The organism is Sulfurimonas limnophila, from assembly GCF_059705345.1.
Map to the genome: position 1 here is coordinate 1,324,448 of NZ_AP046127.1, position 57,671 is coordinate 1,382,118.

Below are 57,671 nucleotides of genomic sequence, written 5' to 3' on the forward strand. Positions count from 1 at the left end.
TATTTCCAGCATTTGCATAGATAAGGTCATTTGCATTTCCCCCAAAAATAGTATCATTATTGGTACTTGCATATATGGTGTCATTTCCGCCATTTGCAATGATAGTGCTAAATGTAGAAGCCCCTCTTAAATCTATCGTATCATTTAAGTTTGAGCCTTTTATCATCTCAAAGTGAGTGCTTAGGGTGTCAACTCCCTCTGAATCGCTTGTGATAGTATTGGCTGTTAAATCAACACTTATGGCACTTAGTGAGCTTGAGTACTCTAAGATATCTCTAGCAGCTCCGCCGATAAATATGTCATTACCAGCTCCGCCTATAAAAGTGTTATTTCCACCTAAGCTTCCATCTAAAATATCAGCTCCCTCACCGCCTTCTAGCGTATCGTTTCCTGTACCGCCGTAAATACTATCGTTGCCACTTCCGCCTAGAAGTCTATTGTTTCCACTCTCTGCATAAAGAATATCAACACCCTCTCCACCATCTAGTGTATCATTTCCAGCACCACCGTATAGAGTATCTGAGCCTTCTCTTCCCCAAAGAATGTCATTTCCAACTCCACCGTAAAATAGATTATCTGTGCTTGAGCCATAAATCGTGTCATTATGGCTACTTCCATAAATCGTATCTATATTAGCAACGGTAGCGTTTAACTGTGTTGCATCAGTTATAAAACCATCTCTGTAAATTCTGTTTGCTGAGAGATCAAGATATACGCCAGTAGAACCAACAACGGCATCAACTGTGGCTGTGTTATAAAGCAGTGTATTTCTTCCTTCACTTCCATCTATGTTGTCGCCTCCGCTACTAGCTATAAAGGTGTCGTCTCCCTCTCCACCGATAAGAACATCCGCACTACTCATACCGCCTTGAAGTATGTCATTTCCACTAAAACCATTGATGGTATTTATGCTAACGCCATCGCCTACAATAGTGTCATTTCCAGTGGTACCTATGATATGTTCGATTTGTGTAAGAGTGTGAGAGTAGGTAGAACCTCCATTTATGGTTGCATTACCTGCACTATTTAAAATTATATCTATCGGCCCCGTTAAGTTTGAGTAATCAACAGTATCATCCCCTAAACCTGTTCCATCATAAACATCACTACCTGCCCTTGCTATGAGCGTATCAACGCCTGTACCTGCTATGAGTGTATTATTTCCTGCGACACCATCAATCGTGTCATTTCCAGCACCACCATCTAAGGTGTTATTTGCAGTTGCACTACCTAAAATAGTATCATTGCCAGTTGAGCCAATAAGATGAATAAAGTTTGATACTTGGTCATATCCAGTAGCTACACCGTTAATCTCTCCAGTACCCAAATTTGCACTAATAGCACCTGAGTAGTTACTATAACTAAGCGTATTTAATCCAGCTTCTCCATTATAAACATCATTTCCTGATGTGGCATACAGTGTATCATTACCAGCTCCAGCCATGATTGTATCGGACTGATTATCTTTACCTTCAAGAGTGTCATTATCAGCAGTAGCAATGATTTTCTCAACATTGACAACGCTAAACGTACCAAAGCCTCCGCCTACAACCTGCTGTGCGCTGTTGTTAAAAGAGCCTGAGCGACTTCCTGCATCTTGCAGTGAAAAAGAGATACCAGAAGTTGCAGCAAAGTCACTAAAGTCAAGCGTATCTACACCAGCTCCGCCATCCACGTAGTCATTTCCAGCCCCTGCGATGATTGTGTCGTTATCATCTCCTCCATAAAGAGAGTTTACTCCAGCTCCACTACTTCCTGTTGACTCTATTGTATCTCGTCCTGCCCCACCGTAAATAATGTTGTTTTGTGTATTTCCTATAAGTGTATCATCAAGTGCTGAACCATATATATCTTCTATATTAGTTAATGTATCAACGCCCTCATAAACACCAAAACGCTGTGATGTACCAGAAGCTACCGTTGTGCCGCTTGTTGTATCTGTATAGTTAGATGAGCTTAAATTTACTACTACTCTATCGCTAAATTCACGATAATCTACTATATCTCTATCTGCTCCTCCATCTAAGAAGTTATTGCCTCTTCCGCCATAAAGAGTATCATTACCGCTTCCGCCTATTAAACTATTGTTTGAGTTATTTCCGATTAGAGTATCGTTGTTACTGCCACCGATAACTCTGTTTATATTAGAGATAGTATCTGTTGATATATCTGCTCCAGTTGCTCTGTTTTCCCCAAGATTTACAGAAACTGAAGTAGTGATGTTTTCATAGGTAAGTGTATCATTACCACCGCCTCCACGCATATCATCACTTCCACTGCCACCGATAAAAATGTCATCTCCAGTTCCGCCAAAGAGAGTATTTACTCCAGCTCCACCGCTTAAAATATTAGCTCCCGCTGTACCCCAGATGATATTATTTCCAGCATTACCGCTTAGAGTGTCATTTCCTGTTCCGCCGATGATATTTTCAATGTTTATAAGAGCATCAGATATACCAAATCCTGAACCATTTACATTGGTTCCTGTTGCTGTGCCATTTGTCGGAGCATCTGCTAGCTGTGCATTTATACCTGTTGTTGTCCAGCTATAATCCGCTGTATCAGTTCCGCCTCCACCATCTAGAGTGTTGCTTCCTAGATTTCCTATTAAGTTGTCATTTCCCAGTCCACCAGAGAGCGTGTTTGACGCATTGCTACCTATGAGCGTATCGTTACCACTTCCACCAACTGCATTCTCAATACTCTCTAAAACATCATTTCCAGCACCCTGAGCAGTTCCTGCTAAAAGGTTTATCAATACTCCAGAACTTATACCGCTATAATCAGCAGTATCACTTCCTCCCTCTCCGATAAGACGGTCATTTCCTAAACTTGCTACAAGAGTATCATCTCCAGTACCAGCCCAAATAGTGTTATTTTGAGCGTTTCCTGTGAGTATATCATTAAAGTTTGTACCGATTAGATTTTGAAAGTTTGCTATTGAGTCTGTATATGAGTTGTGATTTACAGTAGAGCTTGAGAGGCTGATAGTAAGTCCATTTGTTCCTCCGCCATTGTCAAAATAGTTATAACTTAAAGTGTTAGTGCCATCTTCTCCATCTAAGACATTACTACCCTCTTTACCGCTTATCGTGTCATCTCCACGTCCGCCAAGGATAGTGTTTGAACTAGCGTTACCACTTAGAGTATCTGCAATATTTGAACCTATAATATTGTTTATATTGTATAAAACTGATGTAGCGCCATTTATAACAGCTTCTCCATAAGCTGGATTTGCTCCTAAATCAACGACTGCGCTATATTGTGAATCACTAAAACTTACCCAGTTGTTTCCACTCTCTCCATCAAGATAGTTCGACCCTCCACGTCCAGCTAAAGTATCATCTCCAGCTCCTCCAAGAAGAGTGTTGTTGTTGCTATCGCCTAAAAGTGTGTCGTTACCACTTGTTCCCTCAACAATCTCTATATTTGCTAAAGTGTCTGTTCCCAGAAGAACAGATGCACTATCATACTTTTTGCCAGAACTTGTCTCCAAATCTACTACAACTCTATTTAACCCAACTGCACTGAACTGAACTCTGTCAATACCTGAGCCACCATCAAGATAGTTATTTCCCAAAGAGCCGTTTAGTGTATCAGCACCTTTGTTTCCATAGATATAATCATCTCCATTTCCGCCAAGAAGATAGTCATCTCCATCGCTGTAAAAAGAGTCATTTTTATCAGCTTCTATGATAGAGGTTAAGCGCATGTTTATAGTGTTATCTGCATCAACAGCGCTCAAATCGTACGTAAAAGTTGTACCATCCGCCGAGGTAATAGCATCTTTGTAAAGTGTGTACTGATTAGAAGATATTTTTAAAACATCTCTGTCGTTGTTTACTCTAACAAACGTATCACTGCCGTTAACAATGTAGTATGCTGAAGTTATCTCATTGCCCACCATATCTATAATCTGAGATACACTAAACCCCTCTTTAAATCCATATAGATAATTTGTTCCGCCTATTCCAGCGATTGTGTCATCTCCGCCAAGTCCACGCAGAGTGTTGTTGCTACTGTTACCAACTAAAACATCATCATAGTTTGAACCGATAACATTCTCAACATTCATAATCAAATCGACGCCCATACTAGTATCTGCGCCATAAGCTATACCAGCTTCGTTACTTTGTCCATTATCTTCAGTGTTTAAAAATACTTTAACACCATTTGAAGTGGATGAAGTTATCTGCTCAAAACCTATCGTATCTTCACCAGCTCCACCATCTATAAAATCACCAAAATTTGTATATAAATCTACTATGCTTATATCTGGATGTGAAAGATTTGAAATATCCATTAAAGAACCGATATTTGTGCCTATCTTGGCGTCTGTTCCACCCTCTAAGTAGTCATTTCCATCACCACCGCTTAGCGTGTCATTACCACCTGCGCCATAGATATAGTCATCTCCAGACAAACCTCTTAATGCGTTGTTTTGGGCATTACCGTAAATGGTATCATTGTAATTTGTTGCGTTGATATTTTCTATATTTATAAAAGTATCTGCAAAAGTAGGCATTAGTCTGTTAAAATCAGCGATACCGCTTGATGGAGCATTTGTTGAGATAGCACTAAAGTAATCTTGATCTGCAGTAATTCCAGACGCACTTCCAGTATCAAGGTCTATATTAACACCCTCATTTAAGATAGTGATAAGTTGCCCAAACTCATTTGTAGTAAGAAGGTCTCTAACCTCAACGGCATCAGTCACGCTTAAACGCTCAACAAAATCATAATTTAGAGTATCAGTTCCAACTCCACCGTCTATATAATTCGTTCCTGTTCCGCCGCTAAGAGTATCATTACCAGCATTTCCATAAAGAGAATCATCTCCTGCTTGTCCATAGATTGTATCTGTAACGACCCCTCCATAAACAGTAGAATTGCCTTGTGAAGTGTAGACAATGTTTCTATTTAGATTGCTGTTTAAGATATAGCCATCTTCTCCAGCTTGTGATTGGTAGACATAATCACTTGCTGTTGTAATCTCTTTGATTTGAAGGTTTATATCGTTTTGCTCTATAAGCATGGTTAAATCTGGAGTCTTTATTGTACGGCCAGGTTCAAGGTTGTCTATACTAAATTCTGAAGTGATTTTAACATTTAGTGAAAAAGAGTCCACTGGCGTATTTGATGGATATTTTATAAAAAACTCCAGTGCAGTTCCGCTCTCGGTTGTGACTACTTCAAATCCGCCACTGCCATTTACATCCCTTGTTAGTGACTGAAAAGCTCCAGAACCACTAGCATCAATTATCTCAAAACTATTTGGTAACCCGCTAATATCGATAGATGTGACCTGAAATCCCTCTGGCTGTTCAGGAATTATTCTTACAACTCTTGTAATAAATTCGCCGTTACTCCCAAAATAATCAGGGCTGTCCGCATAGATAACAGCCTCTTTATACTCATCACTTAAATCTATGGTGTGAGGCTCTATCTGCGCAGAAGGAGCTGTGCTCACATTCCCAAGTTTGCTTCCGCCACCGCCCAAAACTTCTGTTGGAGTGAGTGGGTCTGATGAGCGCTCTATCTCATAATCTGTTTGGAAAAAACCTATAGAGAATTTTAGTGATGCTTGAGCAGCATCCGTAACATCTGAGATACCAGCACTTGTGATAGAAGAGGTGCTTGTATTTTTATTTATTTGCGTATTTACACTCTCATCTTGAGCCTGTTCTCTATCGTTGTACATTGCAACAAAATCTTCAAGCTTCACTTCTTGTTCTGAGTCAACCTGAGCCTGTGGAATAACTATAACCTGAGGGGTTGAAGGAGCAGGTATCTCTTGATTCATAAGCCCTGTCTCTTCATCGACATTGCTTACTCTTATCATAAAACTTGCATTTATTGATTCTAGGGGAAGATCGTTTACTTCTTGAATTTTTGAGAGAATATTATCAACAGAGATTATCTTGCCTGAGCCATAGTTAAATATTGGAGGATTATTGCTAAAGCCCATAATGCCGAGCATTCCAAAGGTTAGAGAGCCTAACGAAGGAAAAGATACAACTATATCTCCGCCAACAAGAAGATACTCTAGCTTATCAGGATTTATACCCTTTATGTCAAATACAACCTCGTCACCAGGTCTGACAAATACTGATAAATTTTCACCTTTTTCAGGCAGCGCTTTTATAATAACTTTATTATTTTTATATTCGATATTTTTACTATTTAAGTCTAGTGACATTTTATCTCTCCATTTATCAAGAAAAAACTATGCAAACGTACTAGATTATACCCTAAAATGGCTGTTTATTGTGTTTATCTATTCTTTAACTCATCTTGAATATCTTTAAAGAGACTCTCCCAGCTCCCTTTTTTATCCTGACGAAATATTTTTATACTTGGATACCAAAATGATTTACTGCCATCTCTGCCCCAACGCCAATCTGGGTTTGTTGGCAAACAGAGCCAACTCTCTATCCCCATAGCTCCGCATAAATGCGCAACTGAGGTATCTGAAGTGATAATCAAATCCATCTCACTAAGAAGCAATGATGTATCATAAAAATCATCTATTTCATCAGTTTTATCAATTATATTTTTGTAAAAAGTACATTTTTTTAGCTTTTTACTCTCCTCTCCAATCTGCAATGAATACACTTTGGTATTTTTTAATTTTGTTAAAAACTCAAAGTTTTGAGGCTCTATAAATCTATATTTATGCCCTTTATGCGTCTGACTTCCTCCAAAACAAAAAGCTATTTTTCTTATTTTACTCTCTTTTTTAATCTCTGTTTTGGCTTTTAAATATGGAAGATTTAAAGCTTTGCTATTTGGGTCTATATCAAAAAGATAGAGTATGCTAAGAAGTGGCAGATGATAATCATACTCTTCATCTTCACCCTCTAAAATTATCTTATCAGCAATAGAATTTAGCTCAAAAAGCCTCTTTAGCTCTTTTTTTACTCTTAGAATGACAAAAGCACCACGCTCTTGTAAAAGCTTTATAAATCTAATAAATTGCAAGGTGTCACCAAAACCCTGCTCTGAAAAAACCAAAATTCTCTTATCTCTTATATCCATGCCTTTTTTATACATTTTTGCAGGATTTAATCCTATAAATTTTGGTAAAAATTCTCTCATTCTTACTCTATGTTCATAATGAAATAACCCTTTTTTATAATCTTGCAAAAGTAGATTTGCCATCGCATAATCAACGTTTGCATTTATATGCATAGGATTTAATGAAATTGCTCTCTCAAAGCACTTTAAAGCCCATCTTGGCTTATTTGTCTCTTTTAAGATTGCGCCCATATTTGCATGAGCATCTGCACTTTTTGGATTTAACGCTATTGCTTCTTTTATACTCACAAAAGCTTTATAAAATTTTTTCTCAACTTTATATAAAACTCCAAGATTATTATAAACTCCAGAGTTTTGTGGACTAAGCTCAAGCGCTTTTTCATATAGCTTATGCGCCTCACTATACTGGGCTAACTCTTTTTTTACTACTCCTAAATTTACATAAGCGGAGATATATTTATCATCAAGGTTGATTATTTTCTCATATATAACTTGGGCATCTAAAAATAGATTCTGATGAAACAACTCATTCGCATATAAGAGTAACATCTCCTTGTCATTTGGATATTGTTCTGAGGCTTCTTTTAGGCTTTTTAGGCTCAAATCTACTCTACCTATTTTTTTATATAACTCTGAGATAAAAACATAAAGAGATGAATTCTTCTCATCTAATTTTTTTGCTTTTTCATACACAACAAGAGCATTTTTAAAATCTCTTGCCTTTTCAAAAATCTTTGCAAGAAGTATATAAGTCTCAATGTCTTGTGATATATTTAGCAGTTTATCTACTGCCACAAGCGACTCTTCAAGCAGATTTAGCCTATATAGAACTTTGATAAAAATTTTATAAAGATGTGGAATTTTTGGATATATTTTAAGCGCCTCTCTTAGAAAGATTACACTTTCATGCAGATACCCGCTCTGTATAAAACTTTTTGTACAAAAAACCACATCCTCAATTGATAACTTTTTCATACCAAGAAGATAATGAACACTCCCAAGCAAAGCAACTCTATCTCTCTCTAAGGAGAGTTTAAATTTATCACGATCTAGTTCAATATATCTACTCAAAAGAATCCTTTTTTTTATCAAGTATATTTAATTCCATCAAATAAGCATCACAGCCATCAAGATAAAATTTATTTAACTTTTTTTTTATAGTAAAACCAATTTTTTTATAAAGATTTATTGCAACTATGTTATCCACTCTAACCTCAAGAAACAGAGCCTTTGGGGCAATACTTGATAACTCTTTTATACTAAATTCTAAAAGTTTTTGAGCTATTTTTCTACCACGAAACTCCTCTTTAACTCCGATGGAGTAAAGCTTGGCATTTTTTCGTTTTATCAAAACCAAGATATATCCTACTATTACACTATCAATCTCTGCTACAAAAAGCATGTTATTGTTTATATGATAATAAAAAGAGGCTCTTGAGAGAGGGAAGTTTTCACTTAAGAAGAGTTTTTCTTCCAAAGCAAAGAGCTTTGATGTGTCTAGAAGCTCTGCTTTTCGGATTTTCATTTTTGATATATAGTATATTTTGGAATTAATTTAAATGGACGATAAGACATTTTTACCTTACGAAGATTTTCAAACCCCATATCATCGCCAACATTTATATAAGCCACTTGATAGTGCTCTTTTAACATTTTTGAAAACTCTCTAAAGATAAATTGTGCACAGCCTAGTACTTCAAAGTCTGTCTTTTCTATGATAACAGTTGCAGTATCATGACTTATGCGCTCACCTACTGTAAAGCCCTTTAGTTCGCCATTTATATAGATTACAAGCCCTATTAACATTAACTCATCATAGTGCTTAATCATCTGCTTTATCGCGTGACGCTCTTGATGAATTCCCTCTAAAAAAACTTCTGCTTCTTCTTTTGGCATATACTTTACTCTATCAGAAACCCACTTATTAAAGAGATGCATTATCTCTTCTTTGTGCTTATCGCAATCTAACTTCTCAATCACATAATCAGGATAAGACTTCATAAACTTATTTATCTCTGTTCTCTTTGTGTGGTAGCTATTTCCTCTCAAGTCTATCAGAGCATCAACTTCATACACATAATCAACTAGTTTTTTCTCTACTAGATAGTTCTCAAGCATCTCAAACATACTACTGGCTTGATCGGCACTTTGAACAAAATCCTCCAACATTGAGCTTTGAACATAATCTATGCGAGAGTAATATGGAGATGAGTTATTTGCATTCATCACTTCAAAACACTTTATCATGGCTTGAGTCATGTTTTTTTTCTTTCCCAATGGAGGAAGAAGCATCGTTAGTTCTCCTCCTGTCATTACAAAGAGGCAAAATGACTTATTTATGATGGCATAAAAACCACTCGCGTTCGCAAGCCAGATATAATTTGCAGCAAAAGTGTAGTCACTTAAATCCACACTTAGTTTTGAGAGATAGCTCTCCATGATAGGTTTTGTGGAGATTGTAAATCGTTTTAATTTCTGCTTGTTAACTGTTAAACTTCCCATAAAAATCCTCTTGCTTTATAAATATTAATGCAATAATACATCCTTTTTTTATCATTTTAGCAACGACTTTTATAGTACTTTTTTTCACAACTATTAAGTTAATTATAAGTGTAGAATATTTATAATTCCACCCTCGCAAAAGCGTTTATACTGTTGGGGTATAGCCAAGCGGTAAGGCAACTGGTTTTGGTCCAGTCATCAGGGGTTCGAATCCCTTTACCCCATCCAAAGCGGAATCCTAGCTAATATAGCTCGGGATCAAATCCCTAATCTTTTTATAAACTTTGACAAAATCTGTTGAGTAAACTCTGTTTTGCGCGATAGAAGTCATAAAATTTGTATCTCTGCTCCAACGCGGAACTAAGTGCATATGAATATGCTCTGCAATCCCAGCGCCCCCTGCACTTCCTAAATTCATCCCGATATTTACTCCGTGTGCGCCAATACCCTCTTTTAAAAGACGAACGCACTTTTGAGCCAAATCACTGATGTGTAGCCAAACTTCACTAGGCAGTTCTTCAAGTTTATCAGTATGCAGATGAGGAATAATCATAAAATGCCCTGGAGTATATGGATAGCGGTTCATTACTATAAAACAAAACTCATCTCTATAAAGTACATGTAGATTCTCATCTTCTTCAGCATGCTTACTAATATGACAAAAAACACACCCTTTTATCTCTTTGTCGTTTATATACTCATCTCGCCATGGCGCATATAAAATATCTTTCATGCTATTTTTCCTTGTTAAAAAATCATTATTTTACTTAAAATACTCTGCCTCACAAGAGGCTAACTTTAGTGCCTCAGCGGCTAACGTAACAAAGAGGAATCACTTCTTCTTTGTGTTTAAATTAAACAAAAGCAAAAACTAAATCTGGAAATATCATAACTAAAATAAGCGCTAAAAGTTGAAGAAGTATAAAAGGGATGATGCCTTTGTAAATCTCAATTGTCTTTACGCTATCTCCTGCTGCACCTTTTAAGAAAAAGAGAGAGAGCCCAAATGGAGGCGTTAAAAAGGAGGCCTGAAGATTTAATGCTATTAGTATCGCAAACCAGAGCGGGTCTATCCCAAAAGCATTCATAACTGGCACTAAAATCGGAACAATGATAAAACTTATCTCTATAAAGTCTATAAAAAAACCAAGGATAAATATACTGAGCATTGCAACTGCTATAAAAAACCAGACATTTCCTATATCTTGAGAAAAAAATTCTAGTATCAAATCACTTCCGCCAAGTTCGTTAAAGACCAAAGAAAAGGCTGTTGCACCTATCAAAATCATAAAAATCATACCGCTTAGTTTTACACTGCCAAGAGACGCGTACTTAATCATCTCAAAATTTAGTGATTTGTTAAAGTATGAGAGCAAAAGGGCACCCACAACCCCAAAAGCAGCGGACTCTGTTGGAGAGGCTATTCCCGCAAAGATAGTTCCTAAAACAGATAGCATAAGAAGCATAGGCGGAATTATCGCCATTATGATCTCTTTGTACGTTATCTCTTTAACATCTTTTGCTATTGGCGCAACTTCTGGTTTTAGATATGAAAATAGTAAAATATAGATGATGTAAAGCACGACCAGTAAAAATCCAGGCAAAACAGCACCCATAAAAAGCTCACCTACACTCACATTCATAACATCGCCTAGTATTATCAATATTATTGAAGGAGGTATTATTTGACCTAATGTTCCACTTGCAGCTATTGTTCCACTTGCTAGGCTTTTATCATAACCTGAACTAAGCATCAAAGGAAGCGCTATCACACTCATCATAACAACACTAGCTGATACAACGCCTGTTGAAGCAGCGAGCATTGCTCCAACTAGCACAACACTAACAGCCAAACCACCACGGATAGTGCGAAATGCAGAACTCATAGCAACGAGTAGTTTTTCTGCCATAAGTGACTTCTCCAAAACCAAACCCATGGCGATAAAAAGAGGAACAGCGATAAGTGTTGTATTTGACATAATTCCATAGATACGAAAAGGGAGTGTTGAGAAGATTTCAAGCCCAATCTCAGGTATAAAAAAGGCGAAAAATATTGACACTGTTCCAAATACAAACGCAACTGGAACTCCAACCATGAGAAGCGTTAAAACAACAACAAACATAAGTAGAGCTATCATTCGCTTCTCCATTTTATGTACTCATCTTTAGCATCCCTAAGAGCTTGAAGAAGTAGAAATACAAAGGCAAGAGGCATAAGTGATTTTACTAAAAATCTATACTCTAAGCCTCCAGGGTTTGATGAAGCCTCATTTTGAGTAAAGCTCATCAAAACAAAATCAATCCCGATGTAAATAATTAAGAGTGAAAAAGGGAGTATAAAAAAGATAGAGGAGATAGTGTTAATAAGCAGTTTTGTTTTTTGGCTAAAAGAGGCATAAAATATATCTACTCTTACATGTGCGCCTTCTCTAAGCGTATATGCAATTGCAAAAAGTATAACAATATCAAAAAGATGCCACTCAAGCTCTTGAAGTGCAACAGAGCCTGTGGAAAAAATGTACCTAGCTGTTGCATCATAAACCACAAGAAGAACTAAAACAGCCAATACAACAGCCGTAAAATAGCCTAAATATTTTATGGTTTTGTCTATCAAATTAAATCCATCTATATAAAATTAGGTGCATCATTTGCAAAGAGGATAATGTCTCCTGCTTTTGTTTGTGATGCAAGAAGTGACTCAATCTTTGACTTATCTTGAAGTATTATCTTGTTTTTTACGTTTAGGTTTTTATCAAAAAGCTCTGCGTTTAATGCGCCAGTAACTATAACTATCTCAAAGACGCCATTTATTGCTTCGATAAGTTTTAGGTTTAACTCATCACTGCTCTCAACAAGCCCTGGAGTTATGATGACTTTTCTTCCAGTATGCAAAGAGCAGAGTCTGATAGCTTCTAACATCCCATCTATATTTCCATTATAACCATCATCAAGGATTAGTTTTCCTCCAGCTTTTATCATCTGAAGTCTATGCTCTACTGGTTTTAAATCTCTAACTGCTTTTATTATCTCATCGTTACTCATGCCAAAAGTTTTAGCGATTCTAACTGCCACTGCGATATTCATAGTTTGGAATGAGCCTAAAACCTCAGTATGAAGTGATAAAACTCCATCATCTAGTTTCATCTCAAAATCAGTTCCATCCAATTTTGCATCTATATTTTGTATCTCATCTCCAAAAAAAGTAACCTTATCATGAGGTTCATTTGTCACTGAAGTGTGGATAAAGGCATGTTGCAGTCTTGGAGATTTCATAATTTCTAGTTTTGTAGAGATAATGTTTTGCAGAGTTTTAAAGTACTCAACGTGAGCTAAACCAACTTTACCAACAACAACATTTTGAGGCTCTAAAAAAGTTGTTATTTCATATATATCGCCACTCTGTCTTGCTCCTGCTTCACAAACATATATTTCACTACTCTTTGGCAGAGACTCATTTATATCTCTAATGATTCCACCTAATGTATTTACGCTTCTTGGAGTTGCATAAACCGTAAACTTTTTACTAAGAATTTGAGCAACAAAATTTTTAATACTTGTTTTGCCATAACTCCCAGTAATAGCAACTATCTGGAGTTTTTCCATACTGCGCAACTTCTTTTTTGCCTCTCTTTTAAAAGATGTAAAGAGAAACTTCTCTATGGCAAAACTACCGATATAAGCCACAAACAAGGGCATAAAGACACCATAAACTTCACAAGCATTTTTGATTGTGCAGAGGACATTTTGGAAAAGTACCAAAGAGATAAGAAGTATCAAAAATCTCTTTACTCTCCAAGTAAGGACAAGTTTTTTATCTAGTTTTTTATGCCACAAAAAGATAGCTGGTAGGATAGCAAAAAAGAAAAATATTATAAAAAATTTCCCAGTTGTGTAGTAGGCGATAAATGGAATAAAAAAGTAGATAATATGCCAATGAGGCTTATGGTGCTTTAAGAGCACACGAGAGAGTTTATAATCATACCACTGAAGGTTTGTGATAAGGTACCATCCCAAAATCAAAACAAAAAGTGTATTTGTTACAAATGCTATAAAAATTTCATAATCTTGCATTATTTATGTTCCAATGTTTTTAAAAATGTGTTTTGTATATTTTGTGATACATCTTTTGCATGTTTTAAAAAGAAGTAGTGATCACCATCATAAACACTAAGCATTGAGTCTTGTATGAGTTTTTGCATCTTTACTCCGCTGCTTAGTGGTGTTGCGCTATCATCTCTTCCCCAGCACAGAAGAGCTTTTCCATCAAAAGAAGCAAACTCTTTTGAAAAATCCTCATCTACAACATTTTTAAATGTTTGATACATTGGCTCACTTAGTTTTTTTGCATCAGCTGCTACAAAAAACTCTCTAAATTTACTCAGTCCAAAGAGTTTCAAAAATTTAAACAGTGCTATTTTTGCTCTTATTTTTAGAGATTTTGTTCTATAAATTCCTGCACTTGAGAGTAGAACTAAAACAGAAGGTTCAAGTAAAAGAGCAACCTTTCCACCAAAAGAGTGACCTACTATAATATCTTTAGAAGCATTTAAATGAATCATCAAAAGTTCGACTATTCTTGCATAATCTTTCGTCTCTAACGCAAGATTACAAGTAGAGCCTCCAAATCCTGGTAAATCTATATAGATATGTCTAAATGTATCCATATATGGAGCAAAAGCCTTTTTCATAAGAGCTTTATTACTTCCCCATCCATGTAAAACAATCATATCTACACTCGCGTCTGGATTTAATATCTCATAACTTATATCTATAGTATGCTCTTTGAACTGTATTGACTTTACAGCCATTACTTTCCTTTGGCTTTAGATATTGAGTGTATATACTCATAATTTACTTTAGCTCTTTTTGTGTGAGGAAGTGAATCTGCAAGGAGTTTTAAAGAGCCCCCGAAATCTTCAAAAAGGTAGTTTGCCATAGACCCTGGGATTGGATTTATCTCATTTAAAAATACCTCTCCATTAACAACAAAGAAGTCACATCTAATAAGTGCGCCTTCAAATAGATTTTTATAAATTTTCTCAAAACTTGCTCTTAACTTTAACTCTAGCTCTTTGCTTATCTGAGCACCCTCTACATCTCCACTTCTTGAAAAATCCATATATTTTTTCTCAAAATCTAAGAATTCCTCTTTTTGAGGCTCTTCAATTATAGAGAAATAAAATTTTGAGTTTGCGCTAAAACCAGCTAAGTTATACTCTTTTACACCCTCTAAAAATGGTTCAACTATAACTGAGTTATCAAATTCAAATGCGCTATCAAGGGCATAGTCAAGCTTACTCTCATCTTTTACTATGCTAACACCAATAGAGCTTCCAAGACGTGATGGCTTTACGATAATAGGGTAAGCAATTTTTATATTTGAGTGTTCACTTGAACTTAACTCTTGTGAATCAAGACATTTAACACCTCTTGCTTGGCAGAGCCATTTAGTGTATCTTTTATCATAAGAGAAGACACTCGCATCTACTCTTGGTCCGATGTACTTGATTGAGAAAAAATCAAGAATTGCAGCGATTGTTCCATCTTCTCCGTCTCCACCATGAATAAGATTTAAAACAGTATCGCTAATTTCAAAAGAGCTAAAAAGTCCCTTTTTAACAAAAGAGCCATGCGCTAATGAGAGCTTTGGCATCTTTTTATATTCACCTCTTGAAAATGTTGTAGCTCTCATTTTTGATGCATCAATAAGATAAAACGAATGGTCTTGATCACAAAAAATAAAATTTAACTCATAATTTGATAATTTTGCTTTAAGTGTAATTGCACTTACTATGCTGATTTCATGCTCAAAACTAGCACCGCCGAATAAAATAGTTAACTTCAATATATACCTCTTTTAAATTGTTTTGAGAAGCTTTAATGCCTCTTTTACTAATGTCGCTGTATCAACTGCGCTACATGAACTTAATGCTTTTAAAATTTTATCTTTTTTAAATCCTAATGACTCTAGTGCCTCACTTGCTTGAGAAACTGATAAGCTTTTTGGTTCGTCCGTAGATGATATTAGTTCAGTATCAAAGCCACTAAGCTCCACTAAAATCCTTCCAGCACTTTTAGGACCAATACCAGGGACTCTTTGAACTCCTGTTATATCTTTATTGTTCAAAACAACTGCAAATTGAGAAGGAGTATATGTAGAGCATATAGCCATCGCTACTTTTGGACCAACTCCGTTTATTTTAATAAGACGCTCAAATAGTTTTTTCTCACTAAGTTCTAAAAATCCATAAAGTAACTGCGCATCTTCTCGTATGATATGTGAAGTAAACAGCTTAACTTCATCGCCACCTATGGCAGAAAAACTTTGCAATGATATAAAAACTTCATAAACAACACCACTAACATCTACATGAACAAACGAAGGCTCTTTGGAAACAATCTTTCCTCTTACCCCTACTATCACTCTTTTACCGCCTTTATCTCATAAACTCCATCTTTATCTTCTACAATTGCGAACACCTTATCCATAGAGCCCTCTTTTGGCTTGTAACTAAGTTCAATTGGAGGATCAACAAGTCTAAAAACAATCTCATTATGCCCACTCCATCTATCTCTGTTTATGATTCGTGCATCAAAAATATTATCTTGAAAAGAGGCTGTTTTAGTCGTTAGAAGAGTCAGTTTGTCATTTTTAACTTTGTACTCGTTGGTTATTATCTCCAAGTACTCTTGAATCTTTAAGAATTGTTTATATTTAGTCACAAAAGATGATGGCATTTTAATTCCATTTTTTTTGTAATGCATCAATCTTTTTTTGACTTCATTAAAAGCGTCCGTGTTGTCTATAACTAATTTTCTATATCTGTCTATCTCTTTTTTAATATCATCGATACTTGTTTTTAGCTCACTGATCTCACTTTTATTTTCACTAAAATCTTCAATCTTCTCTTGTTGTAAAATTGGGTCAATTGTAAAGACGTTTTCACTTCCTTGAAGTTTTTTTATCTCTATCAGCCTTGAAGCTGTCGCTTTAACATGAGAAGTACAGATACCAATCTCTATATCTTTAGCTCTTATATTTCCGCCTAGAGCTTGAGTAATCTCAACTTTTTTTCCCTCAACCAACCCATGTTCTAAGCGTGTTATCTTGATGTTATCGCCTTTAGCACTACCTTTGTGAACATTGATAGTTAGGTTGTTAGCGGTTATTTGCGATGTTTTATGAGTTTGTCCCTCTACTGTGGCTCTTTTTGCATGTATTTTTGAGTTTGGGCCTACATTTCCGCTAATATCTATCTCGCTAACTTCAACTTCCATGCCGTTGCCTATTGCATCTTTTTGGGAGTCACTCTCTTTGACACTTAAAGAGACATCAGAATCCAATCCAGTCAAAATAGAGCCTGTTGTTTTAAAAGATATTTCACCAATATCCATCTCTGATTTTATCTGATATTTTTTTGCTTCAAAGCTTATGTATCCGCTTTTTTTTGCCTTGTAGAGAATATTATCTTTTGAATCTATTATCTCTATTGTTTCATCAACTGTAAAGTCAGGTGCATATTTAACTCTAGGCTCAGAGGGCTCCATAAACTCACCACGACAGTTTCTTCCAGCTTTGCCTTTTTTTGGCTTTATATATTCCATAAGCAACTCATCTTCTAATACGCTGTGAATAAAACCTCTCTTAGAGTAATCAACCTTTTCATGCGCATCTGTTGCAGTCTCTTTTTCATAGTGCTTTATGAGCTCATCATTTATAGTAGCTGCTGGTTCATAACCCTCAGATATAAGTATCGTTTGGTTTTTATCATATTTTACAATTCCGTCTACTTTTGCAGTAACTGAAACTCTAGATATTATCTCAGGAACCATCTCATCAAAAATATCTAACAAAATACCTGCACGAACTTTGCTCTTATTTATATACTTTAAAAATTCTTCTTCAATCCTTGGAGTGACAATAACTTGCGAACCCTCTTTTATACTCAGATAAACTTTGCACTTAGTAGCATTGGCTCCTATTGCAGCGTTAAAATCTTTAAAAACGTTATCATCGTTTTTTGAATAAACTTCTATTTCGTATGTCTGCTTAATCTGAAAATCTTTATTTAAAATTGATGCAGCATCATCTAATTCTCGTAGTTCATTTCTGCTTATCGCTTCCCATTCCAGCTCGACATTTTCTTTGTTTCTTCTTGTATATGTTTGTATATCTAGTATGTCAAAATCCAGACTGCTTGTACTAACTCCATTTTTTTTTGCTATTTCTATAAGTTCTTTAGCAACGTTTTGGGTTTTTACAACAGTTGGGCGAATTGTTTTTACTATTTCTTCTGTATTGCTACTCGAACCAAATAATCCCATACTTTCAACCTAACTTTAAATTTTTAAAAAAAATAAACTCTACATTTTAATCAAACATTTGTTAAACTTTCGTAAAAGTTATCATATTACCCAAAAGAAGCCCATGTTTAAAGCCATATTTACCAACAGCTTTGGAATTTTGTTCTCAAGAATTTTAGGATTTTTGCGAGACATGTTAACAGCTTCTGCTCTTGGCGCAAATATATATAGTGATATATTTTTTGTCGCCTTTAAACTGCCAAACCTTTTTAGACGAATATTCGCCGAAGGTGCTTTCACTCAAGCTTTTATCCCCGCTTATGCTCACGCAAGACATAAATCTCTTTTTTCTGCAAATATATTTTTACTATTTTTATCAATTATCCTTGTTATAACTCTGCTAGTAAATATTATGCCCTCTCTTGCTGCCTCAGCAATCGCAGTTGGGTTTGATGAAAAGACAATTGAGTTATCAGCCCCATATGTTGCTATAAACTTTTGGTACTTGCCTCTTATCTTTGGGGTTACTTTTTTGAGCACTATGCTTCAGTATAAACGCCACTTTGCTACAACAGCATTTTCTACTGCACTCTTAAATATCTCGCTCATCATAGCGTTACTGCTTAGTGAAGATAAAAGTCAAAGCGAGATAGTCTACTATCTTAGTTTTGGTGTAGTTATTGGCGGTATTTTACAACTAATAGCACATATCATAGCTCTTTACAATCTAGCTCTTTTTAAACCTTTATATGGCGGTTTTAAATATATAAGAGAAAAATCACATCTCATAAAAGAAGATAGCAAAAAATTTAAAAAACAGTTTTTTCCTGCTATGTGGGGGAACTCAACTCCTCAAGTTAGTGCCTTTTTAGATACGTTTTTGGCTTCATTTCTAGCAACTGGTTCTATCAGTTATCTATACTATGCCAACCGTATTTTTCAACTCCCTCTTGCTCTTTTTGCAATAGCAACTTCTATAGCGCTCTTTCCATCAATAGCAAGATATATAAAAAATGGTGATGAGAAAAAAGCAAGAGAGTATATGCGAAAGGCTTTTTGGTTTTTAGCCGCTCTACTCAGTGCAAGTACGATAGGCGGTTATATCCTCTCGTATGAGATTATCTGGTTTTTATTTGAGAGAGGCTCATTTACAGCAAAAGATACGCTTGTAACTGCTCAAATACTTCAAATGTACATGTTAGGACTTCTGCCGCTTGGTCTTCAAAAACTATTTTTACTTTGGTTATATGCAAACGAACAACAGCTTCATGCCGCAAAAATAGCAACCTTTTCTCTTCTCTTCTATATTGCATTTGCCCTAATTCTCATCACCCCTCTAGGAGCTTCTGGTTTAGCACTAGCTGGAACAATCAGCGGTTTTATAGGCTTTATTATGACCATAAAAGCATTTGGAGTAAAAGATTTTTTTGATATACTCCGAAACAAAAAAGCAATCTATCTCTTAATTGGCTCTTCGATTTTTACAATTATACTTATAGTTTTGAAGGATTTCATCAGTGTTTATATTTGATTCGGCGAAAAAGATAAAAAGAGAGTTTATACCTCAAGTTGATGGGAAAGTCTCACTTTATGTATGTGGTCCTACTGTTTATGATGATGCACATTTAGGACATGCTAAGAGTGCTTTGGTTTTTGACCTGCTCTGTAGAGTTTTGAGTGCTAATGGTTATGAAGTGACTTATGCTAGAAACATTACTGACATAGATGATAAAATCATCAAAAAAGCACTAGAGCAAAACAAAACTATCAAAGAGATAACAGACTTTTATACGGATGCTTATCATAAAGAGATGGCTCTTCTTGGCATAAAACGCCCAAATATAGAGCCTAAAGCGACAGAGTCACTAGATGCTATGTATGCGCTTATACAAAAACTTCTTGATAACAAACATGCATATAAAACAGCTAATGGGGATGTATATTTTGATACTTCAAGTGATAACGAATATCTCACATTATCAAAAAGAGTTCAAGATGATAGTGATAAACTCCAGCGTGTAGAGAGCTCATCACACAAGAAAAACGCAGCGGATTTTGCACTCTGGAAAAGCGTGGATGATGATAGCGTAACATTTGACTCTCCTTTTGGCAAAGGTCGCCCTGGGTGGCATCTAGAGTGTTCAGCTATGATAGAGAAGCACTTAAGCAAACCTGATGCAAAGTTTGCAGTAGATATTCATGGAGGCGGAGCAGATTTGCTCTTTCCTCATCATGAAAACGAAGCAGCACAAACTAGATGTGCAACCAACCACGCACTCGCAGCTTACTGGATGCACAATGGCTTTGTAAACATTGATGGTGAGAAGATGAGCAAAAGTCTTGGAAACAGTTTTTTTCTAAAAGATGCGCTAAAGATATATGAGGGAGAAGTTTTACGCTTTTATCTTCTTAGTACACATTACAGAAGCAACTTTAACTTTAATGAAGAAGATTTGGCAACTGCAAAAAAACGCCTTGATAAGGTTTATAGAGTTAAAAAGCGACTCTTTGGGCTAACTCATGAAAATGAGAAAACTTTATTTCAAAACGAGCTTCTTGGTACTCTTAGTGATGATTTAAATATCTCTGCTTCTTTGGCGCTGATAGATGAGATGATAACTCGTGCAAATGAGACGCTAGATACCGCAGGAAAGCATAAAGAGCTAAAACGCGAAACTCTCTCAAATCTCTCATACATAGAAAAGCTTTTAGGTTTTGGCGAAAAAAATCCTTATGAGTACTTTCAGTTTGGAGTTGATGAAGAGACAAAAACAAAGATTGCAACACTTATACAGATGAGAGATGAGGCAAAGAGCGCAAAAGATTTTGCAGCTTCAGACGCGATAAGAGATGAGATTTTAGCTTATAACGTAAATCTTATGGATACTCCTCAAGGGAGTTTTTGGGAGAAGATATAACTACTTGGGATTTTTTATCCTATTTTTATATCCTGTGTTTATACGAAGACGAAGCCCTAAATAGTAAGCGTATGTTATGGCTTTTTTTAGCAGATACGCACTATATCCTTTTACTTTTATCACTCCAAAGAGTTCCCCACTTGCCCATCTTCCACCAAGAGCGATGAAGACTCCAAGAACTTTAGCGTCAAATGGTTTTATGCTTTTGTTGTCAATGTTTTTACGGATAGACTCAGCCACATATTCTGCACTTCTCTCGGCTGTTTGAGCAGTTGGAGGAAGGATACCGCCAGTTGCGTCACGTATCTCTACACAATCTCCTATGGCAAATACGTTTTTTCTTTGAGCTATATTTAACATCTTGTCTGGAATAAATTGAGAGATTCTGTTTTTCTCTACATCTATAGCTTCATTCAAATCAGACGCTTTTATACCGCCTGTAAATATCATAAAATGGTATTTTATAGCATCTTGATTTTTGAAGTAGATAAAGTTTTCATCCATCTTATCAATAAAAGCGTTTGTTAAAATATTTACACCCAACTCTTCGAGTCTTTTGTGTGTGCTATTTATCAAGAAACTACTCATCCCTGGCAAAATAGTCTCACTTGCGTCAATGAGATATATTTTTATGTTATTTACTCTGCTGCCTATTGTTTTTTTATAGACCTCTACTACATTTGCCATCTCAGCTGCAACTTCAACACCGCTAAGCCCTGCTCCGCCAATGGCAAGGTTTATCTCTTGCACCTCTTCATTTTGAAGTTTTTTATATATTAGATTTTCAAACTCAGCTCTAAAGTTATGCGCTCTATGAAGACTCTTAACTCCAAAACTATGCTCTCTTAAGCCTTCAATAAAAGAGAAAAAGTTTGTTTTAGCGCCAGTTGCTATTATGAGATAGTCATAAGAGAAAGCCCCTTTGCAGACTTCAACACTTTGTGATTCAAAATCAACACTCACAACATTGTCATAAACAAATGTCACTTTTTTCTTAAACCCACTGCACCAATCTTGTAAGTCAATTACAACGTCATGCAAATCAAATCTACCAGCTATATATCCATAAGCCTCAGTTTGTAGGTAGTGGTATGGGTGTTTATCTATTAGCGTTACATCCATATCACTCTGTTGTGCCAAAAATTCTATTGCACGCAGTCCGCCATAACCACCGCCAATAACAACAACTTTTTTATTCAAATTTTGCCTTTTATTCAATAAATAGTTAAAATTATACAATTTATAAGAGTTATTAATTAAAATTATTGGATAAAAAAATGAATATTGAAGAGTTAAGGGTCTTACTGATAGAAAATTCTAAAGATGCAACCGAGGAGTTTAAGAGGCTATTTCACGGCAGAGGCGGACTTTATGATGGTTTTAAATATCTTACAATTGACTCAATAGACAAAGTGTTAAGTGTCGCTTTTTTTGCAAAAGATGAGGATGAAGAGAAGCTTATTTTGATGCTACAAGAGTTTACTATCTCCTCAAGATATAAAACCTTAGTTGTGCAAAGACGCTATGAAAAAGGCTCTTTTGGTGAGGTTTTAGTTGGAGAACTTGATGAGAACCTTTATGCACTTGAAAATGGAATGAAGCTTAAACTAAACCTTATCTCAAACCAAAACAGCTACTACTTTGCAGATATGAAAAATGGCAGAGCGTTTGTGAGAGAAAATGCAAAAGATAAAAGAGTGCTAAATCTCTTTAGTTATACATGTGCCTTTAGTGTTGCAGCAAAGTTAGGCGGTGCGCTAAGCGTTTCAAACATAGATATGAGCAAAGGCTCTCTCTCAATCGGTAAAGCAAATCACTCTCTAAACAAGATAGATCCAAAAGGTGTCAGTTTTTTACCATATAACATACTAAAATCTTTCTCAAAAATAAAACAAAACTCTCCATACGACCTCATCATCATCGATCCGCCAACCTTTCAAAGAGGCAGTTTTGAAGCGACTAAAGATTATGAGAAAATTGTAAAAAAACTCTCTCAAATCGCTGCACCTAATGCCCAAGTTTTGGCATGTCTAAACTCAACTGAGCTAGATAGCGAATTTATCATCAACCTCTTTAAAGAGTTTGCGCCTGAGTTTAACTTTGAGAGAAGGCTAGAAAATGTAGGCGAGTTTGCAAACCTAGATGAGCAAAAATCTCTTAAAAATCTTCTATTTTATTACACACACTAAAACGAACACGTCCGTTCTAGTGGGAAGGACAAATGTCCCTTCCAACCCCCTGAAGCTACGAAAAACTTTGTTTTTCGAGAAATAAATATTACACAACTTTATACAAAAAATAGTGTAAATTTATTGACAGTAAGTTGCCAGAAGTTCACTCTTGACTTCTTGGAATTTCTCTTTGCCTGCTAGTTTTTTAACGATTTGCAGACCAAAACAGATAGCTGTTGCTGGTCCGCGTGATGTCATAACATTTGCATCTTCTACGACCATCTCTTTATCACTAAATCCATCTTCTCTTATCTGGGTCTCAATCGTTGGATAACATGTATAGTTATGCTTCAAAACTCCAGCCTTATGCAGAGCCAGTGGTGCCGCACAAATTGCACCTATCAGTTTTGCATCTCTATCCATCTCTTTTACTATTTTTTGCACATTATTATCATCTCTAAGAGCCAGAGTTCCCTCCCATCCACCTGGAAGGACTATCATATCAAGTGTAGAGGTATCAACACTCTTTATCTCAAAATCTGCTAAAACACTAATGCCATGCGCACCTTTAACCTCATTTTTACTACTCAGTGAAGCAACTACAACCTCAATCCCACCGCGTCTTAAAACATCTATGATACTAATTGCTTCTATCTCTTCAAATCCATCTGCCAATGGCACTAAAACTCTGCTCATAATTTCTCCTTTTTTTATTTAAATATCTCGATAAATTTATTTATAAGTTTAGAATCTAAATAATCTTTCATTTGAAGTTTCATCAGCTTTAGAGCATCAAAAGTAAGCAGAGCATCTCTGTATGTTCTTTTGCTTGTTATTGCATTAAAAATACTACATATACTTATGATACGAGCATAAAGAGGAATATGTTCCTCTTTAAGTCCACAAGGATAGCCAGTACCATCAATCTTTTCGTGATGATATATTATTCCAGCCAGAATATTTTCATTTTTTATACCAATTTTTTTTGCCATCTCATACCCAAAGAGAGCGTGCTTCTTGACCTCTTCAAACTCTTTTTTTGTTAACTTTCCATTTTTATCTATAATAGCAGAATCAATTTTACTCTTTCCTATGTCATGCAACATTGCAGATTCGCCAAGCTCATGAAGTTCATCTTTGCTAAGTCCGATACAACTCCCTAAACACAAAGAGTAAATAGTTACATTTAAAGAGTGTGTATGTACATAATAATCACCTGTTGCTTCACTCATCAACGACTTTACTCTAAAGTGTTCATCTGCTACTGTTCCAACAATGTCACCTACTATTTTTTTTATAGAATCATAGTTGGTAACATTTTCTGGATTTTCAAAAAAATCAAGTAAGATTTTTGAGGCATTTTTGTATAAAACTTTAGATTCTGCTTCAAAACTGACATTCTTGCTTTTAACTATTGAATCTAGATATGTTTTATAGTCCTTTTTATACTCGCTATGCTCGGCATCTATTACGTATAGAGCTTCAACCTCTTGCAACACTGTTTTATTCTCAGATGTTACGACAAAACCCTTGCCTATACAACATTTTATCTCTGTTGTAGACTCTGGTGGAAAGTAAATATCAAAGTCAAAAGTAGCGCCTTCTCGAATAATGTTTTTATCAATTAAAATATATTTACTAGACATTAAAATTTACCCAATTTATCATATAGATTTGTATTTTAAAAAATTATACATTGCCTTACTTTAATAACTCTTATATCAAAAAATTAACTTAAAAACTTAGCACCAATGAGTGTAGCTATAGTAATAAAATATTTATTATTGATTGAAGGGGTTCTATTATTCTTATTTTATGATGGTATAATTATTTTATGTCATAAATTGGAGGTGTTCATTGTTAGAAAAATCAACAGAGTCACATGAAAAATTTTGGGAAATATTCTCAAAACAAGATAGAAAAAAAATAGATGAATTTAAAAAATATATGGACAAGTTCGCAATAAATTTCAATCTATATAAAGATGGCAATTTCATAGAGCGTTCCCTTCCTTTTGATGTTGTTCCACGCATTATATCAAAAGAAGATTTTTCAAAAATAGAAAAAGGTTTAGTTCAAAGAGTAACTGCGCTAAATATGTTTTTGGAGGATTTATATACCGATGAGAAGATTATAAATGATGGCGTAGTACCAAGAGAGTTTGTTCTTCAAGCCAAAGGTTACTTAGAAAAATTTAAAGGCTTTTCTCCCTCACAAAAAATAAGAACTCACATAAATGGCATTGACCTTGTAAAAGATTCTGCAAATGATGAGTGGGTTATTTTAGAGGACAACTTAAGAGTTCCTAGTGGCTCTAGCTATCCACTCTCAATCAGAGATACATATAGAAAAATCTATCCAGATTTCTTTGAGAGTATGAAAATCAAGCCAATTAAACAGTATCCAAAATATATAGCTGATGCCATGAACTATGTAAACTGTGGAGGGATAAACATTGTCCTCTCTCCAGGTAGATTTAATGCTGCATATTATGAGCATAGCTATTTAGCAGATAAAATTGGTGCTGAATTAGTTCGCGCTCATGAGCTCAAAGTTGTTGATAAAAAGTTGTACTTTAAAAACTATGATGGAAGACTTATAAAAGTAGGCGCAGTTTATAGAAGACTTGATGATGATTTCTTAGACCCATCTTTTTTTAATCCAGACAGCCTTATCGGTGTTCCTGGCCTTGTTGAGGCTTATCTGAGCGGAAATGTAGCCATAATGAACGGCATCGGAAACGGTGTTGCTGATGATAAGGGAATATACTATTTTGTTCCAAAGATGATTAAATACTATCTTGGCGAAGAGCCGATACTTCAAAATGCACCAACTTATCTGCCATATTTCAAAGAGGATATGGACTATATCTTTAACAATATGGAAAAATTAGTTATAAAAGATGTAGCCGAAGCTGGTGGATATGGCGTGTTGTTTGGACACGCTATGACGGCAACTAAAATAGCGGATTTGAAACTAATCATTAAAGCAGATCCTAGAAGATTTATCGCTCAGGAGTTGGTAGAGTTTTATGATGAGAAGTGCTACATAGATGGAAAACTGCAAGATAGAAAAGCGGATTTTAGAGCTTATGTTGTAATGGGCAAAGATGTAAAAGTTTGGGAATGTGGACTCACAAGATATGCTCTTGAAGCTGGAAACTACCTAGTAAACTCATCTCAGGGTGGCGGTTTTAAAGATACATGGATTATGGAGTAGAAGATGGAACAACTATTAACAGCAAATGTAGCCACAAACTTATACTGGCTTGGAAGATACTTAGAGAGAATCGGTTCAACTTTTATTTTGGTAATGAAAGCTTACGATTCAGTAATTGACATTGACAAAGATGAAGGAGTTGCTCTTTATAAAAAATTTGGTATAGATTTAAAATATACAAATTCACAAAGTTTTTTAAACAATGCGATTTTAGGTGAACACTCAGCAAATATATACAACCTTACTTTAATGGCAAGAGAAAATGCGATTATATGTCGTTCACATATAGATACAGAGGCTTTTGGAGAGATTATGGATCTTAATGCTATCCTTGAGAGAGCCTCTAAAAATAAGATAGATATAACTCATCAGTGTATTGATTCTTCTGATTCTATCATTCGTGAGATTTGGGGAACACTATCAAGAAGAAAAAATAGACAATCAAGTGATTACTTTTTTAGGCTTGGCAAAGTCGTAGAAGAGCTAGACTTTCATCTAAGATTTGATTCAGATAAAGAGCTAGTTAAGGTCGTGGTTAAAAATATAGATTCAATTATAAAAAAACTCTTATGTAAAAATGAAGCTGATGTAGAGGCATATCAGAGTCTAAATGCAGAGAAAGAGGACATCATGGCAGAGATTGATAAAAGAATCGGACAAATAATAGTAGGATGATAATGCAAGTAAAAGAGATATTCTCATCTCAACTGCCAGTTGGTGAGACACTTAGTATAAAAAGAAGCAGGTTTGAACCACTTCAAAAAAGTGATAATTTAAAAAGAATAAGCATAGTCAGTGGCACACATGGAGATGAGCTAGAGGGTCAATATGCCATCTATCTCCTTACCTCTTGGCTCAACGAAAATCAAGATGCAATAAGTGGAATTATAGATATATATCCAGCAGTAAACCCTTTGGGGATTGATACTATAACAAGAGGTTTTCCTCTTTATGAGGTTGATTTAAATAGAGTTTTTCCAGGCGGAGAAGATGGATTTTTACCTGGGCAACTCGTTCATGCTCTCGTACAGGATATAAAAGGAAGTGATATTGCCATAGATATACACTCGTCAAATATCTTCTTAAGAGAGATACCACAGATAAGAATAAATAAAGAGTTTTCAAACTTTACACTTCCTCTTGCAAAAGAGCTAAATTGTGATTTTATCTGGATTCATGACGCTGTTACGGTTCTTGAAGCTACTTTTTCGCATACAATGAACTCACTCGGGACAAAAACTCTAGTTGTAGAGATGGGCGTTGGTATGCGTCTGACAAAAGAGTATGGGGAACAGCTCTTATGTGGGATGCTAAACCTTATGAAAAAAGAGGGAATTATAACAACAGAGAAATCATTTGAAGCTAGAGAGCCCTTTTTATCAGAAATTGGAGAAGTATTTTATCTTAACTCTCCATCAAGCGGGCTCTTTGTTCCAGCACTTGACCACTGCGCTATTATCAAAAAAAATGAGAAGATTGGCACGATAGTTGAGCCTCTGACTGGTGCTACCTTAGATACGCTATACGCGCCAAATAGTGGTATTCTTTTTACGCTTCGTGAATTTCCAGTTGTTTATGAGGGTTCACTTCTTGCGAGAATCTTTGGAGAGAGAGACAAATGAAGATAATTGAAATTGCAAACTTTACATCTTTAAATAGAGCTCCTTTGGTTATAGAGGGGTATCTCTTTGAGGGAAGCGACCCATATGCCCCAAGTGTTGCCATAGTTGGTGCTATGGAGGGTAAAAATATACTTCCTCTTTATAGTGCTTCAAAATTAGTAGATTTTTTAAAAAACAAGATTCATGATAAAGATAAAATAAGAGGAGATATACTTGTTATTCCCTCTATCAACAGTTATGCGCTAAATATAAATGAGAGATTTTGGCCACTAGATAAGACAAACATAAACACGATGTTCCCAGGTTATGAACTAGGCGAGACAACGCAGAGAATAGCAAAAAAAGTCTTTGATGCCATTCGTGGTTATACCTATGGAATTATCTTAGAGAGCAGAGAAGATTTGTCTAACTGTATCCCATATGTAAAACTTTTTAAATCTGGTTTTGAGGATATAGAGGGTGCTAAAACATTTGGCTTTAGAGTTGTAAATCATAGAGAGCTAACCCCAGTAGATACAGTAACACTTCAGTATAACTGGCAACTTTGGGAGACAAAGGCCTACTCTATTGTTTGTCCAAACAAGAACCAGATTGATATAGATAACTCAAATGAAATTTTTGAGGGAATTATTCAATTTCTTAGTAAAAACAAACTTATTGATTATAGAGTTTTAAATGGTTTTGAGTCAGTTATCGCTGCACAAGAAGATATTGAGATAGCAAAAGCTCCAAAGAGCGGTATCTTTATTACTATGAAAAAAGAGGGTACTTATATCAGTAAAGGCGATGTTATAGGACAAATAGTCCACTCCCTAAATGGAGAAATTGTACATACTTTTATATCTACATGTAATGGAATGATAGTGTGTTGCTATAAAAATGGATTGATTTTAGAAGGTGCGTTAGCTTTTAGGATAATTAAGAGCGATTAATAAAACACCGCGCAATTATTGTATTTGCATCTGCATCTGTTGCTGTATTAGCGTCTTGCTATCCACTCTTTTTACATCTACCATAACCAAGAGCTGACTGCCTCCACTGCTTGAAACCACACCCTTTAGTGGGGAGATGTCGTTATAGTCTCTTCCTGCGCCTAAAATGATATGTTGATCCGTTGGTATTATGTTGTTAGTTGGGTCAAATCCCACCCATCCCATACTTGGTATATATACACTAAACCAAGCGTGTGAGGCATCTGTTCCAAAAAGTTTCTCCTCACCTTCTGGTGGCTTTGTCTCGATATACCCACTTATATATTTTGCAGGTAGTCCTATCGCTCTTAGAGCCGAGATTGCAAACTGTGCAAAATCTTGGCAGACACCTTTTTTTGCTTCAAAGATTGTCTCTATGGGCGTAGTAATAGTGCTAAAGCCATTTAAAAACGTAAAATCATTAAAAATTCTACTCATAAACTCCTCAGTTGCTTCAAAAATATCTCTATTTTTATGAAATGACTCAAGAGCATATTTTTTTATTGCTAAAGAGGCATTTGGTATCAGTTCTGATTCAAATAAAAACTGTTTTGCACTTAAATCATCTGGATGAAAACTAGATAGTCTCTCTAGTGCTTTGGCATAAGTAATACTGTTTTGTTTGATAGCGTTAATGCTTCTTTGCATTAAATCTGGTAGCAGTTCAACCCTTGACTTTCCAACAACACTCAAAGATTGATGAGCTTCTCTAACCAATATATGTCGGTTTGCATTTCCAAACATATCTACAAAATCAAAGAACTCAAAAACTTCTGGCTCTATCTCCATTGAGAAACTAAGAACTCTTTGAAATGCGCTATCTGCTGGTTTTATTCTTGCTATGTTATGACTAAAAGTTACTAGACTTTGATAGCTAAATGTTGTTTTGTGGTAAATTTCATAAATCATTTTTGTTACTCATCATAGTGTGAAAAATAGGTTTTTGTAAACTCGTTTGAGCACTCTGAAAAATAGTTTGAGAGCTTTGATAGTGCGCTGTCTAGCTCTGTGTATACAACTTCTTCATCTTGAAGTCTCATAATATCTTCTATATATAACTTATCTAAAAACAGACATGCCTCAGCGATTGGCTTCTCATAATCAGTCAGATAATCTTTTGACTTTGGAAGCTGTTTAAACTCCTCTGCCAATTTAGTAGTTATATATGCTAGTGACTTTGGAAATTGCTTATTTAGCACTAAAAATTCCACTACATTCTCATGCATAAGTGAGCTTTTATACTGCGCTCTATATGCATTCATACTCTCCATAGAGTTTAGCATCGCTTCTAGGACATCATAGGTAACTGATTTGTTTAGTTTTATACACAACATAGATCTGGCTTTTGAGATAAGAGTTGAAGCACTCTCTATTTTGTAGCCTATATCGTAGAGGATTAACCCCTGCTCTTTAAATATACTCTCACCAACTAGCCCTTTGTAGGCAATAAGGTAGAGTAAGAGTTTGTTGAGCTCGTTGGCTATATCGATACTTGTAGTATCTGTTTTAGATACAAATAGATCTAAATCTTTTCCAATTTTTTCCAAAAGTTTAGTTGATTTTACAGCTAGAAGGTCTTTTAGGTTTATATTTGAATTTGAGAGCATATAGATTATAGAGGTGAGTGAACCACCATGTGCTCTATTTTTAATTACAGATAAAATCTCATCTGTTGGATTTATACTTGATTGATTATTGTCTAAAAACCCTGGATATGTCATCGTGAGGTGCGTTAGAGCTTTTTGCAAAATTTCTTGCGCTTCTTGTGAATTTGAAATCTCATAACGATATAGATTTGTCAGTTTTTTTACAATATACACTATAAATCTTGTAGTATCAATTGCTCTTGAGAGGTATCGTCCCAGCCAAAACAGATTTTCTGCTCTTAGTGTTGAGATATTGTTTATAGCGGTAATGAGATACTTTTCATGCCTTGAGTTATCACCTTGATAGTGCTCTTCATCTTTACTTGATAGTATCCATAAATCTTTACTTGTTCCGCCTTTTTGTGATGATACTAAAAGCGCATCTTTTATAGGAGAGACTCTAACAAGTCCGCCATCCATAACGCTATATCCATCATTGCCCTTTAGACAAAATGTTCTTATAACAGCATTTCTTGGCTCAATTTTGCCACCTCCATAGTAAGGCGTTGTTGAGAAGCTTATCTCCTCTTGAGCTATATATTTGCTAGGATTTTGTCTTATAAGTTTAGCCAGAGAGAGAAGCTCTTTTTTTGATAAATCTTTTCCAAGATAAACAACACTATCTTGCGTTGTATCTATTTTTTTTACTATAAGCTGATTGAGATTTTTCATAACAAATTTTAACTCCTCTTTTTGACCACACCACCATGTGGCAACTTGAGGCAGAATCAGCTCTTCTTGTAAAAAATAGTGAGCGATTTTGTTCATAAAAGGATTTAGTTGAACATTTTCTAAAATAGCGCTGCCTATTGGATTTATCACATTTAGATTGTTTTGTCGCATAGATTCTACAAAACCAGCAACGCCAAGTTTTGAGTTGCTATTTAACTCAAGAGGATCACAAAATCTATCATCAACTCTTCTTAGGAGTGTATTTATTTTTTTAAGTCCACCCAAACTCTTTAGCCATAGCGCACCATTTTTACTAAGAATATCCTCTCCCTGAACTAAATCTATCTCTAAAAATGAACTCAAATAAGCGTGTTCAAAATATGTTTCATTGTATGGTCCAGGGGTTAAGATAGCCGCTGATGAGGTGTCACCATCTGCTAAATCTTTAATTAACTCTTTAAATTCATCTATAAAGTGAAACAGTTTTTTTGTACTGATATTTGGATACAACTCTTTAGAGATTACGTTCATAGTTAGTCTATTTTCTATGGCATATCCAAGCCCTGATGGAGCTTGTGTTTTATCTCCGATAACCCACATTTTGCCATCTGGACCTCTTGCTATATCGGTTGCATAAAAGTAGAGATTGAAATTGTCTCTGTTCCCAAGGTTAAAAACTTCTGTTGCATAACCTTTGTCTCCATAAATAATCTCAGCGGGTATGATTCCGTCTTTAATGAGTCTCTGCTGGGAGTAGATGTCTCTTAGGATTAGATTTAGAAGTTTTGCTCTTTGGATAAGTCCTTTTGTTATCTCTTCCCACTCACTCTCGCATATAACGAAAGGTATTGGGTCTAGGCTCCAAGCGCGGTTTATGTTGTTATCGTTACTGTATATGTTATATGTAACACCATTATCTTGCAGATGCCAATCAATATCTGCTTGTTTTTTATTTAGTGTGTCTAACCCAGCAAATTCTATATTTTTAAGTATATCTTTCCAGTAATCCCTGATGTTATGGTTGTTATCAAACAACTCGTCAAAAGAAGATTCTGAAAAATAGGAGTCAAAAAGAGCCATAAGTTACTGTTTTGCCCACTTTCTTCTTAGGTCTAGCGTATTTGGATACTCTATGCTTTGTGATACATGTTGATATAAAAACTTTTTGTTCTCTTTTGTACTCTGTTTTGCCAACACTGCTCTTTTTGTACCATTTACCTCTACTGTTGATTGTTTTACGATAGCAGATGATATATATTCAACCTCGCCTTGAGTATGATTAAAATCCCAAAATCTATTTGTGCGTCTTGCCTCTGCTTCATAGCTGTTTACTGGGAAAGTATCATAAGTTCGCCCACCTGGATGTGAGACAAAATAGCTCATCCCGCCGATTGATCTTTGGTTCCATTTATCGACTACATCAAAAACCAGTGGAGTATCAACTCCAATAGTTGGATGAAGAGCTGACCAAGGTTGCCACGCTTTGTATTTTACTCCTGCGACAAACTCTCCCTCGATTCCAGTAGGACTTAGCGGAACTACAACTGAGTTACATGTAAGAACATATCTCTCTGGAGTAAAATTGCTCACTTTGACTTGAACTCTCTCTAGTGATGAGTCCACATATCTTGCAGTTCCTTGTGAGCCGCTCTCTTCACCTAGAACATTCCACGGCTCTATCGCGGCTCGTAGTTCAAGATGAAAATTCTCAACACTAGCCATTCCATAAAGCGGAAATCTAAACTCAAAAAATGGGTCAAACCAATCAAGTTTAAACTCATATCCCTCGTTATTTAAAAACTCAACTATATCTCTGATGTCATCTTTTACATAGTGTTCAAGTAAAAATTTATCATGAAGCTGAGTTCCCCAACGAACAAGCTTATGCTTGTACGGTTTTCTCCAAAAGAGTGAAACAAGAGTTCGCACAAGAAGCATTTGCAGTAGCGCCATTTGTGGGTGTGGTGGCATATCAAACGCACGAAGTTCTAAGATACCGAGTCTTCCAGAACTAGAGTCTGGCGAGTAGAGTTTATCTATACAAAACTCCGAACGATGCGTATTTCCAGTGATATCTGTTAGCATATGACGAAACAGTCTATCTGTTAGCCAAAAAGGAACTTCCCCATCTGTTGGAATCTGCGAAAATGCAATCTCTAGCTCATAAAGATTTTCAGCTCTTCCCTCATCCACGCGCGGTGCTTGAGATGTTGGACCGATGAATGCACCTGAGAAAAGATATGATAGTCCAGGGTGATGCTGCCAAAATGTAATCAAGCTTCTTAGTAGTTCAGGTCGTCTTAGAAGCGGGCTGTCTGAGGGCTTCATAGCGCCTATCGTCACATGGTTTCCGCCACCTGTTCCTGTATGTTTTCCATCAAGCATAAACTTTTCAGTTCCAAGACGAGATTTTCTCGCATCATCATATAGTTTTAAAAGATTATCGCTCAAGTCACCCCATGAAGTTGCAGGTTGTATATTTACCTCGATAACGCCAGGGTCTGGAGTAACTTTTATGGTGTCAAGACGCAAATCATGAGGAGGCTCATACCCTTCTAAAACAATCTTTATATCTAACTTTTTGGCAACCGCTTCGATAGACGCAACAAGCTCCAAAAATGCTTCTACTGTGTCAAGTGGTGGCAAGAAAATATATAGTTTTCCATCTCTAACCTCTATGTTTAGAGCAGTTCTTACAAAGATTGAGTTTTTGCTATCTTTTATCTGAAGCTCATTAGAGTTCTCTACTCTCTTTTTGGCATCTTTTCTATACTTTTTAAGTTTTGGAGCTTTTGCAAAAAGATCAGGTTCAAAACCAGCTGGGAGCTCTTGCTTTGGTTTCTCCATCAAAGAATCCATCGGAAGTCTAAATCCTATTGGCGAATTTCCAGGGATTAAGTATAGTTCTCCTCTTCTAAATTCCCATCCTGAACTCACCCACTCTTTATTTAAAAAATTTAAAGGAAGAGCAAATCCCACTGGAGTATGTAATCCCCTAGATAAAACTTTTGCTATATTTTGTCTCTCAAGAGGGTCTTTTAAATCAATCTTACTCAAATCAACATCTATCGGTAGAGATGCCTCTTTCATGATGTAGTAGAGTGGGTCCTCATAGGCTTTTATGATATTTTGGCTATCAAGTGCTAGAGTGTGAGCGAGTGTGGTTATAAATTTTTGAGCATCATCGTTTGTATAAGCATAGCTCTCATTCATATCTGCAAAAAGCTCTGGATTTTTCCAGATATTTTTCTTATCTTTTCTCCAGATGATAGAAGTCTGCCATCTTGGAATAGGCTCTCCAGGATACCATTTTCCTTGTGCATAGTGAAGTAACCCGCCTTTAGTAAATGAAGAAAGAAGTCTGCGAGAGAGCCTGTCTGCAAGCTCTCTTTTGTGCGCTCCATCAGCATCAGTGTTCCACTCTGGTGATTCCATATCATCAACTGATACAAAAGTTGGCTCACCACCCATAGAGAGTCTCACGTCATTTTGCTCTAGTTCAGCATCAACATCAAATCCAAGTCTGTAAATATCTCTCCACTGATCATCTCTGTATGGTTTTGTTACGCGAGGAGATTCAAAGATTCTCGTGACCGTGTTTGAGTACTCAAGTTCTGCTTCACACTTATCACTCAGCCCCTCGATAGCATGAGCACTCTCAAATGATGGAGTACAAGCTAGTGGGATATGACCCTCTCCTGCAAAAAGCCCACTAGTTGAATCAAGTCCAATCCAACCCGCCCCTGGGATATAAACTTCAGTCCAAGCGTGCAGGTCTGTGAAGTCTTCTTGTGGACCACTAGGACCATCAAGTGACTCAACATCTGCTTTTAATTGCACAAGATAACCAGATACAAATCTTGAAGCAAGTCCTAAATGACGAAGAGCCTGAACAAAAAGCCATGCATAATCTCTACAACTTCCAAGCTTTTTACCAAGTGTGATTTCACAAGGTTGTACACCAGCTTCAAGTCTAATTGTGTAGTTTAAATGTTTATAAATCTCTATGTTTAGATAAACCAAGAAGTCATTAATAGGTCTTGATGCTAAGTCTAATGAAGCTAAAAATTTTTTAAGTTTTTTTCCATCTTCTGTAATCTCAAGATATGGAACAAGCTCTTTTTGTAGCTCTTTGTTGTAGGTAAAAGGAAAATTTTGTGCAGAATCGTCTACAAAAAAATCAAATGGATTTATAGATATCAAATCCGCAATAATCTCAACATCAATCCCAAACTCTTTTACTTTCTCAGGAAAGACTATTCTAGCAAGGTAGTTTCCAAATGGGTCTTGTTGCCAATTTATAAAGTGATTTTCAGGCGTAATTTTTAGTGAGTATGCCTCAATAGGTGTTCGACTATGTGGTGCGGGGCGAAGTCTGATAATATGTGGAGAGAGTGAAATAAATCTGTCATATTTATAGTGAGTTTTGTGAGATAGTACAACTTTGAGTGACATAATTTTCCTTTTTATGTTGATTATGCAGAGAGATTTTTACAAGTTAAATCTTAGCTGTATGATTGTTTATTATACTACATTTTAAAGCCAATTCTATAAAACATACAAAAGCCTAGCCTTGATGAAGATTTCATAAAATGCTATAATTTACATAAAAAAAGGTTGTCTTAGTTGAGCGAACTCTTGAAATTGCTGCGTATTCATCAATATATAAAAAATCTTTTTGTTTTTATGCCTCTATTGTTCTCTTTCGCATATACAGATACTCATGACAACATAAATACCCTTGGCGCATTTGTACTTTTTTCTCTGATTGCAAGTAGTATCTATATCTTTAACGACCTTATGGATATAGATGAAGATAGAGCACACCCGACTAAAAGAGAGCGCCCTCTTGCAAGTGGAACTGTCTCTTTAAAAAATGCAAAGATTTTAATCTTTCTTCTATCCTTTACATCTCTGTCTCTCTCATTTTTACTTAGTTTTGAGCTTTTTATTGTTCTCTTTATCTATTTTGTTTTAAATATCTTCTACTCAATAAAACTCAAACATATCGCTATTTTAGACATCTTTATAATCGCTACTGGTTTTGTTTTAAGACTTTTCGCTGGTTCTGTTGTAACTGGCATAAACCTCTCCATGTGGATTATTCTTATGACTTTTCTTCTTGCTATATTTTTAGCACTTGCAAAAAGAAGAGATGATGTACTGCTATCACTTGATGGGCAAGAGACTAGAAAAAACATAGATGGCTACAACCTTGAGTTCGTAAATGCCTCAATGGTTCTTATGGCTGGAGTTGTAATCGTTAGCTACATACAGTACACAATATCACCAGAGGTTATAGAGAGGATAGGAACAGAGCACCTATACATAACCTCTTTTTTTGTAATTCTTGGCATACTTAGATATATGCAGATAACTTTTGTAGAACAAGATAGCGGTAGCCCAACTAAAATAATTATAAGAGACACCTTTTTAAAACTGACTATTGCCCTCTGGCTCATTAGCTTTTTAATAGTAGTAAAACTTTTATGATTGCATTTAGATATATACTCTTTGCAGTTCTCTCAACTGCACTAAATATAGCTTTTCAATACCTTAGTTTTATGCTCTACGATGGCTTCTTATCGCTCTATATTGCGATGTTTATCGGAACAGTTGCTGGTTTGGTTTTAAAGTATATTCTTGATAAAAAATATATCTTTTTTCATACACCAAAGAGTAAAAAAGATGATGGTAAAAAGTTTTTTCTCTACTCTTTGATGGGAGTATTTACTACTGTTATCTTTTGGGGTTTTGAGATTGGGTTTGATACTCTGTTTGTAAATGAAAATGCAAAATACATAGGTGCCGTTATAGGTCTTAGTATTGGCTACGTTGTCAAGTATTTTCTTGATAAAAAATTTGTCTTTAAGGATTAGTTATGAGTCTGCTTAGTTGGGGAATGTTTCCAAATATACAAAACAAAATCTTTGCACTAAGGGATGATAAGAGTCTATCTTCATATATCGAGACAACAGATGAGTTTATACCTTATGGAAATGGCAGAAGCTATGGAGATAGCGCACTAAACGATAATCTCCTCTACGCAAAACCATACAACAACTTTTTATCTTTTGATGAAGACAAAGGGATACTAGAGGCTCAAGCAGGGGTACTTCTTAGCGAAATACTAGAAGCTTTTGTCAGTCGTGGATGGTTTTTAAAAGTAACCCCTGGCACAAAACTCATAACTCTTGGCGGAGCAATTGCAAGTGATGTACATGGCAAAAATCACCACGTTGAGGGGTGTTTTAGCGAGTGTGTTGAAGAGTTTACTATCATGGGTGTTGATGGCGATATTAAGAGCTGTAAAAAAGGTGATGAGCTGTTTTTAGCTACATGTGGCGGTATGGGCTTAACTGGTGTAATCCTACGTGCAAAAATATCACTAAAGAAGATAAACTCTAAAAATATAAACCAAACAACCATTAAAACAAAAAACTTAAAAGAGACCTTTGAAGCGTTTGAAGCACATAAAGAAAAGCCCTATTCTGTGGCTTGGATAGACTGTTTGGCAAAGGATGAAGATATCGGAAAATGTCTCTTAATGGTTGGAGATTTTGCAGATGATGGCAACTTGGAGTACAAAAGCAAAAAGAAGCTAACCATTCCATTTAATTTCCCATCATTTGCGCTAAACACTCTAAGCGTAAAGGCGTTTAACTATCTCTACTACGCAAAAGCAAAAGATGGTATCTCAAAGCAAAAAGTAGATATCGATACATTTTTTTATCCTCTTGACGCCATTGGAGATTGGAACAAAATCTATGGAAGAGGCGGATTTACGCAGTATCAGTTTATCCTTCCTAAAGAGCAGAGTTATGAAGGATTAAAAGAGATTCTTACAAAGATTTCTGCTTCAGGCAAAGGGTCGTTTTTGGCTGTTTTAAAGCTATACGGCAAAGAGAATAAAAACTACCTCTCATTTCCTCTTGAAGGCTACTCTTTAGCCCTTGACTTTAAGATAGAGAGTGGACTCTTTGAGCTTTTAGATACGCTTGATGAGGTTGTTTTAAAGTATGGCGGAAGAATTTATCTAACAAAAGATGTGCGAGTAAGCAAAGAGACATTTGAGAAGGGCTATCCTCAAATAGAGAAATTTAGAGCATTTAGAAAAGAGCATAAAATGGATAAAAAATTAAATTCACTGCAATCAAAAAGGGTTCAAATATGAGTTATGTTTTAATAATCGGAGCGAAAAGCGATATAGCAAAAGAGGTGGCACGTGTATATGCAAAAAATGGCTACAACCTCTACTTGGCATCAAGAGAGTCTGAATCTCTTGCGGATTTAAAACAAGATATTGAGATAAGAAGCGGTGTGGAAGTAAAATTGGTTGAGTTTGATATAACTGCCTTTGATACACATGAAGAGTTTTACACCTCACTCAGCGAGAGACCGCTTGGAGTTATAGTTGTTGCTGGTTTTATGTGTGAGCAAAAAGTAGCTCAAAAAGATTGGAGCAAAACTCTACAAACCATAAATGTAAACTATACAGGTGCGCTTAGTATCTTAAACATAGTAGCAAATGATTTTGAAAAAGAGAGACGCGGGTTTATAGTTGGTGTCAGCTCTGTCGCAGGAGATCGTGGCAGAAAAGCAAACTATATCTATGGAAGTGCTAAAGCTGGTTTTTCTGCGTACTTAAGTGGTCTAAGAAATAGACTCTATGAGAGTGGTGTTAGTGTTTTAAGCGTAAAACCTGGCTTTGTAAATACTAAAATGACCGAGTCACTCGACTTGCCTCAAAATCTTACAGCACAGCCACAAGAGGTTGCAGAGGATATATTTAACGCTCAACAGCGTGGAAGAAACATACTCTATACAAAAACCATCTGGATGTTTATTATGTTAGTTATCAAACATATACCAGAGTCTATTTTTAAGAAAATGAGCATATGATTAAAGGTTATCAAAAAGAGGCTATTTGGCTCTTTGGTATCTTTGTCTTTAAGATAGCGATACTTGTTTTACTACCTTTAACTGGCGATGAAGCCTACTTTATAAAGTGGGCAAATCACTTGGATTTTGGCTACTATGACCATCCTCCCATGGTTGGCTGGGTAATATATCTGATGAGTTTTTTTAGTGATTCGCATATCTTCTTTAGGCTTTTTTCAGTTGCTACAACTTTTGTAACTGCTTATGTTATCTATAAAATAGCCCTGCTCTATCAGATACAAAAAGATAAAGCTCTCTTAGTTTCATTTATCTTTTTAGCTTCTCCTATTGATGTGTTACTTCTGCTTATGACAAATGATGTATCACTTCTCTTCTTTAGCGCACTTGGAACTCTTATGTTTTTGTACTCTCTACAAAAAGAGAAGCTATCTTACGCCATCTTTGCTGGGCTCTTTTTGGGATCTGCCTTTTTAAGTAAATATTTTGCTGTTTTTTTGATGTTTTCTCTGCTCATTTTCTCTTTTTATATCTATGGACGCCGTGCGATAAAGAGCGTCTCTATCGTTGCTTTTATTGTCTCTCTTTTTATCGCTCAAAACCTCTACTTTAACTATAATAGCTGCTGGAACAATATCCTCTTTAACTTCTTTGCAAGAACAGAGAATAATGGTTATAACATTGGAACTGTTTTAGGCTATTTTGGACTAATTTTATATATTTTTACACCTTGGGGATTGTACTTTTTATATAAAACGACTTTTAGTAAAAACACTCTACTAAAGCTTCTTGTATCGATTTTAAGTGTTGGATTTTTTATCTTTTTGACAGTCTCTTTAAAAAATAAAATAGGTCTTCACTGGTTTTTGATATTTGTGCCATATATATTTCTGCTCTTTGCTTTTATGGATGAGAGTTATCTAAAAAAACTTTTCCGTTATAACGCTATCTTTAGCGCTGTTCATATCCTAATCTTGATAACTATTTTAAATATTCCGACATCACTTCTTCGTGAGCATAAAAAATACTCAGACATTATTATGTATACCCAGCCAGAGGCACTCTGCGAGAAACTTGAAGAGTTTGATAATGAGAGAATTTTTACGCTTGGTTATTCAACTGCATCTCTGCTCTCACACTACTGCAAAAGAGAGATAAATGTTATCTTTAACAACTCAAAATATGGTCGAATGGATGATAAGCTCTTAGATATAAGAACGCTTCAGAGTAAAGACATTGCTATCTTTAACAAAAATGCTATAAATGAGAAGCAACTACAAAGCGTATGCTCCTCATTTGAGCAGAGCAGTTTTGAGCTAAGCGGTGCAACTTTTTACACAGCAACATGCAAGAATTTTAACTATAATGAGTATAAAAAAGAGTATCTTGAGTATCAAAATGAACACTTTTATAACATTCCACAATGGCTTCCCATCGGGAAATGCTACTTTAAAGAGAGGTACTTTAATTGAATCTAGCCCTATTTGATTTTGATGGAACACTTAGCACAAAAGACTCTTTGGATGAGTTTTTAAAATATAGCGTTGGCAAAAAGAGATACACTCTAAATATGCTCAAATTTATCCCTGATTTAGCTCTTTGGAAACTTAGAATAATAGATAACTCAATAGCAAAAGAGCGTCTTTTTGCTATATTTTTCAAAGGTATGGATGAGGCTCTTTTTCGCGCAAAAGCAAAAAACTTCTCCCTATATAGACTCGATGCGATAATAGATGAAGCGAGGATGAAAGTCCTTGAGCAACACCAAGAAGGCAACTCAAGAGTAATCATAGTTTCTGCTTCCATGAGATGTTGGCTGGAGCCATGGTGCAATAAAAACGGCATTGAGCTTCTATCTACTGAACTAAAGTTTGAAGACGGAAAATTTAGCGGTAAATTTTTAACCCCAAATTGCCATGGAGAAGAGAAAGCAAAACGCATCAAAGAGTATCTAAATCTTGATGAGTATGAGACAATCTACGCCTATGGCGACAGCTCAGGAGACACACAAATGTTAGCCCTCGCACACAAGAGCATAAAGTACTAATTAAAATCTAATGGACTAATGACTCTAACCTTGTTTAAGCTACATCGTGTTTGTTATGTAGTTTTTTTCAACAATTAACAAACACTTTTGTATGTTATCTCTCTATATGACATTTAACACACACTAAATATTTAAGAATAATATGTATTTTTTCTCTTAAAGTTAAAAAATATTGAAATTTATCATATTTTTCATCAAATTTTAATAATTAACACACATTTAACATGTAAGTTATTTTTGTTTTTTTAAGTTGCTATGTATATAATGTGTTTGATTAAATAGTTGTATCTAAAACAAACAAATTCAAAATAAGAGGGAAAAATGTCAAGCTCAAAATTAATTTCTACTTCAGCTCTAGCAAAAAAACTATCTATCAGCAAACACCAACTTGATGAACTTCTATTATCAGCTAAGTACATTATAAAAAATGAAGATGGATATAAATTAACTGAGTTAGGCGTACAAAACAGTGGTGCATTAAAAAATCATGCAAAATTCGGAGAATATATTGCTTGGGATGAGAATATAGAAATTCCAAATAAATTAATTACGCAAGGAAAAGAGTTTTTTTCTTCAACAAAAATAGCAGCTAAATATAACCTTTCAGCTAGAAAAATCAATTTAATTTTATCTGAGATAGGATTTATTGAAAAATATTTAAAAGGTTGGACGATAACCATTCTAGGAAGTAAGAATAGAGGTATTCAAAAAGAGAATAATCAGAATGGAATACCTTATGTTGAATGGGATGAATCAATTTTTACAAATAGTGCTTTTTCGTCTATTATTCAAGAAGTCAAGGGTGAAGCCGGCGAAAGTACACAGCAAAAGATTGATGATTCTCAAGATTCAAACTTTAGAGAAAAGTTTATAGCAAAACATAGAGCTACAGATGGTCATATGGTTAGAAGTAAAGCAGAGATGCTTATTGATAATTGGCTTTATATGGCTGAAATTGTACATGCCTATGAAAGAAAACTACCAATAGAAGAAGAGGTGTATTGTGATTTTTATATCCCTACAGGAAAAATTTATATAGAATTTTGGGGATTAGAAAATGACCCTAAATATATGGCAAGAAAAGAAGCTAAAAAAGCTATTTACAAAAAATATGATTTTAAATTAATAGAACTGACAGATGTAGAAGTATTTAACCTTGACGATGTTTTACCGAAAATGTTATTAAAATTCGGGGTGCAAACCTACTAAAAGATACAACAAAATATAGTAGCCAATAAGTTACCTTACGGCAACTTATTGGCTATATTCAATCGTTATGCAACATATATAAATTAAGGAACAATTTTAACTTATGGACGAAAAATTACTTAAAAAATACCTTAGCTATGCCAATACTGAAGAGTCCTTTGCAGTTCTCTTTACGAAAAAATATCTTATTCAAGCTAAAGGGCATTGGGTAGACATTGTCGACTGCGACCCTTATCAGAAGTCCTCGGATAATTTACATTTCCGATTTGTCGAAGGTAGTCTGTATAAGAGAAAAATAGAGCCACGGTACCCCTCGAAAGCCACATACACCATTAATGGAAAATTTAATGAACGCGAATATGACTTGATGGTACGAGCCATAACTTGGGAAACCGCACACAGAGACATTGAGCAACAAAAGTCAAAGAATGTGGCGGCAACGGAATTCAAGATAACAGGCGTGAGCTACAAGAAAAACCGAAGCAACAAGAACTATTTTCGTGACGATGCACCACAAGTGACAACAAGAGATAAAGGCTCTTGCAAAAGACCTTAATAACCGAACAAACCCTCTTTGGGACAAGGCTATGCAATACATCAATAAGTATGAGCCAGAGTTTGTTTATAAAATAAAACAGGTTCACATCAGCCCCAGTAAAGTTACACCCTTGTGAATGAATCTCCACTTTTAAGGTGTAAAAATAAAAAGATATAACAAAACTTTGTAACCAATAAATGCCCTAACGGTCATTTATTGGCTAAAGTCAATCGTTAGACTCACAAAAGGATTAAACTTGAAAAACCAATTTACTTTATTTATAAAAGCATTTCTCTTCATGTTTTTTATATTTTCAAATGGATATGCACAAAACAATACAAATTCACCTAGCAATGAACTTGAAATATTTAAAGCAATAGATTCAAAAGACTACAAAAAAATCAATGAACTTTTAAAAAATGGCGTAAGTCCTTGCTTAAAAAGAGAACAAAAATATAAAACATATACCAATGTAGATTTTGCTTTTAATTATGCAATAAGTATAGGTGATATTAAAATTTTAAAATCTTTTTTACCATATATTGACAATATCACAAAACCCTCTTGTTTATATAGTCCTTCCATATTTTATGCAATAAAAAATGATGATATTAAAATGATTCAATTTTTAATAGACAATGGGGCTGATGTCAATTTTCCAACTAAGCTATCTATGAAAGAAACACCTATTCAGGAAGCATTATTAAGAAGGAAAATGTATTCTGCACAAAAGCTCATTGATAATGGTGCAAAAATAGATAAAGATATAGGATTTCAATCATTACAACTTGCTATAAAAAATTTAAATATTGAAGTTGTACAGTTTTTAATTAGTAATAAATATAATGTAAATTTTCAAAATAAAGATGGTAATACTATACTACATCTAATGGCAATGGGAATTGTAGAAAAAAACTTGAAAAACATCCAAACATATATAGAAAAAAAAGAATATATCAAACGATTTCCTGATACTTATGTGAAAGCACAAGAACAAGTAAAAAGACTTAAAGAAAATTTCGAAAATTATCCAAAAATAGGTGAACTCCTGCTAAAAAGTGGAGCAGATACTAAGTTAAAAAATAATGATGGGAATACTCCATTAATGATTGCCAATAAAAATAATATAGATACAATGGTTGAAATTTTAAAAAATGAAAAATAAGAAAAATATCAAAATGTCTAACAAATTAGTGGAGCCAATAAATTACCCTACGGGCAATTTATTGGCTCATTTTAAACGTTATAGGACTATATTTATAAATCTTAAATTTAAACAAACTCTTAGATTATTATAGTATGATAAAAGTATGAATTAAATATTACTATAGTAAGGGGCTTAACAATGGTAAGAAAAACAGTAGCAATTAAAGATGATTTATTTCATAATTTAGAGCTAAATCATATTATGGAGAAGTATCAATCATTTTCTGAATTGGTATCAAATGCTTTACAGCTTTTGATAGAAAAACAAAAAAAAGAGCAATATAAAAAAACTATGATAGAAGCTTCAAAAGATAAATTATATATTCAAGATATGAAAAGTATTGAAGATGAATTTCAATACTCAGATTTTGAGAATATTAAATGAATCAATACGATGTATATCTAGCTGATTTAAATCCAACTGTTGGTAGAGAACAATTTGGGAAAAGACCAGTTTTAATAATCTCAAACAATTATGAGAACTTACTTGATGTAGTCACAATCATTCCAATAACTTCTTTAAAAAATGGTAGAAAAATATACCCAAATGAACTATTGTTGCAAAATGAACTTGAAAAGCCATCAATATTATTGTGCCAACAAATTAGAACTATTTCAAAAAATAGATTAATTAAAAAGTTAACTTCTATTGATAATTATATCACTAAGAAAAAAATAGTAGATGTACTTTGTCTTAGATTTGAAGATATAGATTAACCACCTATAACAAAACCTAGTAGTGAACGCTCTCCTCTCTTATCGAGCATATCAAGAATATTGACTCATTTTGTAGTGTAGATATCAAATCAAAAACGGGCTAACCAAACTCTTTACATTTTTTTTGTATAATCACTAAATTTTTACAAAAGGTGAAGAGGCAAAAAAAATGATAGATTATCAAAGCATAAAACCTTGGCTATTTAAGCTTGAGCCTGAGAACGCTCATATGTTAGCAGAGACAGTTCTTAGAGTACCAAACATTTGTCAAGTACCATTTAACACGTTTTTAGAGTCTCACTTTATAACAAACCCTATTTTAAAACAGGAACTTTTTGGTCGTACATTTTTAAACCCAATCGGACTTGGTGCTGGTTTTGATAAAAATGCAACTATGATTCGAGGTATGCAGATTTTAGGTTTTGGCTTTACTGAGGTTGGAACTATAACACCAAAAGCTCAAGCTGGAAATCCAAAACCTAGAATGTTCCGTCATATTGAGGAGCAAAGCATTCAAAATGCCATGGGCTTTAACAACGAGGGGCTTTTAAGCGCACAAAAGAGGTTAAAAAATAGATTTCCATTTACTACTCCTATTGGTATAAATATTGGAAAAAACAAGCTAACTCCAGATGCACAAGCCATTGATGACTACACAACTCTTATAAAAGCACTCCATGAATTAGGGGATTATCTGGTAATTAACATCTCCTCTCCAAACACTCCAGGACTTCGTGATTTGCAAAATGAGGAGTTTATAACAAAGCTTTTTAAAGAGGCAAAAGCTATAACTTCAAAGCCTATTTTGTTAAAAATAGCGCCAGATATGAGCAAAGAAGATGCTGTTGCACTCACAAAACTAGCTGTTGAGCAGGGTGCTGATGGCATCATTGCAACAAACACTACTGTTGATTACTCTTTGGTTAAAGCACCAAAGAGTATTGGCGGGTTAAGTGGGGAAGTTCTTAAAGAGAAGAGTTTTGAGATATTTGATGCAATTGCACAAGAGCTTTATGGCAAAACAACTCTTATCTCTGTTGGTGGCATCTCATCTGCTAAAGAAGCTTACAGACGTATAAAAGCTGGAGCTTCTCTTGTTCAGATATACAGTGGGCTTATTTTTGGCGGTCCTGATTTGATAAAAAATATAAACAACGAGCTTACAGAGCTTATAAAAGCTGATGGATATTCAAATATCACAGAGGCAATAGGTGCTAATAGAAAATAATATGAAAATAATCATAGCACTCACACTTATTTTAGGAACTTTAATGGCATCATCACTACCAAAATACGAAACAAAAACTCTAAAAAATGGACTCCAGATTGTGGTTATTCCACTTAAAAACTCTACTAACGTTATCAGTACTGATATTTTTTACAAAGTTGGAAGCAGAAATGAAGTAATGGGCAAAACAGGTATCGCCCATATGCTTGAACACATGAACTTCAAATCAACCAAAAATCTCTCAGCTGGAGAGTTTGACAAAGAGGTAAAGAGCATAGGAGGCTTAAATAACGCATCAACTAGCTTTGACTATACTCACTACTACATAAAATCAAGCACACAAAATTTGGATAAATCACTTGAACTCTATGCAGAGCTTATGCAAAATCTTCTTCTAAAAGACAAAGAGTTTCAGCCAGAGCGTGATGTAGTTGCTGAGGAGAGACGCTGGAGAACAGAAAACTCTCCGATGGGATATTTATACTTTGCTCTTTTTAACAACGCTTACGTTTACCACCCTTACCACTGGACTCCGATTGGATTTATGAACGATATTAAAACTTGGAGTATCGATGATATAAAAGATTTTCACAAAACTTACTATCAACCAAGCAATGCTATCTTGATGGTAACTGGCGATGTTGAGCCTAAAGAGGTATTTAAAGCTGCAAAGAAAAAATTTGACAATATTTTAAACAATGCAAAATTACCAGAATTTAAGTTTGTAGAGCCTGAACAAAATGGCGCAAAAAGAGTAATTATCCACAAAGAGAGTGAAGTTGAGATGTTGGCTTTAACTTTTCACATTCCAAACTTTAAACATGAAGACCAAATTGTTCTTAGCATGATTTCAGAGATACTATACTCTGGCAAAAGTTCGAGACTATACAAAGATCTTATCGAAGAAAAAGAGCTTGTAAATAGCATATATGCTTACAATATGGAAAATATCGACCCAGGTCTTTTCATCTTTTTAGCAACATGTAATCCTGATGTCAAAGCTGAGGATGTAGAAAAAGAGTTACTTGCTCAAATAGAACTTATCAAAAATGAAAAAGTTGACACAAAAGAGATAGAAAAAGTAAAAATCAATACAAAAGCTGACTTTATATACTCACTAGAGAGCTCAACATCTGTTGCAAATCTATTTGGAAGCTATCTTGTAAGAGGCGATTTAACGCCACTTTTGAGTTATGAAGAGAACATTGAGAAGATTACTCAAGAGAAAATTCAAGAAGTTGCAAACAAATACTTCAACTTTGACAAATCAACAACACTTATTTTAAAAAAAGGTAACTAAATGGATATTGTAACTGGTTCAACTACTGCGCTAATTACCCCCTTTAAAAATGGAAAACTAGATGAGAGTGCATACGCAAATCTCATCAAAAGGCAGATAAAAAATGGCATAAATGCCGTCTGTCCAGTTGGAACAACTGGGGAGAGTGCTACACTTAGCTATGCTGAAGATAAAAGATGTATCGAGATAGCTGTTGAAGTATGTCGTGGCACTGCTACTAAAGTTTTGGCAGGGGCTGGTAGCAACTCAACTTCTGAAGCGATAGAAGCAGCCCTAACAGCTCAAAAATGTGGAGTTGATGCGATTTTCTCAGTAGCGCCTTACTATGTAAAACCATCTCAAGAGGGACTCTACCAACACTATAAAGCTATCGCTTCTTCAGTGCCAGAGCTCCCATTTATGCTCTATAATGTTCCAGGAAGAACTGTTGTAGATATAAGTGCAGATACGGTTATAAGACTATTTGATGATGTTAAAAATATATACGGTATAAAAGAGGCAACTGGAAGCCTAGAGCGTACAGTTGAACTTCTCTCTCGCAGACCTGAGCTTAAAGTATTTAGCGGTGATGATGCGATTGACTATCCTATCCTTGCAAATGGTGGTGCTGGAATCACCTCTGTTACTTCAAACCTTCTTCCTGATTTAAAAAGTGAGTTGGTAAAAAAAGCCCTAAGTGGTGATTTTACTGGCTCAAAAGCTATAAATGATATGCTTTTTCCTATAAACAAAGCTCTATTTTTAGAGTCAAATCCAATCATGATAAAAGCTGCAATGTATATAGCAGGACTTATAGATACGCTTGAGTATAGACTTCCTTTAGTGGCTCCAAGCGTTGAAAATATGAAAAAATTAGAATCAGTTATGAAAAATTACGAAATTAAGGGATTATAAAAATGACAGGAAAAAATATGCAAGGCAAAACTCTATTTGTAAGTGGCGGAACTCGTGGAATTGGTAAAGCAATCGTATATGCATTTGCTCAAAAAGGGTGTAATGTAGCTTTTACTTATGCAACAAAAGCAGAAACTGCGGATGAGATAATTACTGATGTTGAATCAAAATTTGGTGTAAAAGTTAGAGCTTACAAGCTTGATATTTTAGAGCCTGATACATATAGAGATGTTTATGCAGAGTTTGATAAGGATTTTGATAGATTAGACTTCTTTATCTCAAATGCTATCATCTCTGGACGCGCTGTTGTTGGCGGATTTGGCCCATTTATGAGACTAAAACCAAAAGGGTTAAACAATATATATACAGCAACAGTTGATGCGTTTGTTGTTGGTGCGCAAGAAGCAGCTAAGAGAATGGAGCTAGTTGGTGGTGGAAGTATCATCAGCATGAGTTCAACTGGAAATCTTGTATATACTCCAAATTACGCTGGTCATGGAACAAACAAAGCTGCAGTTGAGGCTATGGTTCGTTACGCTGCTGCTGAACTTGGCGAAAAAGGCATCCGTGTAAATGCAGTAAGTGGTGGACCAATTGATACTGACGCACTAAGAGCATTTCCAAACTATGAAGAGGTTAAAAGTGAGGTTGTAAAACGCTCTCCTCTTTCTCGTATGGGTGAGGCAACCGACCTAACTGGTGCGTGTCTTTTCCTATGTGGAACAGAGTCTTCATGGCTTACAGGACAAACGATAGTAATTGATGGCGGAACAACCTTTCAGTAAATATAACTAAAATATTTACCTACAAGATGTTATCATCCATCCATGAAAAAGATTGAAAAATTAATTGAACATTTAAATCTTATCTACTATGAGTATGATGAGCCAACTCGCTCATTTATTCTTGATAGAAGCTACTCAAATGAACATATATTTGAGGAGCTCATAAAAATCACCTACATTCTAAGCAAACACAACATAAACTTTTTTGTAGATGAGAACAAATCTTTAGTCCTAAACAGTAAAAATAGCTTATTCTCAAAAATAAAAAGAGTTATAGGCTCATTTGTACAAAATATAAAAAACAGATCTTTAAATATATATGTACTAAATGACAAAAAAGTAAAGTGGGCTAAAAACCTCCCTGTAATCAAGATAGAGAGCATAAATACATCTTTTGACATCTCATCATATGACGCACTTATTTTTACGTCAAAGAGTGCCGTAAATTCACTAAACTCATATAATCAAGAGTGGAAGAGTAAACCTCTTTATGTTATAGCTCCTCAAACGGCAAAAGTTGCAAGTAATCTAGGTGGCAAAATAAAGTTTGTAAGCAAAGAAAAACATGGAGATGAGTTTGCAGATGAACTCATCCCTCTTTTAAAAAACAAAAAAGTGCTCTATATAAGAGGCTCAAAAGTTGTCTCCAACTTAGTAGAGACCCTAAATAATAATGAGATTATCTGCGATGATGCAGTGGTTTATCAGACAGTATGTATCAACTTTAAAAAGAAGATAAAACTTCCAAAAAACTCTGTAATAATTTTCTCTTCTCCTTCAACAATAGAGTGTTTTCTGAAAAATGCCATTTGGGATGAGAGCTACAAAGCAGTATCTATCGGGCACACAACTGAAAAATACTTTCCTTCATACATAACTCCAGTGGTTGCAGACACACAATCACTTGATTCTTGCGTAAAAAAAGCCATAGAGTTGATAACTAAAGCATAAGGTATTAAGTTTTCATTTTATATAGCACTGTATAATGGCTAGCTATATAAATCAAAAGGAAACTAATATGAAAAATATAAAAACAACACTAGCAATCCTATCTTGCTCTTTAGTTCTTAACTCTACTCTAACGGCTGATGCGACACTTCCACCACCAATCCAAGATGTCGTAAAGATGGAAAAAATGGCAGGTCCAGCTGGTCCATTTACAACAAAAGAAAATTTTCCAAAAGATTACTTCTTAATGCCAAAAAATCTTCCTTATTTAGTTGGTATGACGCTATACGATAGCTCCAGTGCTAACTTAAACCTATCAAAAGAGCAGATTGAGGCTATCTTAAAAATCAAAGATGAGCTGATGGCAAAAGCTGCAAAAAAAGCACTTGTTATTAAAAACTTAGAACTTGAGATGATGAAAGAGGTCTCGTTTAAACTAAACTCTAAAAAAGCTACTGAGCTTTATCCAGCTGTTGATGAGATAGCAAAACTAAGAGCAGAACTTACAAAGATACATCTTGATTGTATAGAGAAAGTAAAAGCAGTTCTAACACCTGAACAATTTGAAGAGATGCTAGACTACGGCATCGTAAACATGTTTTAATAACTATAAAACCAATCTTTTGATTTTCGCAAGAAGGGGTTTTGTTCATAAAACTCCTCTTCATCAAGCCTAAACCTAAAATTTTGAAGATACTCGCTTACTAACTTATACGCCTCATTTATCTCTTTAAACTTTTCATCATCACCGCTAGGCATATCTGGATGATATATTTTAGATAGTTTTTGATATTTCTTCTTAAGCTCACTTTGTGTTATTTTTGATGCTATTTCAAGTGTATCAACAGCTTCTTGGAACTTTGCAAAGTTCATATTTTATCCTTATATAGAGAGTCACTAAATACAAAATTAACACCCATCTCAAATAGTTCATGTGAACGAATGGCGCTATTTACGGTATATACACCAACAAAAAAGCCCTCTTCTCTTAACATCTCCACACTACCTCTGTGCACCAATTCATCATTTAAACAATATCCGTCAACTCCAAGCTCTCTTAAGTATGAGATTAACTCTTTTGGATGAGCATCTTCAACCAAAGCAGCAGTTGGGATATGAAGTTTTGTCTTTATCAGTTTTAGATATTCATGTCTAAAAGATGATACTAAAACTCTATCACTGCATAGCGTGTCATTTATCTCCTTGACAACCGTATCAACAACCTCTTTATCACCAAACGCAGAGCTTATATCTTTAATCTCTAGATTTAAAAATAGGTTATTCTTTTTTATAAATATAAGAGCATCATGTAGCGTCAATAGTGGCTCTGCTTGGGCTTTATCTCTATAAAACCAACTTCCATAATCAAGTCTCTTTAGCTCATCATACATAAAATCACTTACCTTATATGGCTTCTTTGAATCAAATTCGGATAGTTGCGAGACGTTTGTAGTTCTAAGAAGTGTATCATCATGCATAATTATCGCAATACCCTCTTTGCTTAGCTGAGTGTCTATCTCTATAAAATCAGCTCTGCCAATGCTTTTCTTAAGCGCACTAAGAGTGTTCTCAGGGGCGAGAGAGTTTGCCCCTCTATGTGCAGCGATAAGTTCAGGTCTGCTTAGAAGTTCTAAAAAATTCATATATTGCCCATCCCATTTAAAGATAACTCCGCTTGAATACTATCTTTGGTTTGCTTTGTTATCTGCTCTATGCTTAGATTTTGTGGAAAAATCACTTTAGAGAATGTCACTCTTATCTTTCTTGGTCTTGGAAATATTTTGCCAGTTCCAAGTGCCTCAAAACTTCCATCAATAGTTACGGGGAGAATAGGAATGTTAAATATCTTTGACAACATCGCAAAGAAAGGTCTAAATTCTAAGAGCTCTCTATCACGAGTCCTAGCACCTTCTGGAAAAATAACAAGATTATTTCCCTCTCTTATAGGCAGAGCTGAGTACTGCATAGTATGTTTTAGATTTTGGTTTGCGTCTATAAGGATAGTCTGACCATGTTTTGATATTGGACCCAAGAGTTTTGTTCCAAATACCTGCTTATATGCAAGAAAAAAGCTCTTCTTTAAAACAGCGTATGGTAAAGTTGCCTCAATTAAAAAACCATCCAACATACTTTGATGAGATGGCGCAATGATACATGGATAAGAGGGAATATTTTGTGAACCTTTTATTTCAAGTCTAAAGTAGAGTTTAAAAATAGGAAACAATACGCTCTTATAGATAGACATGATTATCGGCGAGTAGTATAGTTTCTCATCTATCTTCTCTTTTAGTATCTCATCCCATTTTGGCATTGATACTTTTACATCATGACTCTCTCTTTTTATGTAATCATACAAGAGTCTCATACTCATAATATTTGAAAATACAGCCTCATCAATCTTTACTCCAAAACTCTGCTCGATAAAGACAAAAAGCTCTACATAGTTTAGAGAATCAAGCCCTAAATCAAGCTCAAGATGAGATGATGAGTATATTTTATTTTTTGTAATTGTTGATAGAAATTCTCTAAGTGTTTTATAAATCTCATCATCTATTTCATCTTCGAGGAGCTGTTTTTGTGGTTGTGAGTCAATTGGTGAAGTTATGATTTCATACCCTCTTATCTTATCCTCTTCATTAGCATCAAGATTATAAAGCTCAACACCGTACCACCTAATCTCTTCTCTTATATTTATGATTTTTGCCTCTCTAAGAGCATCAAAATCTGGATAGATATATGCAAAATATTTACCATCTCTAAAAAGTAACTGAGCCTCTTTTATATAAGGAGTGTATGAGCGTAACAACTGCCCTTTTTCATCTAAATTCACTTATTCTCTTTATCTGCTTATTTGTATCTATCTTATCAAAGTAGCAAACACAATGTCAAGCCTACCTTAAGAGCCAAAAGGTTAAAATACGCGAAAAAACAAGGGCTTTTTTTGTTAAATCTTCCTAATTTACTAGCATCTCTACGTATTCTTATAGCTCCAATAATGTTTTGGATAATCCTAACGCCATCTCTTTTTAGTGACGCTGGTTTTCACATCTCATGGAGTTACTATACAGCTTCACTTCTTTTTGTTCTAGCTAGTGTAACTGATTTTTTTGATGGCTATATTGCAAGAGAGTGGAATCAGATGACAATGCTTGGAGCTATACTTGACCCTTTAGCTGACAAGATGCTTACAATCGCCGCATTCTTAGGGCTTATGATGATAGGAGAAGCGAGTGCTTGGGCTATATATATCATCATCATTCGTGAGTTATTTATAACAGGTATCCGTACAGTTGCGCTTGGTGAAGGGCTTGATATAAAAGCTTCATTTGCTGGAAAAGTAAAAACTGTTGTGCAGATGATTGCGATTGGTTTTTTACTTATGCACTGGCCATTTGGGACTGAACTTTTATGGCTTGCAGTTGGGCTTACACTATACTCTGGATTTGAGTATCTTTGGGGATTTAGAAATGCACTTTTAGTGGAGAGAAGCAGATGAGTTTTTTAGTATCTTTAGCGGTTCTATCCGCCCTTATATTTTTTCATGAGTTAGGTCACTACTTTGCAGCTCGTGCTATGGGTGTTCGTATAGAGGTTTTTAGTATCGGTTTTGGTAAAAAAATAGCCTCTTTTAACAGATGGGGAAGTGAGTGGAGATTAGCACTTATCCCACTTGGTGGCTATGTTAGGATGAAAGGTCAAGACGATAGCGACCCAACAAAAAAGAGCTATGATAGCGATAGCTACAATGTAAAAACACCTTCACAAAAGATATTTATCCTCCTTGCTGGTCCTTTTGCAAACTTTGTTTTAGCATTTTTTCTATACTTTGTTATCGCATTAGGCGGTCCAAATATCCTCTCTGCTGTGATAGGAAAAGTAGTTGAGGACTCTCCTGCATTTGTGGCTGGTTTAGAGACAAACGACACGATACGCTCGATTAATGGCGTAGAAATAGCTACATGGGAAGAGATGGCGAAGTTCATAGAGCTCTCAGATGGCTCACTATCTCTTGAAATCCAAAGAGGCGAAGCTATAAAACAGATAGTTTTAACTCCAAAAATCACTCAAACTACAAATATTTTCAATGAAGTTATTGAAAAAAAGATGATAGGAATTGGAAGTGCTGGAGTTACTCACAAGCTTGATTTAGGCGTTAGTGAGACTTTAACTTATGCAACAAATCAGACCATCTTTGCTTCAACTCTAATCTTTAGCGGACTAAAAAAACTGCTCTTTGGGGAAGTTCCTGCCAATGAACTTGGCGGTGTTATATCCATAGTAAAACTAACCTCTGATGCAAGTGAAGCTGGATGGATGAGCGTGCTCTTTTTTGCAGCTCTTATATCTGTAAATCTCGGTGTTTTAAACCTCCTACCAATCCCTGCGCTTGATGGCGGACATATCATGTTTAACCTATATGAACTTCTCTTTAGAAGAGAGGTTAATGAAGCTATTATGATAAAGCTAACCATTGCTGGCTGGGTGATACTTTTCTCACTTATGGGATTAGGACTTTACAACGATATAAATAGACTAATAGGATAGATAATGAACAAAGAAGAGTATAAATTATACATTGATAATGTTATAAGAAGAGTTGAGTTTGCTAGAGTTAGATTTAACGATAAGCATATAGTAAAGATTGTAGCAATTAGTAAGTATTCAACCTCGGATGAGATAAAAGCACTCTACGAGATAGGTCAAAGAGCCTTTGGGGAGAACAAAGTTCAAGACTTAAGAGCTAAGAGCGATGAGCTTGAAGAGTTGCCTCTTGAGTGGCATTTTGTTGGAACTTTGCAAAAAAATAAGATAAATAATCTACTGGATATCAACCCTTCCCTATTTCACTCTCTTGACTCCTTAGAGTTGGCACAAGAACTGCAAAAGAAGCTAAAGCAAAGAGAGATGACGCTTGATGCACTTTTACAGATAAACTCTGCAAAAGAGGAGTCAAAATCTGGTGTTATGCCTGAAGATGCAGTACAAATATATAACCAAATAAAAAAAGAGTGTCCAAATATAAATCTTCGTGGTGTTATGAGCATTGGCGCACATACTGATGATAAAAAAGTAATTAAAAAGAGTTTTGATACAACTTATACTATTTATAAAGAGCTAGAGGATGCAGATATCTGTTCAATGGGGATGAGCGGAGATTTTGAACTAGCTATCGAGTGTGGCTCAAATATGATAAGACTAGGCTCTATCATGTTTGATAAATAACTTCTCACGCAGAGAAGTTATCTGTTTATTACTTCATTACTTTTCTAGCGTTTAGTGGCTGAGTTGGTCTGTTGTTTTCATGTCCAAATATATCAAAGAACTCTTTAACCTGCTCTTTTGATACAGTTGCATAATCTTTAAATACAAACCATCTAACACCTTCACTACATGGCGGTGTTGTAAGAGAACCATTAAATCTAAAATATGATTTATCTTTTGGAAGCATCTCATTTATCATACCTGATTGAAGTCCACAACCTGCCTTAGTTCCAGCGTTATGTGGCATTTTACTCCAAATCTTTTTAAGAATTTTATTCTCTTGTCCCTCTTCAAACATAACAGCTACAACAGCTAATTCTCCATCTTTTGAAGCGTGTACAAAGTGAGCTTCAAGCGGAAAACTTTTCCCCTCAATCATATTTTCACTAGGAGTGTGGAAGTGAAACTGCTTTAAATTAAAAACAGTTCCATCTATCTTTATACTACTCCCTTCTTTTATATCAACTTGAATTGTATGCCCATTATTTACAACTCCAACAGCATCTGTTTTATAGTTAAACTCTATATTTTCAAGCCCTGTTGTTGCAACTACACCATCTTTTGAGATGTTGATTGGTGATTGAGAGCGTCCATTTTTACATGCACTATATTCAGGAGACAATTCGCCCCAGTTTTGTGGAGCCTCATGTCCTGTATAGCCCCAGTGAGTAGCTCCTCCTGCAAATAAAGAACCTCCAAGCAGAATGGTTACTGCACAACTCGATAAGATTTTGCTTAATTTCATTTTAAAACCTTTGTGATATATTTTGTTAAGAATTGTATCCTATAAATTTTAAAGTAATTTGATTAAAATATCACATGAATAATAAAACATATGACCTTATCGTAATTGGTGGCGGAGCTGCTGGAATAATGGCAGCCATAACTGCCGCTAGAGATAAAAAAATAGTTCTTCTGCTAGAGAAACTACCTCAAATTGCTGCAAAACTAAAAGCAACTGGCGGTGGAAGATGTAACCTTACAAACACACTTGAGCATGAAGAGTTTATGCAAAAGTTTGGAAAGAATGGGCGTTTTATGCAAGATGCTCTTAAGCTATTTGACAACAAGTCTCTTGTAGATTTTTTTAAAGAGATTGGTGTTGATACTCACGCACCTGATGGATTTAGAGTTTTTCCATCATCACACTCTTCATCTACCATCATTGAGGCACTCCTTAGTGAGATGCAAAGAGTTGGAGTTGAAATATTGAAATCTCAAAGAGTTAAAACTCTTCTACATAAAGATGCAAATATAGTTGGAGTATCAACAGAGACTCAAACCTTTTACGCAAAAAACATCATAGTTGCAACTGGCGGACTTGGATATCCAACGCTTGGAGCTGAGGGCGATGGACATGAGATGGCAAAAGAGAGTGGACACAAAGTTACAGAACTACACCCCGCTATGATGCCTCTGCAAACCAAAGAGAGCTGGGTTGAGCATTGCCGTGCTGATACAATTGCCAAAGTTGAGCTTAGAGTTGATATTAAAAAATATGCAAAGATAAAAGCTTTTGGAGATCTGATTTTTACAAAAAATGGCATTAGAGGTCCTGTTGTGCTTGACGCTGCAAGAGATTTAACTCCGATTCTTGATAAGTATGGCGAGGTACCAATCCTGCTAAATCTTACAAAAGGGATGAATGAGGAGCAACTCACAAAATATCTAAAGGATGAAGTGCTAAAAAACCAAAGTGTTACTATATTAGAGCTAATCAGCACCCTGCTTCCAGCTCCTTTATCAGCTGAACTATGTAAACTCTCTGATATAGAGCCAAACTTAACGTATGGAAAAATTTCAGGCGAGAGCAGAGCAAAACTAATCAAACTTTTAGCATGGACACCACTTACAATAACGGGTCATGATGGCTTTAAAATGGCGATGATTACAAGGGGTGGGATTGATTTAAAAGAGATAGAGCCAAAAACAATGCAAAGCAGAGTTATAGATGGGCTTTACTTCTGTGGAGAGATTATGAACCTTGATGGCCCATGTGGTGGTTATAACCTGCAATGGAGCTTTTCAAGCGGTTACTTAGCGGGAAAACTTAAGCAAAATATCTAATGGAAGCAAAACCATAAGCTTTAGTTTTTGAAATCATATCGATATGTTCGTTAGTAACAATCCCGCCAAGAGCAAAAATTTTTATCTGACACATAGAGAGAAGCTCTTCTAAATCATCGATTCCTTTAGGTTCTCCTTTATCTGGAGAGGCAAATATCGGGCTGTATGTTACAGCCTCAGCACCTAATTCTTGAGCTTTTAGCACCTCGTTATGAGTATGCGCACTTATTATAACTTCAAGGTTCTCTCTCTTTGCTATCTCAATCTCGCAAAACTGATTTGATGTAAGATGAACCCCATCTGCCCCAAGAGCCTTTGCTAAAGAGATATTTTGATGTATAAAAGATTTAACATTGGCTACCTCTTTGCATGTAGTTATAAATATAGAGGCTAACTCTTCATAGTTTGTAGCTGTTTTGTCACGAAAAAGTACGTACTGTGGTTTATGTTTTTTTAACTGTTGCAACAAAGTTTTATGAAAAATATCACTATCATGCGTATAAAATTT

At 35.3% G+C, this 57,671-nt stretch carries 51 protein-coding genes and 1 tRNA gene (2 of these 52 running past the window's edge); 29 read left to right on the forward strand and 23 right to left on the reverse strand.

Annotated elements, in window-relative coordinates:
- The 4 genes from AC6H33_RS06700 to AC6H33_RS06715 all read right to left on the reverse strand — a co-directional run.
- A protein-coding gene (locus AC6H33_RS06700) for a hypothetical protein (protein WP_497604112.1) crosses the window boundary here: on the reverse strand, positions 1–6,199 show its 5' end (the start). 9,974 nt of this gene lie to the left of the window's left edge; only the first 6,199 of its 16,173 coding nucleotides appear in the window; it begins with the start codon at positions 6,197–6,199; its stop codon lies beyond the left edge, outside the window.
- Positions 6,200–6,273: 74 nt separating this feature from the next.
- On the reverse strand, positions 6,274–8,109 hold the full coding sequence (locus AC6H33_RS06705; RefSeq protein WP_497604113.1) for a tetratricopeptide repeat protein: 1,836 nt from the start codon (positions 8,107–8,109) through the stop codon (positions 6,274–6,276).
- The gene (gene rimI, locus AC6H33_RS06710; RefSeq protein ID WP_497604114.1) at positions 8,102–8,563 is read right to left on the reverse strand and encodes a ribosomal protein S18-alanine N-acetyltransferase; all 462 of its coding nucleotides are present in this window, start codon (positions 8,561–8,563) and stop codon (positions 8,102–8,104) included. Before rimI ends, AC6H33_RS06705 begins: the two co-directional genes overlap by 8 nt.
- A complete protein-coding gene (locus tag AC6H33_RS06715; RefSeq protein ID WP_497604115.1) occupies positions 8,560–9,540 on the reverse strand; it encodes a DUF2156 domain-containing protein in 981 nt (326 codons plus the stop codon). Before AC6H33_RS06715 ends, rimI begins: the two co-directional genes overlap by 4 nt.
- Positions 9,541–9,694: 154 nt before the next feature.
- Here AC6H33_RS06715 and AC6H33_RS06720 point away from each other — a divergent pair.
- Positions 9,695–9,768: transfer RNA gene (locus AC6H33_RS06720), tRNA-Gln, on the forward strand.
- A 10-nt stretch (positions 9,769–9,778) separates the two neighbouring features.
- Here the strand turns inward: AC6H33_RS06720 and AC6H33_RS06725 are convergent.
- From AC6H33_RS06725 to AC6H33_RS06760, 8 genes are all read right to left on the reverse strand, one after another.
- Positions 9,779–10,273, reverse strand: coding sequence for an HIT family protein (locus AC6H33_RS06725; protein WP_497604116.1), 495 nt, complete (start codon positions 10,271–10,273; stop codon positions 9,779–9,781).
- A 121-nt stretch (positions 10,274–10,394) separates the two neighbouring features.
- Entirely contained in the window at positions 10,395–11,678 is a 1,284-nt protein-coding gene (locus AC6H33_RS06730) for a TRAP transporter large permease (RefSeq protein WP_497604117.1), read from the reverse strand.
- Entirely contained in the window at positions 11,675–12,154 is a 480-nt protein-coding gene (locus AC6H33_RS06735; RefSeq protein WP_497604118.1) for a TRAP transporter small permease subunit, read from the reverse strand. The genes AC6H33_RS06730 and AC6H33_RS06735 overlap by 4 nt, the downstream gene beginning before the upstream one ends.
- Before the next feature lie 11 nt (positions 12,155–12,165).
- The gene (locus tag AC6H33_RS06740) at positions 12,166–13,611 is read right to left on the reverse strand and encodes a Mur ligase family protein (protein ID WP_497604119.1); all 1,446 of its coding nucleotides are present in this window, start codon (positions 13,609–13,611) and stop codon (positions 12,166–12,168) included.
- A complete protein-coding gene (gene estV / locus AC6H33_RS06745) occupies positions 13,611–14,348 on the reverse strand; it encodes an EstV family lipase (RefSeq protein ID WP_497604120.1) in 738 nt (245 codons plus the stop codon). The genes AC6H33_RS06740 and estV overlap by 1 nt, the downstream gene beginning before the upstream one ends.
- A complete protein-coding gene (locus AC6H33_RS06750; RefSeq protein ID WP_497604121.1) occupies positions 14,348–15,385 on the reverse strand; it encodes a D-alanine--D-alanine ligase in 1,038 nt (345 codons plus the stop codon). The genes estV and AC6H33_RS06750 overlap by 1 nt, the downstream gene beginning before the upstream one ends.
- A 12-nt stretch (positions 15,386–15,397) precedes the next feature.
- Positions 15,398–15,964 (reverse strand): Holliday junction branch migration protein RuvA, encoded by a 567-nt coding sequence (gene ruvA / locus AC6H33_RS06755; protein ID WP_497604122.1) that lies wholly within the window; start codon positions 15,962–15,964, stop codon positions 15,398–15,400.
- A complete protein-coding gene (locus tag AC6H33_RS06760) occupies positions 15,961–17,865 on the reverse strand; it encodes a flagellar assembly protein A (RefSeq protein ID WP_497604123.1) in 1,905 nt (634 codons plus the stop codon). Before AC6H33_RS06760 ends, ruvA begins: the two co-directional genes overlap by 4 nt.
- 103 nt (positions 17,866–17,968) lie before the next feature.
- On the opposite strand from AC6H33_RS06760, the gene murJ reads away from it, so the two are divergent.
- On the forward strand, positions 17,969–19,375 hold the full coding sequence (murJ, locus tag AC6H33_RS06765) for a murein biosynthesis integral membrane protein MurJ (protein ID WP_497604124.1): 1,407 nt from the start codon (positions 17,969–17,971) through the stop codon (positions 19,373–19,375).
- Positions 19,362–20,762 (forward strand): cysteine--tRNA ligase, encoded by a 1,401-nt coding sequence (cysS, locus tag AC6H33_RS06770; protein ID WP_497604125.1) that lies wholly within the window; start codon positions 19,362–19,364, stop codon positions 20,760–20,762. Before murJ ends, cysS begins: the two co-directional genes overlap by 14 nt.
- On the opposite strand, the gene AC6H33_RS06775 is transcribed toward cysS, so the two are convergent.
- Positions 20,763–21,962, reverse strand: coding sequence for an NAD(P)/FAD-dependent oxidoreductase (locus tag AC6H33_RS06775; RefSeq protein ID WP_497604126.1), 1,200 nt, complete (start codon positions 21,960–21,962; stop codon positions 20,763–20,765).
- A gap of 77 nt (positions 21,963–22,039) precedes the next feature.
- On the opposite strand from AC6H33_RS06775, the gene AC6H33_RS06780 reads away from it, so the two are divergent.
- A complete protein-coding gene (locus tag AC6H33_RS06780) occupies positions 22,040–22,951 on the forward strand; it encodes a class I SAM-dependent methyltransferase (RefSeq protein WP_497604127.1) in 912 nt (303 codons plus the stop codon).
- A 120-nt stretch (positions 22,952–23,071) separates the two neighbouring features.
- Here AC6H33_RS06780 and AC6H33_RS06785 read toward each other — a convergent pair whose 3' ends face one another.
- Positions 23,072–23,629, reverse strand: a complete 558-nt coding sequence (locus AC6H33_RS06785; RefSeq protein ID WP_497604128.1) for a DJ-1 family glyoxalase III — start codon at positions 23,627–23,629, stop codon at positions 23,072–23,074.
- Between the two features lie 14 nt (positions 23,630–23,643).
- On the reverse strand, positions 23,644–24,579 hold the full coding sequence (locus tag AC6H33_RS06790; RefSeq protein ID WP_497604129.1) for an HD-GYP domain-containing protein: 936 nt from the start codon (positions 24,577–24,579) through the stop codon (positions 23,644–23,646).
- A 211-nt stretch (positions 24,580–24,790) separates the two neighbouring features.
- On the opposite strand from AC6H33_RS06790, the gene AC6H33_RS06795 reads away from it, so the two are divergent.
- The 4 genes from AC6H33_RS06795 to AC6H33_RS06810 are packed head-to-tail and all read left to right on the forward strand — an operon-like array spanning position 24,791 to position 28,706.
- Positions 24,791–26,152 (forward strand): circularly permuted type 2 ATP-grasp protein, encoded by a 1,362-nt coding sequence (locus AC6H33_RS06795; RefSeq protein WP_497604130.1) that lies wholly within the window; start codon positions 24,791–24,793, stop codon positions 26,150–26,152.
- A 3-nt stretch (positions 26,153–26,155) separates the two neighbouring features.
- The gene (locus AC6H33_RS06800) at positions 26,156–26,827 is read left to right on the forward strand and encodes an alpha-E domain-containing protein (RefSeq protein ID WP_497604131.1); all 672 of its coding nucleotides are present in this window, start codon (positions 26,156–26,158) and stop codon (positions 26,825–26,827) included.
- A 2-nt stretch (positions 26,828–26,829) separates the two neighbouring features.
- Positions 26,830–27,774 carry a M14 family metallopeptidase gene (locus tag AC6H33_RS06805; RefSeq protein WP_497604132.1) on the forward strand — a complete coding sequence of 315 codons (945 nt, stop codon included), beginning with the start codon at positions 26,830–26,832 and terminating at the stop codon, positions 27,772–27,774.
- Complete coding sequence (locus AC6H33_RS06810) at positions 27,771–28,706, forward strand: M14 family metallopeptidase (protein WP_497604133.1); 936 nt, start codon at positions 27,771–27,773, stop codon at positions 28,704–28,706. Before AC6H33_RS06805 ends, AC6H33_RS06810 begins: the two co-directional genes overlap by 4 nt.
- Positions 28,707–28,721: 15 nt before the next feature.
- Here AC6H33_RS06810 and AC6H33_RS06815 read toward each other — a convergent pair whose 3' ends face one another.
- The 3 genes from AC6H33_RS06815 to AC6H33_RS06825 are packed head-to-tail and all read right to left on the reverse strand — an operon-like array spanning position 28,722 to position 35,518.
- Complete coding sequence (locus AC6H33_RS06815; protein WP_497604134.1) at positions 28,722–29,654, reverse strand: transglutaminase family protein; 933 nt, start codon at positions 29,652–29,654, stop codon at positions 28,722–28,724.
- A 5-nt stretch (positions 29,655–29,659) separates the two neighbouring features.
- Positions 29,660–32,143, reverse strand: a complete 2,484-nt coding sequence (locus AC6H33_RS06820; protein ID WP_497604135.1) for a circularly permuted type 2 ATP-grasp protein — start codon at positions 32,141–32,143, stop codon at positions 29,660–29,662.
- Between the two features lie 3 nt (positions 32,144–32,146).
- Positions 32,147–35,518, reverse strand: a complete 3,372-nt coding sequence (locus tag AC6H33_RS06825) for a transglutaminase family protein (RefSeq protein WP_497604136.1) — start codon at positions 35,516–35,518, stop codon at positions 32,147–32,149.
- A gap of 171 nt (positions 35,519–35,689) precedes the next feature.
- On the opposite strand from AC6H33_RS06825, the gene AC6H33_RS06830 reads away from it, so the two are divergent.
- From AC6H33_RS06830 to AC6H33_RS06910, 17 genes are all read left to right on the forward strand, one after another.
- A complete protein-coding gene (locus tag AC6H33_RS06830; protein WP_497604137.1) occupies positions 35,690–36,556 on the forward strand; it encodes a decaprenyl-phosphate phosphoribosyltransferase in 867 nt (288 codons plus the stop codon).
- A complete protein-coding gene (locus AC6H33_RS06835; protein WP_497604138.1) occupies positions 36,553–36,942 on the forward strand; it encodes a GtrA family protein in 390 nt (129 codons plus the stop codon). Before AC6H33_RS06830 ends, AC6H33_RS06835 begins: the two co-directional genes overlap by 4 nt.
- Before the next feature lie 2 nt (positions 36,943–36,944).
- Positions 36,945–38,237 (forward strand): FAD-binding protein, encoded by a 1,293-nt coding sequence (locus AC6H33_RS06840; protein WP_497604139.1) that lies wholly within the window; start codon positions 36,945–36,947, stop codon positions 38,235–38,237.
- Positions 38,234–38,965 carry an SDR family oxidoreductase gene (locus AC6H33_RS06845; RefSeq protein WP_497604140.1) on the forward strand — a complete coding sequence of 244 codons (732 nt, stop codon included), beginning with the start codon at positions 38,234–38,236 and terminating at the stop codon, positions 38,963–38,965. The genes AC6H33_RS06840 and AC6H33_RS06845 overlap by 4 nt, the downstream gene beginning before the upstream one ends.
- Positions 38,962–40,434, forward strand: a complete 1,473-nt coding sequence (locus AC6H33_RS06850) for an ArnT family glycosyltransferase (RefSeq protein ID WP_497604141.1) — start codon at positions 38,962–38,964, stop codon at positions 40,432–40,434. The genes AC6H33_RS06845 and AC6H33_RS06850 overlap by 4 nt, the downstream gene beginning before the upstream one ends.
- Positions 40,431–41,009: an HAD family hydrolase gene (locus tag AC6H33_RS06855; RefSeq protein WP_497604142.1), complete on the forward strand. Its 579-nt coding sequence runs from the start codon at positions 40,431–40,433 to the stop codon at positions 41,007–41,009. The genes AC6H33_RS06850 and AC6H33_RS06855 overlap by 4 nt, the downstream gene beginning before the upstream one ends.
- Before the next feature lie 321 nt (positions 41,010–41,330).
- On the forward strand, positions 41,331–42,218 hold the full coding sequence (locus AC6H33_RS06860) for a hypothetical protein (protein ID WP_497604143.1): 888 nt from the start codon (positions 41,331–41,333) through the stop codon (positions 42,216–42,218).
- 103 nt (positions 42,219–42,321) lie between these two features.
- Positions 42,322–42,774, forward strand: coding sequence for a hypothetical protein (locus AC6H33_RS06865; protein WP_497604144.1), 453 nt, complete (start codon positions 42,322–42,324; stop codon positions 42,772–42,774).
- Between the two features lie 238 nt (positions 42,775–43,012).
- On the forward strand, positions 43,013–43,921 hold the full coding sequence (locus AC6H33_RS06870) for an ankyrin repeat domain-containing protein (protein ID WP_497604145.1): 909 nt from the start codon (positions 43,013–43,015) through the stop codon (positions 43,919–43,921).
- Between the two features lie 180 nt (positions 43,922–44,101).
- On the forward strand, positions 44,102–44,347 hold the full coding sequence (locus AC6H33_RS06875; RefSeq protein WP_497604146.1) for a hypothetical protein: 246 nt from the start codon (positions 44,102–44,104) through the stop codon (positions 44,345–44,347).
- Positions 44,344–44,679, forward strand: a complete 336-nt coding sequence (locus tag AC6H33_RS06880; protein WP_497604147.1) for a type II toxin-antitoxin system PemK/MazF family toxin — start codon at positions 44,344–44,346, stop codon at positions 44,677–44,679. Before AC6H33_RS06875 ends, AC6H33_RS06880 begins: the two co-directional genes overlap by 4 nt.
- Before the next feature lie 169 nt (positions 44,680–44,848).
- On the forward strand, positions 44,849–45,907 hold the full coding sequence (locus AC6H33_RS06885) for a quinone-dependent dihydroorotate dehydrogenase (RefSeq protein WP_497604148.1): 1,059 nt from the start codon (positions 44,849–44,851) through the stop codon (positions 45,905–45,907).
- 1 nt (position 45,908) lies between these two features.
- Positions 45,909–47,207: a M16 family metallopeptidase gene (locus AC6H33_RS06890; protein ID WP_497604149.1), complete on the forward strand. Its 1,299-nt coding sequence runs from the start codon at positions 45,909–45,911 to the stop codon at positions 47,205–47,207.
- Positions 47,208–48,101, forward strand: coding sequence for a 4-hydroxy-tetrahydrodipicolinate synthase (gene dapA / locus AC6H33_RS06895; RefSeq protein WP_497604150.1), 894 nt, complete (start codon positions 47,208–47,210; stop codon positions 48,099–48,101).
- 2 nt (positions 48,102–48,103) lie between these two features.
- Positions 48,104–48,886 carry an enoyl-ACP reductase gene (locus tag AC6H33_RS06900; RefSeq protein ID WP_497604151.1) on the forward strand — a complete coding sequence of 261 codons (783 nt, stop codon included), beginning with the start codon at positions 48,104–48,106 and terminating at the stop codon, positions 48,884–48,886.
- A gap of 42 nt (positions 48,887–48,928) precedes the next feature.
- Positions 48,929–49,837 carry a uroporphyrinogen-III synthase gene (locus tag AC6H33_RS06905; protein ID WP_497604152.1) on the forward strand — a complete coding sequence of 303 codons (909 nt, stop codon included), beginning with the start codon at positions 48,929–48,931 and terminating at the stop codon, positions 49,835–49,837.
- A 67-nt stretch (positions 49,838–49,904) separates the two neighbouring features.
- On the forward strand, positions 49,905–50,438 hold the full coding sequence (locus AC6H33_RS06910; protein WP_497604153.1) for a Spy/CpxP family protein refolding chaperone: 534 nt from the start codon (positions 49,905–49,907) through the stop codon (positions 50,436–50,438).
- Here the strand turns inward: AC6H33_RS06910 and AC6H33_RS06915 are convergent.
- From AC6H33_RS06915 to AC6H33_RS06925, 3 genes are read right to left on the reverse strand one after another with little or no spacing between them, the layout of a single operon-like run.
- Positions 50,435–50,707, reverse strand: a complete 273-nt coding sequence (locus AC6H33_RS06915) for a DnaJ domain-containing protein (protein ID WP_497604154.1) — start codon at positions 50,705–50,707, stop codon at positions 50,435–50,437. The genes AC6H33_RS06910 and AC6H33_RS06915 overlap by 4 nt on opposite strands.
- Positions 50,704–51,477 (reverse strand): glycerophosphodiester phosphodiesterase, encoded by a 774-nt coding sequence (locus AC6H33_RS06920; RefSeq protein ID WP_497604155.1) that lies wholly within the window; start codon positions 51,475–51,477, stop codon positions 50,704–50,706. The genes AC6H33_RS06915 and AC6H33_RS06920 overlap by 4 nt, the downstream gene beginning before the upstream one ends.
- On the reverse strand, positions 51,474–52,664 hold the full coding sequence (locus AC6H33_RS06925) for a 1-acyl-sn-glycerol-3-phosphate acyltransferase (protein ID WP_497604156.1): 1,191 nt from the start codon (positions 52,662–52,664) through the stop codon (positions 51,474–51,476). Before AC6H33_RS06925 ends, AC6H33_RS06920 begins: the two co-directional genes overlap by 4 nt.
- Before the next feature lie 111 nt (positions 52,665–52,775).
- Here AC6H33_RS06925 and pgsA point away from each other — a divergent pair, with 111 nt between their 5' ends.
- The 3 genes from pgsA to AC6H33_RS06940 are packed head-to-tail and all read left to right on the forward strand — an operon-like array spanning position 52,776 to position 55,057.
- Positions 52,776–53,330: a CDP-diacylglycerol--glycerol-3-phosphate 3-phosphatidyltransferase gene (pgsA, locus tag AC6H33_RS06930; protein ID WP_497604157.1), complete on the forward strand. Its 555-nt coding sequence runs from the start codon at positions 52,776–52,778 to the stop codon at positions 53,328–53,330.
- The gene (gene rseP / locus AC6H33_RS06935) at positions 53,327–54,379 is read left to right on the forward strand and encodes an RIP metalloprotease RseP (protein ID WP_497604158.1); all 1,053 of its coding nucleotides are present in this window, start codon (positions 53,327–53,329) and stop codon (positions 54,377–54,379) included. Before pgsA ends, rseP begins: the two co-directional genes overlap by 4 nt.
- Positions 54,380–54,382: 3 nt before the next feature.
- Entirely contained in the window at positions 54,383–55,057 is a 675-nt protein-coding gene (locus tag AC6H33_RS06940) for a YggS family pyridoxal phosphate-dependent enzyme (RefSeq protein ID WP_497604159.1), read from the forward strand.
- Positions 55,058–55,085: 28 nt separating this feature from the next.
- Here AC6H33_RS06940 and AC6H33_RS06945 read toward each other — a convergent pair whose 3' ends face one another.
- The gene (locus AC6H33_RS06945; RefSeq protein ID WP_497604160.1) at positions 55,086–55,841 is read right to left on the reverse strand and encodes a carbonic anhydrase; all 756 of its coding nucleotides are present in this window, start codon (positions 55,839–55,841) and stop codon (positions 55,086–55,088) included.
- Between the two features lie 74 nt (positions 55,842–55,915).
- Between AC6H33_RS06945 and AC6H33_RS06950 the strand changes: the two genes are divergently transcribed.
- On the forward strand, positions 55,916–57,163 hold the full coding sequence (locus AC6H33_RS06950) for a BaiN/RdsA family NAD(P)/FAD-dependent oxidoreductase (RefSeq protein WP_497604161.1): 1,248 nt from the start codon (positions 55,916–55,918) through the stop codon (positions 57,161–57,163).
- Here AC6H33_RS06950 and AC6H33_RS06955 read toward each other — a convergent pair.
- A protein-coding gene (locus AC6H33_RS06955; protein WP_497604162.1) for a thiamine phosphate synthase crosses the window boundary here: on the reverse strand, positions 57,147–57,671 show its 3' portion. It continues 27 nt past the right edge of the window; 525 of the gene's 552 nt are visible here — the last part of the coding sequence; its start codon lies off the right edge, out of view; its stop codon occupies positions 57,147–57,149. The genes AC6H33_RS06950 and AC6H33_RS06955 overlap by 17 nt on opposite strands.

Bases quoted from the DNA above. Each gene is read 5' to 3' on its own strand.
- rimI (WP_497604114.1), bottom strand. From the start codon at position 8,563: ATGAAAATCCGAAAAGCAGAGCTTCTAGACACATCAAAGCTCTTTGCT.
- AC6H33_RS06715 (WP_497604115.1), bottom strand. From the start codon at position 9,540: ATGGGAAGTTTAACAGTTAACAAGCAGAAATTAAAACGATTTACAATC.
- AC6H33_RS06725 (WP_497604116.1), bottom strand. From the start codon at position 10,273: ATGAAAGATATTTTATATGCGCCATGGCGAGATGAGTATATAAACGAC.
- AC6H33_RS06730 (WP_497604117.1), bottom strand. From the start codon at position 11,678: ATGATAGCTCTACTTATGTTTGTTGTTGTTTTAACGCTTCTCATGGTT.
- AC6H33_RS06740 (WP_497604119.1), bottom strand. From the start codon at position 13,611: ATGCAAGATTATGAAATTTTTATAGCATTTGTAACAAATACACTTTTT.
- estV (WP_497604120.1), bottom strand. From the start codon at position 14,348: ATGGCTGTAAAGTCAATACAGTTCAAAGAGCATACTATAGATATAAGT.
- AC6H33_RS06760 (WP_497604123.1), bottom strand. From the start codon at position 17,865: ATGGGATTATTTGGTTCGAGTAGCAATACAGAAGAAATAGTAAAAACA.
- murJ (WP_497604124.1), top strand. From the start codon at position 17,969: ATGTTTAAAGCCATATTTACCAACAGCTTTGGAATTTTGTTCTCAAGA.
- AC6H33_RS06780 (WP_497604127.1), top strand. From the start codon at position 22,040: ATGAATATTGAAGAGTTAAGGGTCTTACTGATAGAAAATTCTAAAGAT.
- AC6H33_RS06785 (WP_497604128.1), bottom strand. From the start codon at position 23,629: ATGAGCAGAGTTTTAGTGCCATTGGCAGATGGATTTGAAGAGATAGAA.
- AC6H33_RS06790 (WP_497604129.1), bottom strand. From the start codon at position 24,579: ATGTCTAGTAAATATATTTTAATTGATAAAAACATTATTCGAGAAGGC.
- AC6H33_RS06800 (WP_497604131.1), top strand. From the start codon at position 26,156: ATGGAACAACTATTAACAGCAAATGTAGCCACAAACTTATACTGGCTT.
- AC6H33_RS06805 (WP_497604132.1), top strand. From the start codon at position 26,830: ATGCAAGTAAAAGAGATATTCTCATCTCAACTGCCAGTTGGTGAGACA.
- AC6H33_RS06810 (WP_497604133.1), top strand. From the start codon at position 27,771: ATGAAGATAATTGAAATTGCAAACTTTACATCTTTAAATAGAGCTCCT.
- AC6H33_RS06815 (WP_497604134.1), bottom strand. From the start codon at position 29,654: ATGATTTATGAAATTTACCACAAAACAACATTTAGCTATCAAAGTCTA.
- AC6H33_RS06820 (WP_497604135.1), bottom strand. From the start codon at position 32,143: ATGGCTCTTTTTGACTCCTATTTTTCAGAATCTTCTTTTGACGAGTTG.
- AC6H33_RS06825 (WP_497604136.1), bottom strand. From the start codon at position 35,518: ATGTCACTCAAAGTTGTACTATCTCACAAAACTCACTATAAATATGAC.
- AC6H33_RS06835 (WP_497604138.1), top strand. From the start codon at position 36,553: ATGATTGCATTTAGATATATACTCTTTGCAGTTCTCTCAACTGCACTA.
- AC6H33_RS06840 (WP_497604139.1), top strand. From the start codon at position 36,945: ATGAGTCTGCTTAGTTGGGGAATGTTTCCAAATATACAAAACAAAATC.
- AC6H33_RS06845 (WP_497604140.1), top strand. From the start codon at position 38,234: ATGAGTTATGTTTTAATAATCGGAGCGAAAAGCGATATAGCAAAAGAG.
- AC6H33_RS06850 (WP_497604141.1), top strand. From the start codon at position 38,962: ATGATTAAAGGTTATCAAAAAGAGGCTATTTGGCTCTTTGGTATCTTT.
- AC6H33_RS06860 (WP_497604143.1), top strand. From the start codon at position 41,331: ATGTCAAGCTCAAAATTAATTTCTACTTCAGCTCTAGCAAAAAAACTA.
- AC6H33_RS06865 (WP_497604144.1), top strand. From the start codon at position 42,322: ATGGACGAAAAATTACTTAAAAAATACCTTAGCTATGCCAATACTGAA.
- AC6H33_RS06875 (WP_497604146.1), top strand. From the start codon at position 44,102: ATGGTAAGAAAAACAGTAGCAATTAAAGATGATTTATTTCATAATTTA.
- AC6H33_RS06880 (WP_497604147.1), top strand. From the start codon at position 44,344: ATGAATCAATACGATGTATATCTAGCTGATTTAAATCCAACTGTTGGT.
- AC6H33_RS06885 (WP_497604148.1), top strand. From the start codon at position 44,849: ATGATAGATTATCAAAGCATAAAACCTTGGCTATTTAAGCTTGAGCCT.
- AC6H33_RS06890 (WP_497604149.1), top strand. From the start codon at position 45,909: ATGAAAATAATCATAGCACTCACACTTATTTTAGGAACTTTAATGGCA.
- dapA (WP_497604150.1), top strand. From the start codon at position 47,208: ATGGATATTGTAACTGGTTCAACTACTGCGCTAATTACCCCCTTTAAA.
- AC6H33_RS06900 (WP_497604151.1), top strand. From the start codon at position 48,104: ATGACAGGAAAAAATATGCAAGGCAAAACTCTATTTGTAAGTGGCGGA.
- AC6H33_RS06905 (WP_497604152.1), top strand. From the start codon at position 48,929: ATGAAAAAGATTGAAAAATTAATTGAACATTTAAATCTTATCTACTAT.
- AC6H33_RS06910 (WP_497604153.1), top strand. From the start codon at position 49,905: ATGAAAAATATAAAAACAACACTAGCAATCCTATCTTGCTCTTTAGTT.
- AC6H33_RS06915 (WP_497604154.1), bottom strand. From the start codon at position 50,707: ATGAACTTTGCAAAGTTCCAAGAAGCTGTTGATACACTTGAAATAGCA.
- AC6H33_RS06920 (WP_497604155.1), bottom strand. From the start codon at position 51,477: ATGAATTTTTTAGAACTTCTAAGCAGACCTGAACTTATCGCTGCACAT.
- rseP (WP_497604158.1), top strand. From the start codon at position 53,327: ATGAGTTTTTTAGTATCTTTAGCGGTTCTATCCGCCCTTATATTTTTT.
- AC6H33_RS06940 (WP_497604159.1), top strand. From the start codon at position 54,383: ATGAACAAAGAAGAGTATAAATTATACATTGATAATGTTATAAGAAGA.
- AC6H33_RS06945 (WP_497604160.1), bottom strand. From the start codon at position 55,841: ATGAAATTAAGCAAAATCTTATCGAGTTGTGCAGTAACCATTCTGCTT.
- AC6H33_RS06950 (WP_497604161.1), top strand. From the start codon at position 55,916: ATGAATAATAAAACATATGACCTTATCGTAATTGGTGGCGGAGCTGCT.